Raw genomic sequence first — 45740 nt, forward strand, 5'->3', positions numbered from 1 at the left:
CTGAAGGTCACAGGTTCAAATCCTGTCCCCGCAACCAACATCACAACAACAAACCAAAAGCCCCCAACCTCACGGTCGGGGGCTTTTCGCTGCGCGAAGGAGCCTGTCCCATCGCCGAGTCGCCAGACCTCCTCGTTCCTCGTCCGCATCAGGAGGAGGCGGCTCGGACCATCCTAGAGGCGCGAGCCGACAGGAAACCCGGTTTCCTGCTCGGAGACATGACGGGGCTGGGAAAGACCCTGTCGGTGTGGAGCGCCCTGGCGCGCATGCCTGAATCCGAGATCCTCATCGTCTGCCCGAAGGGCGCCATGCCGCAATGGCGGCGGACCATCGCGCAGGCGGGCCTGGCGCCGAAGGCCGTGACGCTCATCAATTACGAGCGCACCAAATCGCTCATGGCCCCCCCGGCCGCGAGCACGAAACGGTCGACGCGGGCGAAGAACAACGAACTCGCCAAGCGCGGGATCCTGAAACGGACCTGGCCCCTCGTCGCCTTCGACGAGAGCCACCGCCTGCGCAATCCGACGGCCCAACAGAGCCTGGTCTGCCGCCAGATCGCGGAAGCTGCCACCTTCACGGTTTATCTCAGTGCCACCGCGGGTCAGGCGCCGCACGAACTGTCCTATCTCGGCCGGCTCCTCGGGGCTGCCGCCGGCACGCCCTGCGAGACCCTGGCCGACTTCCGCATCCTCCTGCGAAGCCTCGGCATCGGTGGGGCGAAGGGCCGGTGGGCCAATTGGAGCTGGACCGCCAATGCGCGCGACTGCGCCGTGATGGCGGATCTTCTCTATGGGGGATCGAAGGCCATCGGCCTGCGCCGGCGTCCGGGCGACATCGCCGGTTGGCCCGAGGTGCAACGTGAGCTCGCCGCCACCGCCCTCGATCCCGCGGCGCGCCGGCTCTACGATGCCAACTGGCGGGAGTTTCGCCGGGCTTGGGGCCTGCTCGGCGGGAGCGGCCGCCGCCCGGCCGGGTGGGCGGCCGATCTGCGCTTTCGGCAGAAGGCGAGCCTTCTGCGCGTCGACGGCACGGCGGATTTCGTCGAGACCCTGCTCCAAGCCGGCCAGGCTGTGGCGATCTCCGTCGCCTTTCTGGAAACGGGCGCCGCCCTCACCGAAATTCTAGCCCGACGCGGCTGGCGTGTGGGCAGCATCGACGGAACGCGGGACGCCGGGACGAACGAGAGCGAACGGGTGGCATTCCAGTCCGGCGCACGCGACGTCATGGTCTTCACCGTCACGGAATCGATCTCGCTCCACCGCAACGAGATGGCGGGGGGCGAGGCGGTGCGTGCCCTCGTCATCCACGACATGCGCCACAGCGCGATCCAGGTCGCACAGATCGAGGGCCGCTGCCATCGCGACGGGGAGCAGGCGACGATCTACTACGCGTTCGCGGAAGCCACGGTGGAGGAAGCCATCGCCGGTACGGTTCTGCGCCGTATGAGAGCCATGGACGCGATGGCCGGCGAGGACACGGCGCTGCTCGATGCGATTGCGGTCCTCATCGAACGGTCCCCCGAGCCTTGCGACCTCTGATCCCTGTTTCCGACCGATGCGAATTCCGAGCGCTATCCGAGACTGGCTTCGACGCTTCCGGCGAAACGCCTTCGGATGAACCCGATCGGCGAACGACGTTGCGGACAAGTCCGCAGGCAGTCGTCGGCCGGGTCGGCTTTCGCCAGAATCGGATTCCACTTTGCCGAGCGATGCCGTAAGGCGAGCCCATGTCAGACTTGGAAGCTCTTCTCGACCGCCTGAAGAATGCTCAGCGCGATCTCATCCTGGACGCTGCGAAAGTCGCCATGTTGCCACCGGACAGCATGTTGCGCCGGATCGCCGATCTGGAGAATACCATCGCGGCCGTCGAGGCGCTTATCGATGAACAGCGTCACGCCCGCGCCTGACCGTCGGGTCCTGGAGACGCCGGACGGTCGCTACATCGTCGTGCGGGGGCGGCTCTGGCGGCGGGCCCGGCCGGATCTGCCCGCAGATGTCCGCGATCGTCTCGTGCACGGTCTCATGGATGCCCGGCGTGCGGTGAAGGCCGGCCGAAAGGGCGACGACGCGGCCGCCGTCGCGGACGCCCGAGCGGCCGTCGATCGCGCCAAGCGAGGTCTCGGCGAGCGTGGGCCGGTTTGGTGGACGGATGGGGCGCCGGATCTCAACCGCCGCCTCGCGCGCAACACGCCTTACGCGGACTGGTACGCCGGCCAAGATGAGACGGCATAGGGCGGGAGCGGACCGTGGGTATCGTTTCGGTGCAGCCCGGACTGGACCCGGGGCGAGGCATCACCTATATTCCGAGTGCGGTTGATGACCGGTTCATAATAACGTTTCAGGACCCGGAGGGCAGTACTCCGGCGCCTCCACCAAAAGCTCATCGCGGGACATCCGGGTAGCGTTGGGCTTCTGATGGGGGCGAAATAGGATCGACTGGGCGGTAAAGGGATCGCGAGTTCAGTCTCACTTCGGTGGGATACGATGCGACTGTCGGTAAGGTTTCGACCGGTTTGGCGTAGGTAACCCCTATTCCAGGCATCTGACCAAAACTCTAAATGCCAACGATAACGTTGTCATGGATGCCCGCCTCGCGGCGTAAGCATCTTGCGGTAGGGTAACCGTCGAAACAGAACCCGGGGCTTCGGCTCCGGGACCCATCTTTCTCTTTGCAGCTCTGTCAGCAGCCGGATCGCGCGAAGCGCGGTGCGGTTCTTTCGCGTGCGTGGCGCGACCGGGGTTTCGGTCACGAAAAACGCCCCGCGACGGATCGCGGGGCGTTGTCTTTCACCGAAGCGGCGCGAACCTTAGACGGGGTTCGACGGGTATGCCCGAACGCGGGTCCGTCCATCGGCAGCGCTCGGAAGTGCGCTCGGATGCGCGGCGGAAGCGGCCTGCGGTGCCGTCCAACCCTCGGCGCGCCAGCCCTGAGCGCGCTCGTCGATGTCGATGGAGCCATGCTCCTCGAGAACGTCCATGACGGTCGCCGAGCGGGTCTCGTCCGCGCGCACCGTCACGAGGGTGCCGCCGCGGCGCACGCCCTCGGAATAGGTGTGCGCATCCGTCTCGCTCAGGCCCGCACCGGTGAGACCACCGGCCAGACCGCCCGCTGCCGCGCCGATGCCGGCACCCGTGAGGGTGGCGACGAGCCAGCCGGCCGCGACGACGGGGCCGACGCCCGGTATGGCGAGCAGACCGAGACCGGTGAGGAGGCCGGCGGCACCGCCCAGGACCGTACCGACGGTCGCGCCGGTACCGGCGCCGGTGGCCGCGCTCTCCGTCGTGTCGGTGTGGCCGGTCGTGGTCGCGTGCGTACCGACGCGTCCGCTGTGGCGATCGCCCTCGTTGCTGCCGACGATGCTGATGTCGCTGTGGGGAATGCCCTGCGCTTCGAGCTTGGCGACGGCGGCGCTCGCATCATCGTAATTGTCGTAGAGGGCCGTGATGGTCTGGTGTGCCATGGTGGACTCCTGTTCGGATCGTGAAGGATTGGTCGAGGTCGCGCTTACTGCGCGGCGACGTTGCCCTTGAAATCGACGCCGACCTTGACGGGCTTGCCGTCGAGCATCGCGTTGGCGCGCCAGATGCCCTTCTCGTCCTTGGTCAGACCTTTGACGTCCTTGTACCCGGCTTCCGTGAGGCGGTGATGCGTCTGGGCCTCGGTGAAGCTGTTCGCGCCCTCTTCGAGCTTCGCACCCGTGGCGGCGTGGGCCGTTCCGGGCTTGGTGGCATCGGGCTTGTCGGTGTTCGGCCGGGTCACGGCCTCCTGGCCGCCGGACGTGGCGCTGGACTTGGCGTCGGGGGCGGGAGTTCCGGTCACGGTGGTCTGGGCCAAGGCCGGGCCGGCGCCGAGGACCGTCAGGATAGCGAGGGTTTGCAGGGTCCGGTTCACGGTATTCTCCTTGAGCTGAGGACCCAATCAATCAACGGGATCGCCCAATCGTTCCGCTTGCACAGCGATTGGGTCAGTCTTGATCGCCACGATGCATGCGCTTGACCGGACGTCGTTCGCCGGCTCACCGTAGCGATCGGGCCTAATCCGACCTGGATACGAAAAACCGTCCCCCGCCGAATGAACCTGATCATTCCCGATACGGTGGCTTTGCTGTGCCGATCACCCGAGCGCGGCGGCGGGCGTCCGAGCGGATCAGGATGCGGCGTCCGATCCCTCTGCGTCCTGCGGCGTGGCTTCGTCGCCGGCGAGTCCCGCCGGGTGCTCCACGAGCGGAAACATCTCGGACAGGCCCTGGGCGACGCCGTAGGTCACGGGATCGAAGGCGGCGGCACCGCAATAGAGAAGGGAATTGGTTTCGTTCACGGACCGCTTGCTCCCGGGGCGATCTCTCCCATCGCGGCGATCCATTCGCCGGGAGAGATGAGTCACAGGGACGTTCAAGTCGTCAGATGCCGATCGTTTCCCATGTTCCAATAAAAAGTCGTCGGTGTGGCCTTGCATGCCGCCTCGCGCTCCCGCCCCACGACGGATGCATCGAGGGTCTATCGGTGGCGGGAAGAGCTATATCCGGAGTCCGGCCATCGGCACTCCCGACCCGCCGGAGGAATTCGCGCGATCGGCCTCAGACGATCCTAAGCATTCGCGACAAACCCCACGAATCGGTGGGAACTGTTCAGATTGAGGATCCGTTAACGGCTCATCCCAGCGTGCAGCGGGGATTGACAACGAGAGCCGAATTCCCATGACCCGAGCCCGGCCTTTCGTGCGTGGCGCCGCTGCCGCCACCCTCCTCGCCAGCCTGTGCCTCGCCCTGCCGAGGCCCGCCTTCGCGGCCGATGACGGATTGGGCGGCCTGTTCCAACGACTGTTCCAGCCGAGCCCGCCCGCGGCGGTGCAACCCGTGCCCGCACCGGACACCCTGGGCGCGCGTCAGACGGATGTCCGCCGTGCCGCCCGGGCCCTGAACAGGCGGCCACGCCCGATGACGCGCTACGCCGCCCTGCCGAAGGCAGAACCGCTCAAGCTCCACGTCGGCGACCGCCAGGTGCCCCTGGACATGAGCGCGGGTGCCGCCGCCGCGTTCATGAAGGATCCGACCTTGCGACCCGGCGACATCGTCGTTCTGAAGGACGGCGTGAAGGTGTTCACCGGCGATCCGGACAAGCGCCACGCGGCGCGCGATTTCGAGAGCATCGGGCGGTCCGCCTTCATCGACAGGCATACCCGGACGTTGCTCTCCGCCATGGTGATGCCCGCCGGAGCGATCCCGGCCGCGGAAGCCCGGCGAATGACGGCCCAGGCACGCAAGGTTCCGCCGACCGCCGTCGCCCCGGTCCAGGCCGAGACGGCGTCCATGCGCATCATCTCGCCGTGGATCGTCGCGACCTCGAACTGATCGTCAGGCGTCGGCGGCGGCGCGATCGAGGAGCCACGTCACCGGTCCGGCGATGCGGGCCGCCGGCAGGTCTTCACCATCGGCGAGGCGCTCGAGCGGTCGTCGCTTGGACGCCCCCGTGACCAACACCAGAACATGCCGCGCGGATGCGAGGGCCGGGAAGGTCAGGGTAATCCGGGGAACGAACGGGGCGAGGCCCGCCTCCGGCACCGGAGCGACCCAGGCGCCGCTTTCCTCGACGGCCGGTTTGCCCGGGAACAGCGAAGCGGTGTGCCCATCCTCGCCGAGGCCGAGGAGAACGAGGTCGAACAGGGGGCGGTCGGGATCGAGGGTCTCGGCTCCGTAGAACGCCTTCAGTACCGATTCATAGGCGGCGGCGTCGGCCTCCAAGGCACCCCCCGTGGGGATGGGATGGAGGTGCCCGGGCGGGATCGGCGCATCCCCGAATGCGTCCTGGGCGGCGCGGACATTGCTCTCCGGATCGTCCCACGGCACGTGCCGGTCGTCCCCGAAGAACCAGTGCAGGCGCGCCCAGGGGAGGGCGTCCGCATACTCGGGGCGAGCCAACAGGGCGTAGAGGCGCTTCGGCGTCGAACCGCCCGAGAGGCAGACGGCGATGGCCCCCTCGGGCGATGCTTCGCAGAGGGCGACGAACCGGTCCGCCGCCGCCCGTGCCACGGCGTCCGCATCGGCGAGAAGGTCTGCATCGTCGGGCAGGGGGATCATCGCGGCTCCTCGTTTCGGAAGGTCTCGGCGCGTCGATCGAAGGGGATGCGGTGCGGCCCCTATTTCGGCTCCTGGTGTCCGCCGAACCCCTTGCGCATGGCGGACAGCAGCTTGTCGGCGTAGCTCGCATCCTCGCGGGAGCGGAAGCGGGCGTAGAGGGCCGCCGAGAGGACGTTGGCGGGCACGGATTCCTCGATGGCCGCATTGAGGGTCCAGCGACCTTCACCGGAATCAGCGACGAAGCCCGAGAAGTTCGACAGGCTCTCGTCACCCGCGAGTGCCCCGGCCGTGAGGTCGAGGAGCCAGGACGAGACGACGCTGCCGCGGCGCCACACCTCGGCGATGTCGCCGATGTTGAGGTCGAAGCGCTGGCCCTCGGGGAGGTCCGTCGAGTTCGCATGCTTGAGGATGTCGAAGCCCTCGGCATAGGCCTGCATCAGGCCGTACTCGATGCCGTTGTGGATCATCTTGACGAAGTGGCCGGCGCCGCTCGGGCCCGCATGGATGTAGCCGTCCTCGGCGCGGGCATCGCGCCCCTCGCGGCCGGGGGTCTTCGGGATGGTGCCGGGGCCCGGCGCCAAGGTCTTGAAGATCGGGTCGAGGCGCGCGACGGCCGCGGCGTCGCCGCCGATCATCATGCAATAGCCGCGCTCCAGGCCCCAGACGCCGCCGGAGGTGCCGACATCGACGTAATGGATGCCCTTCGGCTTCAGTTCGGCGGCGCGGCGGATGTCGTCCTTGTAGAACGAATTGCCGCCGTCGATGATCACGTCGTCGGCGGCCATGAGGCCGGCGAGGGTGGCGACCGTGCCCTCCGTGACGGCGCCGGCCGGCAGCATCACCCAGGCGGTGCGCGGCCCATCGAGCTTGCCGACGAACTCTTCCAGGCTCGCCGCGCCGGTAGCGCCTTCGGCGACGAGGGCCGCCACGGCCTCCGGACTCTGGTCGAACACCACGGCCGTGTGCCCGTCGCGCAGCAGCCGGCGGACGATGTTTCCGCCCATCCGGCCGAGGCCGATCATGCCGAGTTGCATGGGTGATCTCCGTCGCGTGAGGAACGCGGGGCGCCGAGGCCCCACGCCGAAACAACCAATAGAAGGCTCTTCATCACCGGCGCCGTCATTCCGGGGCGCCAGAGGCGGACCCGGAATGACGCAGCGCTGGAACGTCGAACTGCCCGCCCTACGCCAAAGCCGCCTTCAGCGCGGCGGCGATGCGCTTCAGGCCGGCCTCGACCTCGCCGCCCCTGATGTGGACCCGCAGGGCCCGCCGGCCCCGTTCGGCGAGCACCGCAAAATCACCCCGCGCCTGGGCCGCCACCACGGTGCCGAAACCGAGCTTGCGCCCCGGGATCGACAGGTCCTCCGACGGGTCCGCGGTGATCTGGAGGAAGACGCCGGTGTCGGGCCCGCCTTTGTAGGCCTGCCCCGTGGAGTGGAGGAAGCGCGGGCCGAATTCGAGGCAGGTGGCGAGCCGGGTCTTGTCGCGCAGCGCGACGCGGGCATCCTGCAGGATCGCGTGATGCTTCGGGTTGCGCGCCACGTAGGCGAGCAGGGCGACGTAATCGCCGGCCTTGGTGCGGGCGAGGTGCGCCTTCAACGCCGCGTCGAGACCTTCGCCGGCCTGGGGCAGGGCTTCGGCGTTCTTCGCATCGGCGTAGAGCGCGAGGGTGTCGTCGGAGAAGAGCGGCGTCTCTGCGGGCAGGGACCCGCTCGCCTCGGCGGCGTCGAACAGCTTCTTCGTCTCGATCTTGCTCGCTTCCACGTCGGGCTGGTCGAACGGATTGATGCCCAGCATCGCGCCGGCCACCGCCGTGGCGATCTCGAAGCGGAAGAACTCCTGCGGCAGCTGCTCCTCGTTCGCCAGGGTGATGTGGACGACGGGATGGCCCTCGCGCTCGAGGTTGCGCACGGCCTCGTCCTGACGGGCGTCGGCCCGGCTGTCGAGGCGCAGGTACACGAAGATCCGGTCGAGGCCGTAGACGGCCGGCACGTCGACGGGCTCGCCGTCGATGGGGATCAGGCCCTTGCCGTCCTTGCCGGTGGATTCGGCGATGAGCTGCTCGGCCCAGGCGCCGAAGGTGTCGATCCCCGGGGAGGCGATGAACGTGACCTTGTCGCGCCCGGCTGCGAGCGCGGCGGCCCCGAGCGCCGTTCCGAGGAGGACGCCGGGGTTCTGCGCCGGCGGCACGGCCGGTCCGCAGGAGCGGACCATGGTGCGGGCGGTGTCGAGGAACGCCTTCACGTCGATGCCGGAAGCCGCCGCCGGCACGAGGCCGAAGGCCGAGAGCACGGAGTAGCGTCCGCCGATCTGCTTCACGCCGTAGAAGATCTTGCGGAAGTTGTCGGCCTTGGCCGCCGCCTCCATGGCCGAGCCGGGATCGGTCACGGCGACGAAATGCGCTCCGGCGCGCTCGCCCACCGCCGCCTTCATCCGGCCGAGGAAGTAGTCGCGGAAGACGTTGGGCTCCAGGGTGGAGCCGGACTTCGAGGCGACGATGAACAGCGTCGTCTCGAGGGTGATCGCGGCCTCGGTCTCGCGCACCTGATCCGGGTCGGTGGAATCGAGGATGCGTAAGCGTGGGAAGCCCTCGCGTGTGCCGTAGGTCTCGGCCAGCACCTCGGGGCCGAGGCTCGACCCGCCCATGCCGAGCACCACCACGTCGGTGAAGCCGGTCTGGCGCACGTCGTCGGCGAAGGCGGCGTAGTCGGAGACGCGGGCGAGCTCGTCCTCGACGATGCGCAGCCAGCCGAGCCAGGTGTCCTCGTCGGCATTCGACCACACGGTCTTGTCGTGGGCCCACAGGCGGCGGATGGCGCCGGACGCGCGCCAGGCTTCCACGGCCTTCTTGGCTTCCGCCGCGATGGGCTCGGGGAGCACCAGGGTCTGGCCGTCGAGCTTGGGCCCGAGGAAGTCGATGCGCTTGCCCGCGACCGCGCCGAGGAGCTTGTCGGCGGCGTCGATGAAGAGCTGCACGCCCTCGTCCACGAGCTGGTCGCCGACCGTCTCGATGTCGATGCCGGCACGGGCCAAACCGTCCATCACGGCCTTGGCCCCAGGAACGTCGGCCTCGATGGCGGCCTTCACGGTGCCGTGATCGCGAAAGGCGTCCATGGTGGCCGGCGGCATGGTGTTGACGGTGTCGGGGCCGATGAGCTCCTCGACGTAGAGCACGTCGGAATAGGCCTTGTTCTTCACGCCCGTCGACGCCCATAGCAGGCGCGGCGCCTTCGCGCCCCTGGCGGCGAGGCCCTGCCATTTCGGCTCGGCGAAGACCGCCTTGTAGCGCTGGTAGGCGAGCTTGGCGTTGGCGATGGCGACCTTGCCCTTGAGAGCCTCCAACGCGGCCTTCTCATCCGCGCCTTCCGTGGCGGCGATCCTGTCGTCGAGGGCCTTGTCGACGGCCACATCGATGCGGCTGATGAAGAAGCTCGCGACGCTCGCAACCTTCGAGACGTCGCCGCCCTTGGCGCCGAATTCCTCCAGGCCGTCGATGAAGGCGCGGGCCACGGCCTCGTAGGTCTCCACCGAGAACAGCAGGGTGACGTTGATGCTGATGCCGTCGGCGGTCAGCGCCCGGATCGCCGGGATGCCCTCACGGGTCGCCGGCACCTTCACCATCAGGTTGTCGCGCGCCACCGTCTTGTGGAGCCGCCGGGCCTCGGCCAGGGTCTCGTCGGTGTCGAGGGCGAGGTAGGGCGAGACCTCGAGGCTGACGTAGCCGTCGGCCCCGTCGCTCGCCTCGTAGACCGGCCGAAGCACGTCGGCCGCCGCCTGGATGTCGGCGATGGCGCAGCCCTCGTAGAGGTCGATGACCCGGGCGTCCCCCTGGTCCATCACCGATTTGAGGGCGGCATCGTATTCCTGCGAGCCGCCGATGGCCTTCTCGAAGATCGACGGGTTCGAGGTCACGCCGCGCAGGCCGTCCTCGTCCACCAGGGCCTTGAGCTTGCCGTCGAGGACGAACCCGCGGGCGACGAAGTCGAGCCACACGGCCTGGCCCTGTTCGGGGAAGAGAGCCTTGAGCGGATTCATGGAAACTCCTCGTCGTCCGTCGCGGTGCGTGGCGCTCACGCGGGGGAGCGCCGTTCAGCCATCATGTCGGGATGCGCCCCCCTCCGACGAGGGGAGCGCATCCCACCTTCGAGAAACCCCCGAACCCTACTTCTTGTGCCGCGCGATCTGGTCGCGTGCGGCCTGAAGCACCTTCTCGGGGGTGAAGCCGAACTTGGTCTGGAGGTCCTTGATCGGCGCCGAGGAGCCGAAGGTGTGCATGCCGATGATCGTGCCGGCGGAACCGGCGTAGCGGTCCCAACCGATGACCGACCCCTGCTCGACGGCGACCCGCGCCAGCACGTCCGGGATGAGGACGGAGTTGCGGTAGGCCTCGTCCTGGCACTCGAACAGGTCCCAGGACGGCATCGAGACCACGCGGGCCTTCACGCCCTCGGCCTTGAGGGCCTCGTAGGCGCCGACGCAGAGTTGCACCTCGGAACCGGTGCCGATGAGGATCACGTCGGGCGTGCCTTCACAGTCGGCGAGCACGTAGGCGCCCTTGGCGGTTCCGGCGGCGCTCGCATACTGCGAGCGGTCGAGGGTCGGCAGGGGCTGGCGGGAGAGGGCCAGCACCGCCGGCTGGTCCTTCAAGCCCATGATCACCCGGTAGGCTTCCGCGACCTCGTTGGCGTCGGCCGGGCGCAGGGTGACGAGGCCGGGGATCGCCCGCAGGGTGAGGAGCTGCTCCACCGGCTGGTGGGTCGGCCCGTCCTCGCCGACCCCGATGGAATCGTGGGTGAAGACGTGGAAGACCGGCAGCTCCATCAGGGCCGCGAGGCGGATGGGCGGGCGCATGTAGTCGGCGAAGACCAGGAAGGTGGCGCCGTAGGCGCGCAGGCCGACGAGGCCAAGGCCGTTGACGATGGACCCCATCGCATGCTCGCGCACGCCGAAATGGATGTTGCGGCCGCCCGGCTCGAACGGCGTCAGGGTGCCGGCGCCCTCGAATTCGAGCTTGGTCTTGTTCGACGGGGCGAGATCGGCCGAACCGCCGAGCAGGTGGGGCACGTTCTTCGCGATGGCGTTGAGGACCTTGCCCGACGATTCGCGCGTCGCCATGCCCTTGGCGTCGGCCGGGAAGACCGGGATGTCGCGGTCCCAGCCCGCGGGCAGGCGGCCGGCGTGCAGGGCGTCGATCTCCTCGGCCAGCGCCGGCTCGGCCGCCTTGGCCTCCCCCATGAACCGCTCCCAGTCGGCGAAGAGCGCCGCGCCCCGCTCGCCGATGCCGGCCTGGAAGTTTTCGCGCACCCCCTCGGGCACGAGGAACTGCGCGTCCTCGGGCCAGCCATAGGCGCGCTTGGCTCCCCGGGCCTCCTCCTCGCCCAGCGCGTCGGAATGGGCCTTGGAGGTGTTCTGCTTCTTCGGGGCGCCGAAGCCGATGATCGAGTTGACGACGATGAGCGTCGGCCGGTCACTGGATTGGAGGAAGGTCTCCAGGGCCCCCGAGATCGCGTGGACGTCGTTGGCGTCGGCCACCCGCAGCACCTGCCAGCCGTAGCCGAGGAAGCGTGTCGCGACCTCCTCGGAGAAGGCCAGTTCCGTATGCCCTTCGATCGTGATGGTGTTGTTGTCGTAGATCCAGCACAGGTTCGACAGGCGCAGGTGCCCGGCGATGGAGGCGGCCTCGGAGGCCACACCTTCCATCAGGTCGCCGTCCGAGCAGATCGCGTAGACGTTGAAGTCGAACAGCGGCAGGTCGGGCCGGTTCAGGGTCTCGCCGAGGAAGCGCCCGCCCATGGCCATGCCGACGGAGTTGGCGACCCCTTGGCCGAGCGGCCCGGTGGTGGTCTCGACGCCGGTGGTGAAGTGGTATTCCGGGTGGCCCGGCGTCTTGCTGTCGAGCTGGCGGAAGTTCTTGATGTCGTCGAGGGACACCGCCGGCTCGTTGCCGCCGTCGGTCTGGGCGACGCCGGCGAGATGCAGCAGGCCGTAGAGCAGCATCGAGGCGTGGCCCGCCGAGAGGACGAAGCGGTCGCGGTTGGGCCAGTGCGGATGCGCCGGATCGTAGCGCAGGTACCGGTTCCACAGGGTGTAGGCCACGGGCGCGAGCGCCATCGGGGCGCCGGCATGGCCGGAATTCGCCTTCTGCACGGCATCGATGGCGAGGGTGCGCAGGGTATCGATGCTGAGCTTGTCGATGGGGCTCAGGGCCTCGCTCGGCTTGGTGTCGGCTCCGCTCATGATCTCACGTCTTCCTTCGTGTCGCCTGGGCCGCCCGCGCCGCGGATCCGGCCCTCGTCCCGTGGGGGGTCGCCGACGCGACGCCGGACCCGCCCACCTCGATTCCCATAGTGCCGGCCGTCAGGCCGACATCTCGACCGCTTTGATTTCGTCGACCTTGGTTTGGTCGACCTTGGCCTCGCCGGCCTCGTCCCCCTGGAAGCATGCCCCCTCGGACCCGGTTCCATCCTCCGCGCCCGCGCTGCGTTCCCGGGCCGGCCCGTTGGCGCGGCTGTAGTTCAGGATGGTGTTCACCAATGTGACGTGGCTGAACGCCTGTGGGAAGTTGCCGACGAGGCGCTTGGCCTTCACGTCGTACTCTTCCGAGACGAGGCCGACGTCGTTGCAGACGCCGATGAGTTTCTCGATCAGGGCCCTGGCCTCCTCGCAGCGGCCGAGCCCGATGAGGTTGTCGGCGTACCAGAAGCTGCACGGCAGGAAGGCGCCCTCGTCGCCCGGCAGGCCGTCCGTGGTCTGGTCCTCGGTGTCGTAGCGCAGGACGAAGCCGTCGCGCATGAGGGTCCGGCCGATGGCCTCGACGGTGCCGACGACGCGCGGATCGTGCTGGGGCAGGAACCCCATATGGGCGATGAGCAGCAGGCTCGCGTCGAGGCGCTTCGAACCGTAGGACTGCACGAAGCTGTTCAGCTCCGTGTCGAAGCCCTTCTCGCAGACCTCGGCGTGGATCTGGTCGCGGATCTCGCGCCAGCGCTCCACCGGCGCCCCTGGGCGGGTTTCGCCCTCTTCCTGGGAGCGGATCGCCCGGTCGAAGGCGACCCAGGCCATCACCTTGGAATGGACGAAGTGCCGGCGCCCGCCGCGCACCTCCCAGATGCCCTCGTCCGGCGTGCTCCAGACCTTCTCGAGGTGGCGCAGGAGCGCCAGGCCGACGCGCCAGCCATCGGCATCGCCGAGCAGGCCGCGCTGGCGCGCCTGATAGAGGGCGTCGAAGATCTCGCCGTAGACATCGAGTTGGAACTGCTCGACGGCCGCGTTGCCGATGCGCACGGGCTTCGAGTTCTCGTAGCCGGGCAACCAGTCGAGTTCGATCTCCGGCAGCATGCGCTCGCCGGCGATGCCGTAGAGGATGTGGGCCTGCTCGGGGTTGCCGGCCACCGCCCGCACGAGCCAGTCGCGCCAGGCGCGGGCCTCGTCGAGGTAGCCGCCATCCATCATCGCGATGAGGGTGAAGGTGGAATCGCGGAGCCAGCAGAACCGGTAATCCCAGTTGCGCACGCCGCCGAGGTCCTCCGGCAGGGAGGTGGTGGGCGCGGCGACGATGCCGCCGGTGGGATGGTAGATCAGCGCCTTCAGGGTCAGCAGCGAGCGCTGCAGGATGGCGTCCCACGGCGTGCCGCGGGCGCAGCGGTTCGACCAGTCGCGCCAGTGGCGATCGGTCTCGAACAGCACCTTGCGCGGCTGCACCGGCGGGGGGTCGTCCTCGTGGGAGGGGCCGTAGCTCAGGGTGAAGGCGACGCTCTCGCCCGCCGCCACGGTGAAATCGGCCGCCGTGGTCTGGCCCTCGCCGTGGAGCGGCACGAGGGTGCGCAGGACCACCTTGTGCGGCCCCGAGATGGCGCGCAGGTCCCCGAGCTCGTTGTGCGACACCCACGGCACGGCCAAGCCGTAATCGAACCGTACGGCGAGATGCATCCGCATGGCGACGTCGCCGCGCAGTCCCTCGACGATGCGCACGAGGTGCGAGCCGTCGTTGGCCGGCATGTAGTCGGTCACCCGGACGCATCCGGCCTCGGTCTCGTGTTCGGTCTCGAGGACGAGGCTGCCGGTCCGGTACTGCCGCGAGGTCTTCGCCGCCGGGTCGGCGGGGCCGAGCTTCCAGAAGCCGTGATCCTCGGTGCCCAGGAGGGCGGCGAAGCAGGCGGCGGAATCGAACCGGGGCCAGCACAGCCAGTCGACGCTGCCGTCGCGCCCGATCAGGGCAGCGGTGCGGCCGTCACCGACGAGCGCGTAATCCTCGATCCGTCCCGCCATTCACGCCCTCGTCGCGGCCACCTCTCGATGGGCCCCGCCGCGTGGCGCCGCACCATCGATGGCGTCCACCTAGTCCCCCGAGGGGGCAGGGTCCAGGGTCCATTCGGCGATTGCCCGAAGCCGGGCGGCGAAACCGGGGTGAAACCGGACTGCGTTCAGCGCAGGGTCCCGACGAAGTCCACCACCGCGCCGCCCAGCGCAGAGGCCTGCGTGCGCGCCGCAGCGCCCTGAACGCCGACGAAATCGCGAGCCCGGCCCACGGCCCGGATCGCCGGGGCGAAGGGCAGGGCGAGATCGGGCAGGAGGCCGCCCTCCTCGACGGGCACCTCCGCCTGCGCCACGGTCCCGACCGGATCGGCGTGCTGCGCCGCAGCGGGGGCGGCAATGGCCTTGGCGGGGGCGGGCCGACGCAGGGCGGCGACACGGGGCCCGGAGGGCCGGTGCTGCGCGACGGCGGGCGCCGCGACGGTGCCTTGTGCCGGAGCGGCGACGTGCGCCGCCACCATCAGGGGGAACTGGCGCGGAAAGGTGAGGGCGGCGGGCACGAAGGGCGTCGCGGGAACGGCCTCGGACACCAGGGTCGCGGGCGCCGAAGCGATCCGCGCCGCGAGGGTCGTGGGGGCCGGGGCGGGCACCTCCGGTTCGCGGCAGAACAGCGAGGCCGCGCCGAGCACGAGGGCCATGACGAGGGTGGGGAGCAGGGGCGGGGTGACGCCGGAGGTCGCATCCATGGCGAGGCCGTCATTGGCACACCCGCACTGGCTTCGCTCCGTCATGCCGGCGTCCTCGCAATCCATCGTCTTCGAAACCCCATTAGCGGCGCCGTTTACGGCGGAAGCTGGGCTATTTCCTTTCGCAAAGGTAAACCACGCCGGGCGCGATGCGTCCCGCTCCCCGCTGCTTCGGGCCGAGGCCGTTGCCGACACGACGAACCGCCCGTGCCCAAAACCTCGCCTTGCCGAGAATCGTGAGGCCGTGCGATCAGCGGAAGGGCGGCCTTCCCCCAATGTCGGACCCCGCGCCCTTCGCTTCGGACACCCAGCCCCGCTTTCGGACACCGATGACCGAGCCGTCCCTCACCGTGGCCGTGATCGACCCGAGCCCGGCGCGCGCGGCGATCCTCGAAGAGGGTCTGGCGGCGGCCGGCATCGCCCGCGTGGTGATCCTGCCCGACACCGCCGATCTTCCCGCCCGCGTCGCCGCCCTGAACCCCGACGTGGTGGTGATCCATGTCGAGAGCCCGAGCCGCGACATCCTCGAGCAGATGTCCGGCCTGTCGCGCCACGTCGAGCGGCCGGTGGCGATGTTCGTCGACCGCTCGGACGTGCCGATGATGCAGGCGGCGGTGGATGCGGGCATCTCGGCCTACGTGGTCGACGGCCTGCACCCGCAGCGCATCCGCTCGATCCTCGATGTCGCGATCCTGCGGTTCAACGCCTTCGCGCGGCTGCAGCGCGAACTGCTGGAGGCGCGGGGCGAACTCGCCGACCGCAAGCTCATCGAGCGGGCCAAGGGCATCCTGATGACGGCCAAGGGCCTCCCCGAGGAGGAGGCCTACCGGCTGATGCGGCGGAAAGCCATGAACGAGAAGCGCAAGATCGCCGACATCGCCCGCGCCATCGTCACGGCGGCGGATCTGCTCGGATGAGAGCCGTGGTCAGATGAGACTCGCTCTGGGATACGTTCCCCTCGTCGATGCGGCGGCGCTCATCGTCGCCGTGGAGCGCGGGTTCACCGCGGCCGAGGGGCTGGCGGTGGATCTCGTCCGCGAGCCCTCGTGGGCGACCCTGCGCGACAGGCTGGCCCTCGGCCACCTCGACGGCGCCCACATGCTGGCGCCCCTGGCCCTGGCCAGCAGCCTCGGGATCAGCGGACCTGAGACGCGCCTCGCCGTGCCCCTCGCCCTCAACCTCAACGGCAACGCCATCACGGTGTCGCGGCCGCTCTGGGCCGCCATGATGCGCGACGGACCGGGGGACGAGGGCCTCGACACGGTGGCCACGGCCTTCGCCGGGGTGGCCCGCGCGCGCGCGCGGGAGGGGGCTCCGTTGACCCTCGGCACCGTGCATCCGTTCTCGAGCCACACCTATCAGCTCCGCCTGTTCGCCGCGCGCGGCGGCCTCGACCTCGATGGGACGGTGCGGATGGTGGTGATCCCGCCACCGCGCATCGCCGAAGCCCTGCGGGACGGCCACATCGACGGCTTCTGCGCGGGAAGTCCCTGGAACAGCCTCGCGGTGGAGGAGGGCTACGGCCGGATCGCGGCCTTCGGCTGTGCGCTCGCACCGGACTGCCCCGAGAAGGTGCTGGCCCTGCCCGCCTACGCGGCGCCGACCTGCGGAGCCCTGGTGCGGGCGGTGCGTCGGGCCGGCCGCTGGTGCGCGCGGCACGAGAACTACGAGGAACTCGCACGCCTGCTCGCGCGACCGGACCACCTCGCCATCGCGCCCGCCCTCGCCCGCCGCGCCCTGGCCGGCACGGTGGTGGTGGATCCCGACGGCACGCGACGGGACGCGCCGGATTTCGTCCTGTTCGGCGAGACGGCCGAGCGGCCGAGGCCCGCCCAGGTCGATTGGCTCCTCGACCGAATGACGGAGGCCGGCCAGATCGTCGCCACGCCCGAGGTGAGCGAGCGCGCCCACGGCCTCTATCGCCCGGATCTGTACGACGCCGCTCTGCCGGATTGATGCGGCTCGCACTGGGCGGGCACATGCCCGTGCCACCGGCATTCTGCACGCGGATTGTGCAGTGCGGGAGCGAGGCTCTCCACCGAGTCGGAGGACGATATGGTTCCGGCACGTGGAATCACAGGTCCGTGAGGCCGTGCGTCGCGCTCGGGCCCGTCTCGCCCGACCATTACGGAGGGACCTGAGACAAACTGGAAAAATTCCAGAACTGGCATCCGCTTAGGTCGCGCGCAGGATCCCCGACAGGATCGCCGGGACGCACGCACGGAGGCCGTCCCTTCGTCCTGGCACGCCTCCTGCTAGGAGCTGGAGGCCCGTCAACGACGACGGGCCTTATCCGTCGGCAGAGCCGCTGACCCGAGTCTCCCCAAGGCACGCACCGTTATGCGTCCGACGGATGTGCTTGGTCGGCGGCTTTCTGTTTTGGCGCTTTGCAGTCCTGGCGAGGATTCCGGTTTCGATGAGTGATGGTTTTCGCAACAGCCGGCGCAACGTCCTGAAGGGGGCCGCCGCGACCCTCTCCCTGGCAGCACTCGCCCGGACGGCCTTCCCGGGCGGCGCCTTCGCGCAGGGGGCGGGCCCGGAGGTGAAGGGAGCCAAGCTCGGCTTCATCGCCCTCACCGATGCCGGCCCGCTGTTCGTCGCCAAGGAGAAGGGCTTCTTCGCCAAGCACGGCATGCCCGACGTGGAGGTGCTGAAGCAGGCGAGCTGGGGCACCACCCGCGACAACCTCGTGCTCGGCTCCGAGGGCAACGGCATCGACGGCGCCCACATCCTCTCGCCGATGCCCTACCTCATCACCGCCGGCCGGGTGACGCAGAACAACGTCCCGGTGCCGATGCAGATCCTGGCGCGCCTCAACGTCAACGGCCAGTGCATCTCGGTGGCCAAGGAATACCTCGACCAGAAGGTCGGGCTCGATTCCAAGGTGTTCAAGGCGGCCGTCGAGAAGAAGAAGGCCTCGGGCAAGTCCGTGAAGGCGGCCATGACCTTCCCGGGCGGTACCCACGACCTCTGGATCCGCTACTGGATGGCCGCCGGCGGCATCGACCCCGACAAGGACATCGAGACCATCGTCGTGCCGCCGCCCCAGATGGTGGCGAACATGAAGGTCGGCACCATGGACTGCTTCTGCGTCGGCGAGCCGTGGAACGCGCAGCTCGTGCAGCAGGGCCTGGGCTACTCGGCGCTCACCACCGGCGAACTCTGGAAGGACCACCCCGAGAAGGCCTTCGCCATGCGGGCCTCCTGGGTCGAGAAGCATCCGAACGCCGCCAAAGCCCTGACCATGGCGGTGCTCGAAGCGCAGATGTGGTGCGACAAGCCCGAGAACCGGGACGAGTTCGCCGCCATCGTGGCCAAGCGCCAGTGGATCAACATCCCGGTGGCCGACGTCGCCGGCCGGATGAAGGGCACCATCGATTACGGCGACGGCCGCATGGTCGAGAACAGCCCGCACATCATGAAGTTCTTCTCCGACAACGCCTCCTACCCGTACCAGTCCCACGACCTGTGGTTCCTCACCGAGGACATCCGCTGGGGCAAGTTCGATGCGCAGACCGACACCAAGGCCCTCATCGCCAAGGTGAACCGCGAGGACATCTGGCGCGAGGCGGCCAAGGCCCTCGGCGTCGCCGCGATCCCGACCTCCACGTCGCGCGGCAAGGAAACGTTCTTCGACGGCAAGGTCTTCGATCCGGCCGATCCCGCCGCCTACCTGTCCAGCCTCGGCATCAAGAGGACCGCGTGATGGCCAACACCTCCACCATCGCCGCCAGCCCCGCCGTCGCGAAGGCGGCCGCCAAGCCCAAGCGCGCGCCGTTCGTCACGATGGCCACCCTGAACACCATCGCGAAAAACCTGATCCCGCCCGTGGTGGTGCTCATCGCCTTCCTGGTGATCTGGGAGCTGCTGTGCTCGCGCCCCGGCGCCGGCCTGCCGCCGCCCTCGCGCGTCGTCACCGAGGCGTGGGACATCATCGCCCACCCGTTCTACGACAACGGCGGCACCGACAAGGGCCTGTTCTGGCACATCTCCGCCAGCATCCAGCGCGTGGCCCTGGGCTTCGCCCTCGCCACCGTGGTGGGCATCCTCGTCGGTACCCTGATCGGGCAGTCGGAATGGGCCATGCGCGGCCTCGACCCGATCTTCCAGGTGCTGCGCACGATCCCGCCGCTCGCCTGGCTGCCGCTCTCGCTCGCCGCCTTCCGGGACGGCCAGCCGTCGGCGATCTTCGTGATCTTCATCACCTCGATCTGGCCGATCATCATCAACACGGCGGTCGGCATCCGCAACATCCCGCAGGATTACCGCAACGTCTCGGCGGTGCTGCGCCTCAACCCGCTGGAGTTCTTCTCCAAGATCATGCTGCCCTCGGCGGCGCCGTACATCTTCACCGGCCTGCGCATCGGCGTCGGCCTGTCCTGGCTCGCCATCGTGGCGGCCGAGATGCTCATCGGCGGCGTCGGCATCGGCTTCTTCATCTGGGACGCGTGGAACTCCTCCCACATCTCCGAGATCATCGTCGCCCTCGTCTATGTCGGCATCATCGGCTTCATCCTCGACCGCTTCGTCGCCTTCGTCGGCAATCTCGTCACCCGCGGCACCGCGACGGCCTGAGGATCATCCCATGACCTATCTCAGCATCGAGAACGTCGGCATCTCCTTCACCCGCGGTGGCCGCACCAACGAGGTCCTCCGCGACGTCAGCGTGAAGATCGACAAGGGCGAGTTCGTCTCGCTCATCGGCCACTCCGGCTGCGGCAAGTCGACGGTCCTCAACATCGTCGCCGGCCTGCTCAAGGCCTCGACCGGCGGTGTCCTCCTCGAAGACAAGGAAGTGAACAGCCCCGGCCCCGACCGTGCCGTGGTGTTCCAGAACCACTCGCTCCTGCCCTGGCTGACGGTGCGGGAGAACGTGGCGCTCGCCGTCGACAAGGTCTTCAAGGGCAAGAAATCGCGGGCCGAGCGCAACGCCTGGATCGACCACAACCTGTCGCTCGTGAACATGACCCACGCCGCCGACCGGCGCCCGAGCGAGATCTCGGGCGGCATGAAGCAGCGCGTCGGCATCGCCCGGGCGCTGGCCATGGAGCCGAAGGTCCTGCTCCTCGACGAGCCGTTCGGGGCCCTCGACGCGCTCACCCGGGCGCATCTCCAGGACTCGCTCATGGACATCCATGCGCGGCTGAAGAACGCCGTGATCATGATCACCCACGATGTCGACGAGGCGGTGCTGCTCTCGGACCGCATCGTGATGATGACCAACGGCCCCTCCGCCACGGTGGGCGAAATCCTGACCGTCGATCTCGAGCGGCCGCGCCGCCGCCTCGATCTCGTGGAGGACGCCACCTACACCCACGCCCGCGCCGCCGTCCTCGAGTTCCTCTATGCCCGGCACGCCAAGCCGGCCATGGCGGCCTAAGGCAGGCCGCGCGCTATGAAGGACAGACTGGTCGTCATCGGCAACGGCATGGCGTCGTTGCGGTTTCTGGAGCGCCTCACCGAGCGCGCGCCGGGGCGCTACGACGTCTCCGTCGTCGGCGCCGAACCGCAGGCGGCCTACAACCGCGTCCTGCTCTCGTCCCTGCTGGGCGGCGAAGTCGACGAGGCCGGTTGCGCGTTCAGAGGCCTCGACTGGTACGAGAGCCACGGCATCCGCCTCATCACGGGCGCGCCGGTCACCGAGATCGACCGCGAGAACGGCCTCGTGATGGTGGGCGAGACCCACGTCCTGCCCTTCGACAGGCTCGTGCTCGCGGTCGGCTCCGTGCCGATCCGGCTGCCGAAGCCCGGCATGGACCTGCCCGGCGTCCTCACGTTCCGCGATCTCGCGGACGTGACGGCCATCCGCAAGGCGGCCGTGGAGCACGCTCGCGCCATCGTCATCGGCGGCGGCCTCCTGGGGCTCGAGGCCGCCGTCGGCCTCGCGCGCCTGGGCGTCGACACCACGCTTCTCCACGTCATGGACCGGCTGATGGAGCGCCAGCTCGACCACGCCGCCGCCGGCCTGGTGAAGCGCGCCATGGAGGCGCGGGGCGTCAAGGTGCTGCTCAAGGCCGACACCGCCACCGTCGAGGGTGACGGAAAAGTCGAGCGCCTGATCCTGTCGGACGGCACCGTGCTGCCCGCCGACCTCGTGGTGATGTCCGTGGGGGTGCGCCCCAACGTGGCCCTGGCCCAGAATGCCGGGATCGCGGTGGGCCGCGGCATCAAGGTCGACGACCGGATGCAGTCGTCCGATCCCCGCATCTTCGCGCTCGGCGAATGCGCCGAGCATCGCGGCCAGATCTACGGCCTCGTCGAGCCCGCCTACGAGCAGGCCGAGACCTTGAGCCGCCACCTCGTCGGCGAGGAGGCGGCCTATGCGGGCACGTCGCTCGCCACCAGCCTCAAGGTCTCGGGCCTGCCGGTGTTCTCGGCCGGCGCCATCGAGGCGCCGGAGGGCTCCGAGACGATCCTCATGAGCGATCCCGGCCTCGGTCTCTACCGCAAGCTCATCGTCGCCGACGACCGGCTGCTCGGCGCCGTGTTCGTCGGCGACATCGCCGAGCAGGGCTGGTGCAAGGACCTCATCCGCACCGGCGCCTCCGTCGCGGCGCATCGCGACGACCTGATGTTCGGGCGAACCGCCCCCCAACCCCTCGCAGCCTGACGGAGGCTTTCATGGCTGACGATTTCAACGCCGAGCAGAAGCGCTACCTCGAAGGTTTCGCCTCCGGCATCTCCGCGGCCCGCATGACGGGCGGCCTCGCCCTCGGGCAGGCCGCCGCTCCGCCGGCCGAGCCCACCGGGCCCGACGCCATCCACATCAAGGCCCAGGACGCCACGGTGAAGGCCGGCGGCAAGCTCTGCGACCAGGAGAAGTGGAAGCGCGCCGAGAACGCCTTCGACGGCCACAACCGCCTCATCGCGGAGGCCGCCACCGGCAAGGCCCCGAAACCGGAGGACAATTTCCGCTGGCGCTATCACGGCCTGTTCTGGGTGGCACCGACCCAGAACTCCTACATGTGCCGCCTGCGCATCCCCAACGGCATCCTGCAGCACTGGCAGTTCGCCGGCATCGCGGATCTCGCCGACGCCCATGGCGGCGGCTACAGCCACGTCACCACCCGGGCGAACCTCCAGGTCCGCGAGATCACGCCCGAGCACGGCCAGCCCTTCCTCGACGGCCTCATCGACCTCGGCCTGACCGCGCGCGGCGCGGGCGCCGACAACATCCGCAACGTCACCGGCTCGCCGGTCGCCGGCATCGACGCCCAGGAACTGCTCGACACCCGGCCGCTCGCCAAATCCTGGCACAACCACATCCTCAACGACCGCTCGCTGTTCGGCCTGCCGCGCAAGTTCAACGTCGCCTTCGACGGCGGCGGCGTCATGCCGGTGCTGGAGGAGACCAACGACATCGGCTTCCAGGCCATCCGGGTTCTCGACGGCGCCGCCGTGGCGCCCGGCATCTGGATGCGCCTCGTGCTCGGCGGCATCTCGGGCCACCGCGATCTCGCCCGCGACACCGGCGTGGTCCTCAAGCCAGAGGATTGCAACCGGGTGGCGGACGCCATCCTGCGGGTTTTCATCAAGAACGGCGACCGGACCAACCGCAACAAGAGCCGGATGAAGTACGTCCTCGACGCCTGGGGCTTCGACAAGTACCTCGCCGCCGTCGAGGACGAACTCGGCCGCAAACTCGACCGGGTCGATCCCGCCCATGTCGCCCCGCGCGGCCCCATGGACCGCTTCGCACATGTGGGCGTGCACGCCCAGGTGCAGCCCGGCCTCAACTGGATCGGCGTGATCCTGCCCGTCGGCAAGCTCACCACCGACCAGATGCGGGATCTGGCCAGGATCGCGACCAAATGCGGCGACGGCGCCATCCGCATGACCGTCTGGCAGAACTTTCTGTTTTCGGGCGTGCCGGACGCCAAGGTCGCCGAGGTCCAGGCGCGGGTCGCCGCCATGGGTCTCACCACCGAGGCGTCGAGCATCCGCGCCGGTCTCGTCGCCTGCACGGGCAACCGGGGCTGCAAGTTCGCCGCCTCGGACACCAAGGGCCACGCCCTCGTCATCGCCGACTACATCGAGGCCAACCTCAAGGAACTCGACGTGCCGGTGAACGTGCACCTCACGGGCTGCCACCATAGCTGCGCCCAGCACTACATCGGCGACATCGGGCTCATCGGCGCCAAGGTGGTGGTCTCGGAGGAGGGCGACACCGTCGAGGGCTACGACATCGTCGTCGGCGGCGGCTTCGGCGACAGCCCGAAGATCGGCACCGAGATCTGGAAGGCCGTGAAGGCCGAGGATTGCCCGGCCCGGATCGAGGCGCTCCTACGCAGCTACCTCGGCAGCCGCGAGGGCCCGCAGGAGAGCTTCCAGGCCTTCACCCTGCGCACCGGTCCCGAATCCCTGCGCCACAGTGCCGAAGAGCAACCCGTCCTGAAGGCAGCCGCATGAGCGAGCACGTCACGCCCCCGCTGGTTCTCATCCCCGAGAACGCCCCGTTCAACCCCGACCAGCGCTCGTGGCTGTCGGGCTACTTCGCCGCCCTTCTGGGCCCCGCCGTCGAGGGCGCCACGGCGCTGGCCCCCGGCGACATGGGCGGCGGCCAAAAGCTCGCCGACAACGACGACGCGCCGTGGCACGACCCGTCGATGCCCCTGCCCGACCGGATGGAGCTCGCGCGTGAGCGGCCCGAGGCGCAGAAGCTCATGGCCGCCATGGCGCAGCAGGATTGCGGCCAGTGCGGCTACAACTGCGCCGACTACGCCAACGCCATCTTCCTCAAGAGCGAGGAGCGACTGAACCTGTGCCAGCCCGGCGGCAAGGACACGCTCCGGATGCTGAAGAAGCTCGACGAGGAGTTCGGCGCCGGCGGCGGGGCCGCCCCGAAGACCGCCGGCGACACCGCGCCCAAGGCCGAACCGACCCTCGGCCCCCTCGGCTTCTGCCGCGAGAACCCCGTGGAGGCAACGTTCCTGTCTCGGCTCCGCTTGAACGCGCCTGGGGGCGAGAAGGAAACCTGGCACGTCGAGATCGATCTGACCGACACGCCCATCGAGTACGTGGTCGGCGACTCCCTCGGGCTGTTTCCCGCCAACGCCCCGGCCCTGGTCGACGCGGTCATCGCCGAGCTCGGGGCCCGTCCCGAGCGCAGGATCGGACGCAAGACCCTGCGGGATTGCCTGCTCACGGACTATGCGCTGGGCGGCGCGCCCGACGGGCTCTACCAGCTCCTCTCCCTCCTCACCTCGGGCGAGGCGCGCAAGAAGACCCAGGCGCTCGCCGCCGGCGAGGATCCGGACGGCGACGCCGCCCATCTCGACGTGCTCGGCGCGCTCCACAAGTTCCCCGGCGCGCGGCCCGACGCCGAGGTGTTCCTCGAAGCCCTCGACGAGTTGCAGCCCCGGCTCTACTCGATCTCGTCCTCGCCGAAGGCCGATCCCGGCCGGGTCTCCCTCACGGTGGACGCGGTCCGCTACAGCCACCGCTCGCGCCTGCGGCTGGGCGTGGCCTCGACCCATCTCGGCGAGCGCATCCCCGAGGGCATGAAGGTCAAGGTCTACCTCCAGAAGGCGCACGGCTTCGCCCTGCCCGACGACCTGTCGAAGGACGTGATCATGGTCGGCCCCGGCACCGGCATCGCGCCGTTCCGCGCCTTCCTGCGCGAGCGCGACGCCACGCAGGCGCCGGGCCGCAACTGGCTGTTCTACGGCCACCAACGCCAAGCGAGCGACTTCTTCTACAGGGACGAGCTCAACGCCCTGAAGGACAAGAAGCTGCTCACCCGCCTGTCCCTGGCCTGGTCCCGCGACGGCGGCGAAAAGACCTACGTGCAGGACCGCATGCGCGAGAACGGCGCCGAACTCTGGAAGTGGTTCGAGGGCGGTGCCCATTTCTACGTCTGCGGCGACGCCAAGCGCATGGCCAAGGATGTGGAGCGGGCGATCATCGACGTCGCCGGCCAACACGGGGGCAAGAACCCCGACGAGGCCGTGGCCTACCTCGCCCATCTGAAGAAGACCGGGCGGTATCAGGCCGACGTGTACTGAGAGGCAAAACCCTCCCGGCGCCGTGGGCTATCGAACTCCGCATATCTGGCGCTCTTCAGAACGGGCGCGTCCCTCTCCCCCTTGTGGGGAGAGGTTAGGAGTGGGGGCGGTTCCGCCAGACCCCGCAGCATGAGGGGCACCCGACCACCCCCACCTCCAACTCCTCCCCACAAGGGGGAGGAGGGCTGGCCGGCGCTTCAGGCCCGACTCTTGCTCCCATCCATGCTGACAAAAAACCCCGCCGAGGATCACGCCATGAACGCGCACGTCCAGGCGCCCGCCCCCGTCAAAACCACCTGCCCGTATTGCGGCGTCGGCTGCGGCGTACTCGCGACGCCAGACGGGCAGGGCGGGGTCGGCATCGCCGGGGACACCGCGCATCCGGCCAATTTCGGCCGCCTCTGCTCCAAGGGCTCGGCTTTGGGGGAGACCGTCTCCCTGGACGGCCGCCTGCTCCATCCGCAGGTCGACGGCGCGCGCGCGAGCTGGGAATCGGCGCTCGGCACCGTCGCGGGGTCCCTGCAGAAGATCGCCGCGCAGCACGGGCCGGAGTCCATCGCCTTCTACCTGTCGGGCCAGCTCCTCACGGAGGATTACTACGTCGCCAACAAGCTCGCGAAGGGCTTTTTGGGCACCCCGCACGTCGACACCAACTCGCGCCTGTGCATGTCGAGCGCCGTGGCCGCCCACCGGCGCGCCTTCGGCTCGGACACGGTGCCGGGCTGCTACGAGGACCTCGACGAGGCCGACGTGATCGTGCTCGTCGGCTCCAACACCGCCTGGTGCCACCCGATCCTGTTCCGCCGGATGATCGACGCACGCGCCAAGCGCGGCACCAAGCTCGTGGTGGTCGATCCCCGCCGCACCCAGACGGGGGAGGAGGCCGACCTGTTCCTCGGCCTCGCGCCCGGCTCCGACACCGCCCTGTTCTCGGGCCTGCTCGTGCATCTCGCCGCCACCGGCGCCGTCGATGCGGCCTACGTCGCCGACCATACCAGCGGCTTCGACGGCGCCCTGGAGCGCGCCGCCGCCATCGCCCCGAGCGTCGCCGCCACCGCCGCCGCGACGGGCCTCGCCGAGGCCGATGTCGCCCGGTTCTTCGCTCTGTTCGCCGGTACGAAGCGCGTGGTCACGGCCTTCTCGCAAGGGGCGAACCAGTCGGCGCAGGGCACCGACAAGGGCAACGCCATCATCAACTGCCATCTCGCCACCGGCCGCATCGGTCGGCCCGGCGCGGGGCCGTTCTCCCTCACCGGCCAGCCCAACGCCATGGGCGGGCGCGAGGTCGGAGGGCTCGCGAACATGCTCGCCGCCCACATGCACTTCGCCCCCGAGGAGGTGGACCGCGTCCGCCGGTTCTGGAAGGCGCCCAACATCATCACCGGCGAGGGCATGAAGGCGGTGGCCCTGTTCGAGGCGGTGGCGCGCGGCAAGATCAAGGCCCTGTGGGTGATGGGCACCAATCCCGTCGTCTCCATGCCCCGGGCCGACGCCATCCGCGAGAGCCTGAAGGGCCTCGACCTCTACGTGGTCTCCGAGGCCGTGGCCGACAGCGACACCGCCCGGGCGACGGGGAAGAAGACCGTGCTGCTGCCGGCCCTGGCCTGGGGCGAGAAGGACGGCACGGTGACGAATTCCGAGCGCCGGGTCTCGCGCCAGCGCGCTTTCCTCAAGGCGCCCGGCGAGGCGCGGGCCGACTGGCAGATCATCGCGGACGTGGCCAAGCGCCTCGGCCACGGCGAGGCCTTCGCCTATCCCAACGCGGCCGCGATCTTCCGCGAGCACGCGGCCCTGTCGGCCTACGAGAACAACGGCACCCGCGATTTCGACATCGGCGCCCTCGCGGACATGCCCGATGCGACCTATGCGGGAACGCCCCCCCTGCAATGGCCCCTGCCGAAGCGCGGCAAGGGCCGGGCCCGCCTGTTCGCCGACGGCCAGTTCTACACCTTCGACAAGCGTGCCCGCTTCGTCGCCGTGCAGGCGCCAGCCCTGGCCCAGCCCGTCACGGAGGAACACCCCTTCGTCCTCAACACCGGCCGGGTGCGCGACCACTGGCACACCATGACGCGCACGGGAAAGAGCCAGCGCCTCTCGGCCCACCGCGCCGTGCCCTTCGTCGAGATCCACCCCGACGACGCCGCGCGGCTCGGCGTCGCGGAGGGCGATCTCGCCCGCGTCTCCACGCCCCACGGCACCGCGATCCTCGAGGCGATGGTCACGGAGGGCGTGCGCCGGGGCGATCTCTTCGCCGCCTTCCATTGGAGCGACGCCACCGCGTCGGATGCCCGCGTCGGCGCCCTGGTGCGCGGCGTGCCGGACCCGGTCTCGGGCCAGCCCGAACTCAAGGCGACGCCCGCCGCCCTCGCGCCCGCGCCCTACCGCAACCGCGGCTTCCTGCTCACCCGCGAGGCGCATACCCCGCCCGCCGGCTGGTGGTGGGCGCGCGCCACGGTGGAGGGCGGGTCCGGCCTGCACTTCGCCACCCAGGAGAGCTCACGCGCCGTCGCCCTGATGATGCGCGGCCTGTTCCAGGGCCTGGAACTCGCCGAGTACGCCGACCATGCGCGGGGGCATTACCGCTGCGCCGTCTATGACGGAGTTCGCTTGGTCGCCTGCCTGGCGCTCGCCCCGAGCGAGGCCCGACCGAGCTGGGAGGCGGCCAAGGCGTACTTCGCCGCCGAGGAGATCGAGCCCGCCGCCCGCCGCGCCCTGCTGTCGGGCCGGGCCGAGACGGCCTCGGCCGGTCCGACGATCTGCGCCTGCCACGGCGTCGGCCTCGACGTGATCACGGGCGTGATCGCGGCCGGCGCCGGCTCCGTCGAAGCCGTCGGCGTCGCCTGCAAGGCCGGGACGAATTGCGGCTCGTGCATCCCCGAGATCCGCAAGCTGCTGCCGCAGGCGCTTGCGCGCAACGCAGCATAGGCTCACTTTGTGGGTACGAAGGACCCCGATCCGAGATCCATGAGCACACCTCGCCAGCCCCGCGAAACCCGCCCCGCCAGTCCCGAATCCGCCCGCGGCGCCAATGCCGCCGGCCTCGAGCCCCTGGCCGTCCTGCCGGTCTTCGTGCCGTTGCAGGGCAAACGCGCGGTGCTGGCCGGCTCCAACGGCGGCGCGCCCTGGAAGGTGAAGCTGCTGGCCGCCGCCGGGGCGGACGTGGACGTCTACGCCCCCGAGCCGAGCGAGGAACTCCGCGCCGTGCCGGGCGAGATCGTCGCCGGCTCCGTCACCCTGCACGCGCGTCAGTGGGCGGAGGCCGACCTCCAGGGCGCGGCCTTCGTCATCGGCGCCATGGAGGACGAGGCCGACTGCATCGCCTTCGTCGCCGCCGGACGCCGGGCCGGCGCCATCGTCAACGCCGTCGACCGCCCGCATCTCTGCGACGTGAAGTTCGGCGCCATCGTCAACCGCTCGCCCATGGTGGTGGGCATCTCGACGGAGGGCGCCGCCCCGGTCTTCGGCCAGACCGTACGCGCCCGCATCGAGGGCATGCTGCCGCGCGGCTTCAAGGCCTGGATCGGCGCCGCCCGCGACTGGCGCGAGGAGGTCACCGGCCGCTTCCACGGTTTTTCGGACCGCCGCGCCTTCTGGGAGCGGTTCACCGACCGCGCCTTCGCCGAGCCGGACCGGGCGCCGACCGCAACCGATCTCGCCGAGTTGCTGGGCGAGACCGAGGCCGCGCCGAAGGGCGGCGCCGTCACCCTCGTGGGTGCCGGACCGGGCGACGCCGAACTCCTCACCCTCAAGGCGCTCAGGGCGCTGCGCAATGCCGACGTGATCCTCTACGACGACCTCGTGGCGCCCGAGATCCTCGACTACGCGCGCCGCGAGGCCCGCACCATGCTGGTGGGCAAGACCGGGCACGGCCCCTCCTGCCGCCAAGACGACATCAACGCCCTGATGGTGCAGCTCGCCAAGTCCGGCAAGCAGGTGGTGCGCCTGAAATCCGGCGACCCCCTGGTGTTCGGCCGGGCCGGCGAGGAGATCGACGCCTGCCGCGAGGCCGGCATCCCCGTCTCCATCGTGCCCGGCGTCTCGGCGGCGCAGGGAGCGGCCGCCTCCCTCTGCATCTCGCTCACCAACCGCGACGCGGCGCGCCGCCTGCAATACGTCACCGGCCACGACCGGCGCGGGGCGCTGCCCGAGGACCTGAACTGGGGCGCCCTCGCCGATCCGAGCGTGACCACCGTGGTCTACATGCCGAAGAAGACCCTGCGCGTGCTGCTGGAGCGCGCCATGACCGAGGGCCTCGCCCCCGGCACCCCGGCGCTTCTCGTGTTCAACGCCACCCGGCCGAACCAGACAGTGGTGGAAGCCAGCGCCATCGACCTCGCCGACCGCGTCGAGGCCTCGGGCCACGAGGGGCCGGCGCTCCTCATGGTCGGCGAGGCGCTGCGTCGGACGAGTGCGCAGGCCGCCCCCGCGATGGCCGAGCCGGACAAGCTCGCGATCTGATCCGGAAGCGGCGGAGGCGGCGGATCAGGCCGCCCGTCGGTTTCCAAAGATCGACAGGAAATAGAAGGCCACGCCTGAGACGCACGCCCCGAAGAGAAAGAGAAGGTTGTCCATCGCGAGGATCGCCGCGGCGAAGCGGTTGAGAAACCCCTGCGCGGCGGCGGCCGGGCTGCTGGGTATCGACGCAAAGATTCCGCAGACGAACAGCCAAACGATGATGGGTGCCGCGAGACTCCACCGCAGGAGGTTCCGTTCGATCGACCGCTTGAGCAGCAGGCCGCAAACGATCGCGACGACGATGAGCGGTCCGGCGAGGATGAGGGCGAACTGCAGGAGAAGCGTCGCAAGGGCGAGCGCCCGCAGCGCGCCGCCGAACAGGGGGACGCGGAGCAGTGACGGATCGCCATGGGGGCCGTGCGCCAACACCAGGAGCACCGAAGCGACCACGCCGATGAATCCCGAGACCGCGATGCGCACCGGGATGGGGCAGGGGGCGGGGGTTCCGATCATGCCCACCCCTCAGCTGGTCCGAGGCGGCGAAGCCCCGTGCGCGGCACCAGATCGGCCGGCTGCTTGAGGTGCCAGACCAATCCGATTCGACGCAAGGCCAGCAGGACCCACCAGCCCGGATCGTGCTGGCCGGGCTCGAGCCCGAACCGGGCCGAGTCCGGCCACGCATGATGGTTGCCGTGCCAAGCCTCGCCGAAGGTGACGAGGGACGCCGCCGGCAGGTCGTGCCCCTGCACGGCCACGCCGTCGACGACCCAGCCCTGCGGCCCCCGGCGATGTGTGAGATGACCGACGAGCCAGTGCCCCGTGAGGCTCACGGCGACCCGCACCGGCACGCCCCAGACCAACCACGGCATCCCGCCCACCCAGAAGAACAGCAGGGCCCAGGGAAGCTGCTGCACCATCCATGTCGCCTCGAGGAAGGCGAGCCCCCGATTCCGGGTCAGGAGGGATTCTGGCACGAAACGTGGCGGGTTCGTGAGAACGAGACGGCAATGCATCTGCCACCAGGCATCGCGCAGGAACCCGGTCCGGTGGGCATGGAGCGGATGGCACACGATCTGGCGCTACGCCCAATCGCGGGTGTCGTGGAGTTGCACCATGCCCAGGGGCCCGGCCATGCCAACCAAGGTGCCGAGGTAGACGAGACCGTACTCGACCCATGGCGAAGCCGCGAAGCTACGGTGGATCAGCAGCCGGTGCAGGCCGATGGAGTGCCCGGCGCAGAGCGTCACGGCGCTGGTGACAAGGAACAGCAGCACGGCGCCGGGTGTGACGAACACAGGCCCCAGAATCAGGGCGGTCGCGGTCATACCACCGACCCAGAGGGAGCGCGCGGGCGCCCAGACTACGCGACCGTCGGTGGCCGATGTGGCGGTCCCGGCGATCAATCGCGGTGTCGACAAACAACCCACCCGAGCCCCCAAGTACATGTCGATTAGGTAATTACCTAAACGACGACGTTCTTGGTTTGTCAATGGTTAGCTCCGCACTTAAGTACCGGGTGCGTGTCATCCCGTGCCCCTCGAATCACCCCTCCCATGCAGCGCGTCTTCGAAGCCCTATCCTCCTCCGTGCGAAGGAAAATCCTGGCTTATCTCGCCCACGGCGAACTCAGCGCGGGGGAGATCGCCGGGCGTTTCTCCATGTCGAAGCCTTCGATCTCGCAACATCTCTCGGTGCTCGAAGCAGCCGGGCTGATCGTCAGGGAGAAGCGCGGGCAGTTCGTATTCTATCGGCAGGTGGAGGACAGCCTGCTCAACACCCTCAACGGCTTCGTGCAGGAGGCCTGTCCGATCGGACGGCCGCTCAAGCGCGAGAGTGCCGCCCTCGCCGGAAGTCGCCGCGGACTGGATCCGAACCCCGACGATGTCTGACCGGACCTGAGGGATGCCGTGAGCCCAGCGACGGTTTAAGCGATTGCCCGGGCACGGTGCCTGTGGTCAGAAGCCGCCTTCCGTCTCCACCGTAAGGTGTCCCATGCGTCGCGCTCTGCCGCTCATCTTCTTCGCCGTCGGCCTCGTCGCCCTGGGCGTCGCCGCCGTGTTCGTTCTGGTGCCCCAGGCCAACGTCGTCGCCACCAGTACCGTCGGCGGACCATTCACCCTCACGGATCAGAACGGGCGCCGCGTCACCGAGCGTGATTTCACCGGCCGGACGCATCTCGTGTTCTTCGGCTTCACCCATTGTCCGGACGTCTGCCCGACGACCCTGCAGCAGATCGGCGACGTGCTCCGTGCACTGGGACCGAAGGGCCAGGACACCAAGGCCCTGTTCATCGCCGTCGACCCCGAGCGCGACACGCCCGCTGCCCTGAAAGCCTATCTGGCGAGCTTCGATCCGCGCATCGTCGGACTGACGGGCACGCCGGAGGAGATCGCCGCGGCGGTGAAGGGCTACCGCGCCTATGTCCGCAAGGTGCCGACCAAGGACGGCGACTACACCATGGAGCATACGGCCCTGGTCTACGTGATGGATGGCCAGAACCGCTTCCTCAACGCCCTCAACCTGACCAAGCCGCCCGAGGCCGCCGCCGCCGACCTCGCCAAGATGCTGTGAGCGCTCCGTCTCCGCATCGGCTTCTTCCGAAAACCGGCGTTCACTTTTGGGGCTGAGGGTCAGGTTCGGTGCAGCGCCCCGCTGCGGGAGCTGCGCGACAGGCCGTGCTCGGTCTTGTTCCAGCGGTCGGGGGCGAGGACGAGTTCGACGAGCCCGAGCCAGGCACCGGCGCTGACGAGGAGGAAGTAGGCCGGCATCAGGGGCACGTAGGGCAGGAGGTCCCACCAGCCCCGGCGCACGCAGCCGAGGGCGGCCGGCAGCAGCATGGCAAGGAGGCCGGACACGAACACCGTGACCGCCGTGCCGGTGGGCAGGTTGCTCCAGAATCCCGCGACGGGTTCGACCCCGGCGAACACGAACCGGTAGGCGGCGTGCCCCATCAGGAACGGGTAGGCGAGGGCGCAGACGACGGTGCCGGGCACCAGGGCGATGGCGGCCAGGGTCCCGAACGCCCCGAGCTGGCGGAACGTCTCGCGCGGCTGACGGCCGTGGGTGAAGCTCGTCTGGATGAAGCCCTTCATCCAGCGGGCGCGCTGGTGCAGCCATGCGCCGGGCCGCGCCGGAGCCTCCTCGAAGGTGCTGCTCGGCAGGTCGCCGACCCGGTAGCCCGCCCGCGCGAGGCGTAGGCCCAGATCGGCATCCTCGGTGACATTCCACGCATCCCAGCCGTGGACGGCCCGGAGGATGTGGGTCCGGAAATGCGTCGACGTGCCCCCGAGCGGAATCGGTACGTTCCAGGCGGCGAGCGCCGGGATCAGTACATCGAACAGGGCGGCGTATTCGAGGGCGAAGCATTTCGGCAGCGGGCCGTCGCGCTGGTTGTCGATGACGAGGCGCCCCTGGAGACAGGCCGTCCTCGGGTCGCTGCGGGCGAACAGCGCGGCGGCGGCGCGGAGCTGGCCCGGATCGGGCACGTCCTCGGCGTCGTAGACCACGAGGCAGGTACCGCGGGCGAGGGGCAGGGCGCAGTTGAGGGCACGCGGCTTCGTGCGCGGCAGGCCGGGCGGCACCACCACGATCTCCGCCCCGGGCGGCAGGGCTGCGGCGGCGAGGGCGGCGGCCGTCTCGGCATCGTGCGCCTCGATCACGAACTTGATGTCGAGCTTGGCCGCCGGATAGTCGAAGGCCGAGAGGGCCGCGGTGAGGCGTGGGACCACGGCCGCCTCCCGGTGGAGGGCGACGAACACCGTGTAGACGGGGAGGTCGGCATCGGCCAGGCACGCGTCCGCCGCCACGCCCTCCGCCTCGACGCTGACGGCGGCGACCCGCAGGGTCACCATGGCGAGGAGCACGAGTTGGACGGCGGTCCAGAGGCCCACGACCAGGGTGGGCGGAAGTTCGACCATGGCAACCACCGCGAGTCCGGCGATCAGGCCGGCGATGGCGAGGGTCGGTCCCATGGGACGGGCCTTCAGCGCCCAGTCGGGCCGGTGGACCTGAAGGGAATCCGCCGCGGCGGCGGCGATGCCGGCGGGGTTGGCGCTGAAGACGGCCTCGCGCAGGGCGCGGGGCGTGGTCAGCGCTGGCATCCGACCCATGGGGCTGCGCCCGCCCAGCACTTCCGCGATGGCGGCGCCGCGCGGCGCCAGGACGAAGGCGGCCGGCGCGCCCGGCAGCAGGGGGGCGACGCCGGCGACCACGCTCTCGGGGTAGCGTGCGCCGGGCCCCAGGGGGATCGCGTCGGCGAGGAAGGGGGTGCCGAGTTCGGCCGCGAGCGCCCGGTAATAGGCCTCCTCCGTGACGGTGCCCGACGCGAGAAGGGCGGAGGCTCCGTCGGTGCCCCAGGCGCGGGCGCGGTCGGCGGCCTTGGCCAGGGCTGCCGGATCGACACCGTGATCCAGGAGGAAGGCGAGGTCGGGCGGCAGGGGCGAGACGCCGGCCTGCGACACGAAGGGTAAACCGAGGATCGACAACGGGAGCGTCTCCCGGCGGCTCGAGAACGTGCTAGGGAGACGGCGTGAGCCAGACCGCGTCCGCGCACAACCAGCGCACCACGAATACAACCCTGAGGTCAAGGACGCGCTGGATTTCTCCGGCGGTCCTCGCCGTGGCGATGGCCCTGCTGGTGGGACGCGCAGACGCGCAGACGCCTCCCGCGCCGGGACAGGGGGTCGCCATCCCGAACTTCTGGAACCCGCGCGCGCGCCAGGAGCGCATCGACGCGCCCCAGACGAGCCGCACGGTCCGCTTCCTCACGGACGACGAGTTCCCGCCCCTGCACTTCCCCGGGCCGGACGGCACGCCCACGGGCTTCTCGGTGGAGCTCGCCCGCGCGGTCTGCGAGAAGCTCGCCCTGACCTGCACGGTCCAGGCCCGGCGCTTCGACACGCTGCTCGATGCGCTGGCCGACAAGCAGGGCGACGTGGTCGCCGCCGCCATCCCGCTCACGCCGGCCCTGCGGGCGCGGTTCCTGGCCACCCGGCCGTACTTTCGCTGGCCGGGCCGGTTCGCGGCGCGCACGGACAAGGCGCTGCCCGTCCCCTCCGCCACGGCCCTCGCCGGCCGCAGCGTCGGCGTGGTCGTGGGCAGCGCCCACGCGGCCTACCTCAAGGCGTTCTTCCCCAAGGCGGAGGCGCGCGACTTCAACGATCTCGCCGCCGCCGAGGGCGCCCTGCGGCGCGGCGAAGTGGAGTACGTCTTCGCCGACGGCCTCAACCTCGCCCTGTGGGTCGGCGGCATCGAATCGGCGCAGTGCTGCGCCCTCGTCGGCGGCGACTACCTCGAGAACCGCTATTTCGGCGAGGGCATCGGCCTCGTCACCCGACCCGACGACGCGGCCTTGGCCCGCGCCCTCGACGACGCCCTGCAGCGGGTGTGGGACGACGGCAAGTACGCCGAACTCTACCTCAGGTTCTTCCCCGTCAGTCCGTTCTAGGGCGTTCCGCGAACGGCACCGTTCTGCCCGGGGAACTCGCTCCCGGCAAGGGTATCGCGCGCATCCCAAGGGTATCGCGCGCATCCGATGCGTATCGCACCTCAAAACGACGACTTACGGCAAGCTCACACCGGCCGACATTACGTCATCGCCCGACAAGGTGCGATCAGGTCCGCAACTTCTAACGGACCATAGCTTCGCCATAACAGCCTTGTCGGAAGGCGATGCATCGCCAGCGGATCCGGTCCTTCGCCGTTCGCCGCGAAGTCTTGCGGCGCGACCGCGAAGACCAGTGCATCCGGAACCGGCGAGCGACAGTCCGGTTGAGTCCTCATCACCCGTTCGATGCCCAGAGGAGGCCGCATGACCACCAAGGCACCGCCCGTCCCCCCGGCCAACCAGTCCGACAAGGGGCCCGGAAGCGCACCCGACGCCCCCCTCGCCACCGGGCCCAAGGGTTCGGGCCAGACCCGGAACCCCGACACGATCGGTCAGGCCGGCAATTCCAAGGTGAACACCACCCATCAAGGCCATCAGCAGGATCGGTAATGAGCACCTCGAAGAAGACACCTGCCGCCGACCGGCATCACGGCGGCCCCGGCAGCAGTCACCAGGACGCGAGCAAGCCGCAAGCTGAGACGCGTGACGGCTCGAATCCCGGCAGCCCGACCAGCGATGCCAAGTCCCACGTCTCGGCCGGCGGCGGAGAACGTGACCGTCACCACGCCCACGACGCGGACGGCAACAGTCCCGCCCGGTCGCACTGACATCGTTCCCCCAACGCGATCTGCCCCGGCGCGGATTCGTCCCGGGGCGAAGCCGAATGAGAGAGTGAGCGCAGCATGGCGAACGCGAACAAGCACAAGATGGGGCCCGGCACCCAAGGCAAGAGCTCCGGAACGGGCGCGATGACCGATCTCCCGGAGGGCATCCTCCCGGAAAACATGGTCCTGAGCAATCGCGACAAGGCCCAGCACAGCGACGAGCGCGGCCTCGACAGCAAGAACGTCCAGACCGAGCAGTATCAGGACCACGTCGGCAACCGCCTGGCCGACGACGTGGGCGCCGCGGCCACGGGCGGCGACAACGTCAGCGGATCCACGAGCCCCATGACCGATACGTCCGGCGACGCGGGCAGCCTCACGCGTCAGCAGAACGGCTGAAGCGCCCGCCGCCGGAACCGGTCCGCACGCTTCAGGGGTTCGAAGACGGGATTGCGTTGGCCTGCCGGCGCAATCCCGCTTAGGGTGACGCCCTTCCGCCAAGGCGCTCACTGGAACCGAACCCCGGCCTCATGTCGTCCTCGACTTCGTCCCCGCTCGCCCTCGACCCCGCCCTCATAGAGGCCGCCGTCTCCGCCACCGCGTGGCCGTTCGAGGAGGCGCGCAAGCTGTTGGCACGGCTCGAGCGAAACCCAAAAAGCGAAGTGCTGTTCGAGACCGGCTACGGCCCCTCGGGCCTGCCGCATATCGGCACCTTCGGCGAAGTCGCCCGCACCTCCATGGTGCGTCACGCCTTTCGGGTGCTGACGAAGGACAGCGTGCCGACGCGGCTCATCGCGTTCTCGGACGACATGGACGGCCTGCGCAAGGTGCCGGACAACGTGCCGAACAAGCCGATGCTCATCGCGGCCCTCAACCAGCCCCTGACCAAGGTGCCGGACCCGTTCGGCACCCACGAGAGCTTCGGCGCGCACAACAACGCCGAGCTGCGCCGCTTCCTCGATGCGTTCGGCTTCGACTACGAGTTCCGCTCGGCCACCGAGTGCTACAAGGCCGGGCTGTTCGACACGGCCCTGCTGACGGTGCTCGACCGCTACGAGGCCGTGATGGCGATCATGCTGCCGTCCCTGCGCGCCGAGCGCTCGGCGAGCTACTCGCCGTTCCTGCCGATCCACCCTGTGACCGGGGAGGTGATGCAGGTAGCCATCGACGAGGTGCGGTCTGGCGCCGGCACCCTGGTGTGGCGCGACCCCAAGACGGGGGAGGCCTACGAGACCCCCGTGACCGGCGGCCATGCCAAGCTTCAATGGAAGCCCGACTGGGCCATGCGCTGGGTGGCGCTGGGCATCGACTACGAGATGGCCGGCAAGGATCTCATCGATTCGGTGAAGCTGTCGGGCGAGATCGCCCGCGCCCTCGGCGGCGAACCGCCAGAGGGCTTCAACTACGAGCTCTTCCTCGATCGTGAAGGCCGCAAGATCTCGAAGTCGAAGGGCAACGGCCTGTCCATCGACGACTGGCTCGTCTACGGCACCGCCGACAGCCTGGCGCTGTTCATGTACAACAAGCCCCGCGAGGCCAAGCGCCTGTTCGTGGAGATGATCCCGCGCCAGGTCGACGACTATCTCGGCTTCCTCGAGAAGTTTCTCGGCCAGGAGCCGGCCCAGCAGCTCGGCAACCCGGTCTGGCACTTGCACGCCGGCCGGCCGCCGGCGGCCGAGGCGGTCGGCAAGGGCGGTGCGCTCAACTTCGCCATGCTCCTCAACCTCGCGGCGGTGGCCAACACCGAAGATCCGGCGGTGCTGTGGGGCTTCATCCGCCGCTACGATCCGGATGTCGGCCCGCAGACCCATCCGGTCCTCGCCCGGCTCGTCGGCCACGCACTCGCGTATTTCCGGGACGTGGTGCGGCCGCAGAAGACCTACCGGGCGGCGACGGAGGCGGAAGCGGCCGCCCTCTCGGACCTGTCCGAGACCCTGGCGGCGCATGAGGGCTCGACCGATCCGGAAGGGCTCCAGGCCATCGTGTACGAGGTCGGGCGGCGGCACTTTCCCGACCTCTCGGGCAAGGCGAAGAGCCCGGACGGACGGCCCGGCGTGTCGCAGGCCTGGTTCACCACCATCTACAACGTGCTGTTCGGCGAGGCGCGCGGCCCCCGCTTCGGTTCGTTCGTCGCCCTCTACGGCGTGGCCGAGACGCGGGCGCTCATCGCGGAGGCCCTGTCGGGGGCCTTCGTGCCCACGGAAGCATGAATCGGCTGTCCGCACGAAGAATTGCGCAACAAAACACCACCCCTTCGGCGGCCGGCGCATCATTGTGCTTGTCGCAAGGGGGCGGGGAGGCTAGAAGCCGCTCCACCGAAGACGAAAAAAGGCCGCCCCGGTGAGGGAGCGGCCCGAAGTCTAGGGAGGAAACGCCCAAGAAGGGCACACCGCGGCGACGCCATCGCTGCGGTGCATGTGACTGAGATGCCATTTTGCACTGCACCCTACAACGCCCCCGAATGAGGGGATGGGTATGCGCGGAATGCATTCAGGCCGGTCAGGTCGCCGCCGCTCCGGATGACGCGGCCGTCGAAGGCAGACCGAGCTGGTCGAGGCTCAGGTGCCAGACCCGTTCCTGCAGATCGGGATCGGCGGCCCGGCGCGAGGTCGCCACCGGGCGCGAGCGCGCGAAGTAGAGTCCCGTCACACCCGCGAGCTCCGGTGCGCTCGCCACGTGGATCGACGTGGCCGCACCGGCGACCGGCGAAGCCATGAACGGGCGGATCAGGCGCCAGCCGAAGCCGAACCAGCCCCCGGTGCCGGCGGCGAACCCACTGGCGATGACGCCGGGATGCAGGGCGTTCACTGTCACGCCCGTGCCGTCGAGGCGGCGGGCGAGGGCCTTGGTGAACAGCACGTTCCCGAGCTTGGCCTGGGAATACACCGTCATGGCGGAGAAGCCGCGCGCATGGCCGATGTCGTCGAAGGCGATGCGCCCACGGGTGTGCGCCGCCGAGGCGACGTTGACGATGCGCGACGGCGCGCTCGCCTTCAGCAGGTCGAGAAGTTCGAGGGTGAGGCACACATAGGCGAGATGATCGAGCGCCCAGGTGCGCTCGATCCCGTCCTCCGTGAGCCGATGGCTGTCGAAGATCGCGCCGGCGTTGTTCACGAGCACGTCGAGGCGCGGATAAAGCGCCCGGACTTCACCGGCGAGACGCCGGATCTCAGCCTGTGCGGAGAGGTCCGCCACGAAGGCATCGACCTGTGCACCCGGGACCGCCGCCTGGATCGTCCCGACCGCGTCACGGGTGCGGGCGGCATCGCGACCGACGAGGCCGACCCGGGCGCCCCTTCGGGCGAGGCCGAGGGCCGTCTCGAAGCCGATGCCGGAGGTCGCGCCCGTGACGAGGCAGATCCGGTCCCGCATCGGCGCCGCGCCGGTCATGCCGCCCGCCACGGGATCAGAAGACCGCCTGCCCGACGGCGAAGGCCACGACCACGATGACGATCGCCACCACGAGGAACAGCCCGAACAGGATGCGCGCCAGGGAGCCCGCGCCCGAGGCGATGCCGGTGAAGCCGAGACCACCCGCCACGAGGGAGATCAGGAAACAGATGAGGGCCCATTTCAACAGGGTCATGCGCAGCACTCCAGCACGCGGGAACGAGCGATAACCCTGCGGTCACGCTTCCGTTCCCGCCAAGCTCGCGGATTCGGTCGGGCGTCCGGGGTCGGCCCGGTCGTCGGGCCGCATCAGCCGGCCTGACGGTTCTCCGCCCGCGCCAGCAGTCCCGCGGCCAGGGCATGGTAGAGCCCCTCCGGGCAGATGGATTTCGAGACGGCGTCGCTGATGAGGGCGGCGATCATGAGGGGGATCATCAGGGCGTGGCCCTGGGTCATCTCGGTGACGATGACGAAGGCCGTGATGGGCGCCTGGAGCACGCCGGTGAGGTAGGCCACCATGCCGACGAGGACGAGGGCCGCCACGGGCACCCCCGGGAAGGCGCCCTGGAACACGGCGCCGAGGCCGGCCCCGACGCTGAGGGAGGGCGCGAACAGGCCGCCCGGAATGCCGCTGATGGCCGAGAACAGGGTCGCGAGGAACTTCAGGGGCGCGAAATCGAGGGCGCCGCCACCGGCGCCATGGAGGAGGGTGCGGGCCTCCTCGTAGCCGGTGCCGTAGACGGCGCCCCCCGAGGCGAGGCCGCACAGGGCGACACCGAGGCCACAGGCCACCGCGAACACGATGGGCCGGCGCGCGATGACGGCGCCGGGACGCCCGGGCAATCCGCGGGCGAACAGGATGACGACGCGGGCGAACACGCCGCCCGTCAGCCCGCCGAGGACGCCGATCACCGGCACGGCGATCCAGCCGGGGCCGAACGGGAGGGCCGCGTCGGTGGTGCCGAAATAGGTGTAGTTGCCGGTGATCGCCAGGGCGGTGAGGCCGGCCGCCACGATGGCCGCCACGATCAGTCCGCCGGTCCGGGCCTCGTAGGCGCGTCCGAGTTCCTCGATCCCGAAGACGATGCCGGCGATGGGCGTGTTGAAGGCCGCGGCAACCCCGGCGGCCCCACCGGCGAGGATGAGACCGGGCTGGCGATTGGGGGTGAGGTGGCCGACGGCGGCCATGATCGCCGCGCCGACCTGGACGGTCGGGCCCTCGCGTCCCGTGGAGGCGCCGAACAGCAGCCCGAGCGCCATCACGACGATCTTCCCCGCGGCCGTGCGCAGGGAGACCAGGGCCCGCCGCAGGGACGCCGTAGCCGTGTGGCGCGCCGCGATCACCTGGGGAATGCCCGAGCCCTGTGAATTCGGGAACACCGTGCGGGCGAGGTAGGTGCACAGGCCGAACCCCACGGGCGTGACCGCGAGGGCCATCCAGGGCGACAGGGACAGGATCATCCGGAACCCCTCCTGCGCCGCATCGGCGAGCTTGGCCATCAGGACGGCGGCGAGGCCGACGCCGATGCCGCCGAGGAGGAACAGCAGCCGCCGCCGCCAGACCGCGAAGGCATCGACGGCCCCACTGCGCAAACGTGTGATGGCGGGGCGGATGCGGGAACGGGACGGCATGGGTGGGGGATCCGGCGTTGCGGCGCACGGCGCCTCAGGCAAGGCGCATACCCGGCGCCGGCCCGCCTTGCATCACCCCTCTCGAATCACGCCTTGCATCACGCCTTCACGCCTTCCGCCGCGCACAGCTCCGCGACGGTCTTCAGGTAGGCCTTGGCGTCGAATTTCTTCAAGGAATTCTCGCTCTGGTAGCGCACGGTCCCGAAGACCTTGCGCCGGGCCCAGGGGCGGTCGTGCAGGCCGTAGACCCAGGCGACGTTGGTGAACGAATTGGCGTCGCGGCCGTCGAGGAAGTAGCGGTTGTTGAGGCGCAGGGTGCGCCTGAATCCTTCCTCGGGGGAGGGCGACCAGTCGAGGATCTTCTTGCCCCAGTACATGCGCAGGTGGTTGTGCATGTAGCCGGTCTCGCGCATCTCGGCCTGGGCCGCGTTCCAGTGGACGTCGTGGGTCTCGCCCGCGGCGAGTTCGGCCTCGGTGTAGGTGTGCGGACGCGGATCGTCGGCGTGCTCGGCCAGGGTCTTGCGCGCCCATTCGGGCACCGCGTCGGCGTAGGACTCGTAGCCCTTCGTGTAGTGGACGTGGTTCATGGCGAGCTCGCGCCGCACGATGAGCTCCTCGAGATAGGCGGTCTTGTCGTCGTCCCCGCCGGTCCTGGCGGCGCGCACGGCGAGCGCGATCTCCACGGGCGAGATCTGGCCGAAATGCAGGTAGGGGCTCATGTGCGAGGCCGCGCCCGCCTCGGGCTTGTTGCGCTCGGCCCCGTAAGTGGCGAACGGGCCGGCGAGGTAGGCCTTGAGGCGCCGCCGCGCTTCCGTCTCGCCGCCCGTGAAGCGTTTGACCGGGGGAACGTCCCGGTCGAGGGTCATGCCGGCCAGCACCGCGTCCGGGTCGGCGATGTCGATCTCGGCCTTCGGCAGGCCGCGCCCGGCCCTGTGCTTCACGGTGCGCTCGGACAGACCGACGATATAGTCGTCGAACAGGCGGTTGAGCTTCGGCCGCAGGGTGCGGGCGGCGTATTCGTGCTTGGTCGAGGCCACCTCGACGGGAACGACGACATCGCCCTCGACCTGGACGATGCGGGTCTTCACCGCCGCCACGATCTCCCCGTACCAGCGCTTCTGGATGGCGAGATAGCCGCGGTCGAGGACGAGCAGGGCGGCGTCGCGGGCGAGGTCGATGGCGATCTCGGCGGGGGAGGCCTTGCGCAGGCAGAAGCCGATCCCGCGCCGGTCGAACCCGGCCCTGGCGTCGGCGAGGCCCTGCAGCAGGAAGGCATAGTGCCGGGCGTTGGCCTCGGGAAAGCCGTTGGCCCCGTCGAGGAGGCCGAAGCACGCGACGACCGGCACGCCGAGGCGGTTGGCCTCCGCGACGGCGTATTCCAGCGCCGGGTTGAAATGGGCGCGATTCGCCTGCTGCAGCAGGTAGACGACGTAGGCCCCGTCCGCGCGGGGTTCCACGTCGTTCAACACCCTGATTCGCCCTGCCTGTATCGTCATCGTGCCCGCCGCATCCCGTGTGGTGCTGAAAATGTAGAGCCTCGGCGACACGCGCGGCGGCGGCGGATGAGCACGGCCTTCGGCCAGATCCGCACCGCGGACCGGTCTTTGTCGCGCTCGAAAAACCCCTTGGCATCAGGGCGTTGACGCTGGCCCCGCCCGTCTCGATGCGGCTCGGCGACGTTGCAGGGACGCCACCGGGGGCCTGCGACATTTTGGAGACAGACGGATTACAACGTGTCGGGTTGCACGAAAAGCGACAGGGGTGCTGCCCCAACGGCCTTGCATTTCCGAGCGGGAGGATCAGATTGTGCATTGCGGGAACGCGATGGCGTCGCGCTCCCGTTGCCCTTCTTGGGCGTTTCCTCCCTAGACTTCGGGCCGCTCTTCGGAGCGGCCTTTTTTTCGGCGCGATGCAGGTCCCCCCGCGCGGGCGCGGATCGTGAAGTCATCCCCGTGCGCGGGCGCGGATCATGAAGTTGTCGTAGGTGTACTCGGCGACCTGGAACCAGAGGTATTCCTCGTTCCGGAAGGTCCGCATCGCTTCGTAGATGCGCTTGAAGTCCGGATTCTTGCCCGCGATCTCGTTGTAGACATCCGTCGACGCCTTCAAGGCGGCTTCCATCACCTCCTGGGGGAACGGACGCAGCTGCGCCCCGGCGGCGACGAGGCGGCGCAGGGCCTTGGGATTGCGCGCATCGTACCGGGCCTGAACCTCGGCGTGGACCTGCGCGGCCGCAGACCGCAGGATCGTCTGATACGCCTTCGGCAGGGCCTTCCACGCTTCGGCGTTGAACCAGACGTGGATGAGGGCGCCGCCCTCCCAGAAGCCCGGATAATGGTAGATCGGCGCCACCTTCTGGAGGCCGAGCTTCTCGTCGTCGTAGGGGCCGATCCATTCGGCGGCATCGAGGGTCTTGGCTTCGAGGGCGCCGTAGATCTCCGGACCGGGCGTCGCCTGCGGCACGGCGCCGAGCTTGGCCAGGACCTGGCCACCGAGGCCGGCGATGCGCAGCTTGAGGCCCTGGAGATCGGCCGTTGCCTTCACCTCCTTGCGGAACCAGCCTCCCATCTGCGCGCCGGTGTTGCCGGCCGGCAGGGCCACGAGGCCGTTGCGGGAGAAGATCTCGGCGAACAGGTCGGCGGCGCCGCCGTCGAGCCACCACGCGGACTGACCCCGGGCGTTGAGGCCGAAGGGGATGGCGGTGGCGAGGGCGAAGGTCTGGTCCTTCGCCACCCCCTGCGTCGCGGGCGCATAGCCCATCTCGACGGTGCGGGCCGCGACGGCATCGAGGATTCCGTCCCCCGGCACCGGCTCGCCCGGTCCCTGAACCTGAATCTGGAAACGGCCGTCGGTCGCCTCGGCCACGAGGCGGCCCAGGGTCTCGGCAGCGCCGTACAGGATATCGAGGCCCTTGGGGTACGCGCTGGCGAGGCGCCAGCGCAGCTCCGGCGCCCCTTGCGCGAGGGCGGGCGCGGCGACGGCCGCCGCACCGCCGAGACCGGCGGCGAGGAGGGCGCGCCGGGGGAGGGCGCGTCCGGAGAGGGGTGGGGGCATGACGCCTCGCTTCACAATCGATCCACGCACCGGAGAATCGGCGCGGGCGGCCCGTCCGGCCATCGGTTCACGAACGGGGACGCGCCCGAAACGATCCCGTGCCGGGTCATTTGGCGAAGAATCATCGGGGCCGGGATCATTTGGCGTAAGCGAAGGTCCCGTCGTTCCAGACGTAGAGAACGTAGCCCTGCGCCGTGACGTCGCCCTTGGCGTCGAAGCCGACGGAACCGAGCACGAGGTCGAAGCGCTCGGCATGCAGGGTCGCGGCGAGGCGCTTGGAATCCTGGCTGTGGGCGAAGTTGCCCGCCGCCACCAGGGCCTGGAGGGCGGCGTAGCCGTAGATCGTCGAGCCCTCGGGCTCGACGCCCTCGGCCTTGAAGGCGGCGACCACGGCTGCCGCCTCGGGCTTGCGGCGCGGGTCGAGGTAGAAGGTCATCAGCACGCCGTTGCTGGCCGGTCCCGCGATGGTGGCGAATTCCTGGGTGGCGATGGCCGAGGTGCCGAACCATTGCGGCCTGTAGCCCCGCTCGGCCGCGATCCGCACCAGACGGCCCATCTCGCGGGCGTCCCCGCCGTAATACGCCACCGCGATGCCGGCTTCCTTGAGGCGGTCGGCCAGCGCCGCGTCGTCGGCGTCGCTGGAGGCGAAGGCCGTGGCGAGGGCCTCGTTGATGCCGATGCGGTTGAGGTTCTCCTTCGTCGCGGCGGCGAGGTTGCGCGAGCCCGGCGTGAGGTCGTTGAGGATGGCGATCTTCTTTTCGCGGAAGCGCTCGGCCAGGATCGTCGCCGACAGCTTGGCCTGGTCGTCGTCGCGCCCGCAGACCCGAAAGATCGTCGGCAGGCCGCGATCGGTGAGCTTGGCGGCCACGGACGCCGCCGTGATCATCAGGGTGCCGTTGGCGGCGTAGACTTCCGAAGCGGCGAGCGAGGCGTTGGAGCAGACATGGCCGACCACGAGGCGCACGCCCTGCGCGGCGTAGTGGTTGGCCACCGCCACGGCCTTGTTGGAATCGCAGGCGTCGTCCTGCACGTCGAGGACGATGGTCTGGCCGTCGAGGCCGCCCTTCGCGTTGGCATCGCGGGCCGCAGCCTGGACGCCGCGCAGAACCTGCTCGCCCACCGCCACGTAGGCGCCCGAGCGCGGCACGGCGACGCCGATGACGACGTCCGCCCGCGCGGCCCCGGCCGGCAGGAGGCTCACCGGCACGAGGCTCAACAGCAGGAGGCCGGCCGCCCACCGCCCATCGAGCCCGAGGCGCCGGGTCGCGCGTCTGAACCTCGTCTCGCCCCGTCTCACGCCTCGTTCGACCTCAGGAAGGTTTCAGCGGATCTACCGAAGACAATGCGGGGCTCGCACCCCTTGGACCGCCCGACCCGTGCGGGAAGCTGCACGAGAACGCAAGTCTGGATTCGTGCCGCGCTCCGCAACGGGCGAACCCGGCGCGGACCATCGCCCCGAGGAAGACCGCTCCGGCCCGCATCGTCCTCTCAGCGGGCGGTGGCGTAGAGGGAGGCACCGGCGGCGACGGGCGCGGTGACGGTGGAGAACACCGACAGGACCTTCTGAACCTCGGTGAAGGGGGCGTTGGAGACGTAGACGAGGTCGCGGTTGCGCATGCGGAAGGCCTGGGTGAGGAACAGGCTGTTGGGGTCGCGCATGTTGATCCGGTAGACCACGGGTACCAGCGGCGTGCCCAGCAGCGGGCTGCCGGGCTTGAGCCGGCGCACCACGGCGGCCGGCTCGAACCGGAAGATGAAGGTGCCGGCCGGGTCGGCCTGGAAGTCGGATAGGCCGCGCGCCTTGGCCAGCGCCTGGGCGAGGGTGATGCCTTCGGCCTGGAACGGGATCTCGGTGGAGTTGCCGAGCGCGCCCACCGCCAGGAAGGTCTGGGGATCGCGCACCAGGGTCAGGACGTCGCT

The 45740-nt window shown here is 69.7% G+C and carries 38 protein-coding genes, 1 other RNA gene and 2 pseudogenes; 22 read left to right on the forward strand and 19 right to left on the reverse strand.

Translation table 11 applies throughout. The features are described from left to right. Positions 1-110: 110 nt before the first annotated feature. The 4 genes from ASF25_RS11300 (at position 111) to ssrA (ending at position 2643) form a co-directional block, all read left to right on the forward strand. A complete protein-coding gene (locus ASF25_RS11300) occupies positions 111-1538 on the forward strand; it encodes a DEAD/DEAH box helicase family protein (RefSeq protein WP_056304716.1) in 1428 nt (475 codons plus the stop codon). Between the two features lie 188 nt (positions 1539-1726). Continuing rightward, positions 1727-1906: a hypothetical protein gene (locus ASF25_RS11305; protein WP_056168420.1), complete on the forward strand. Its 180-nt coding sequence runs from the start codon at positions 1727-1729 to the stop codon at positions 1904-1906. Then, the gene (locus ASF25_RS11310; RefSeq protein WP_056264645.1) at positions 1881-2231 is read left to right on the forward strand and encodes a hypothetical protein; all 351 of its coding nucleotides are present in this window, start codon (positions 1881-1883) and stop codon (positions 2229-2231) included. Before ASF25_RS11305 ends, ASF25_RS11310 begins: the two co-directional genes overlap by 26 nt. Before the next feature lie 38 nt (positions 2232-2269). Further along, positions 2270-2643, forward strand: a transfer-messenger RNA (tmRNA) gene (gene ssrA / locus ASF25_RS21905). A 163-nt stretch (positions 2644-2806) separates the two neighbouring features. On the opposite strand, the gene ASF25_RS11315 is transcribed toward ssrA, so the two are convergent. The 3 genes from ASF25_RS11315 to ASF25_RS22685 all read right to left on the reverse strand — a co-directional run bounded on the left by ASF25_RS11315 (position 2807) and on the right by ASF25_RS22685 (position 4317). Further along, entirely contained in the window at positions 2807-3460 is a 654-nt protein-coding gene (locus ASF25_RS11315; RefSeq protein ID WP_056168426.1) for a general stress protein, read from the reverse strand. A 44-nt stretch (positions 3461-3504) separates the two neighbouring features. Beyond that, entirely contained in the window at positions 3505-3891 is a 387-nt protein-coding gene (locus tag ASF25_RS11320; RefSeq protein WP_056168604.1) for a hypothetical protein, read from the reverse strand. 255 nt (positions 3892-4146) lie between these two features. After that, positions 4147-4317 carry a hypothetical protein gene (locus ASF25_RS22685; RefSeq protein ID WP_156368948.1) on the reverse strand — a complete coding sequence of 57 codons (171 nt, stop codon included), beginning with the start codon at positions 4315-4317 and terminating at the stop codon, positions 4147-4149. A 379-nt stretch (positions 4318-4696) separates the two neighbouring features. Here ASF25_RS22685 and ASF25_RS11325 point away from each other — a divergent pair, with 379 nt between their 5' ends. Further along, positions 4697-5350 (forward strand): hypothetical protein, encoded by a 654-nt coding sequence (locus tag ASF25_RS11325; RefSeq protein WP_082478979.1) that lies wholly within the window; start codon positions 4697-4699, stop codon positions 5348-5350. Positions 5351-5353: 3 nt separating this feature from the next. Here ASF25_RS11325 and pgl read toward each other — a convergent pair whose 3' ends face one another. From pgl to ASF25_RS11355, 6 genes are all read right to left on the reverse strand, one after another. Continuing rightward, entirely contained in the window at positions 5354-6076 is a 723-nt protein-coding gene (gene pgl / locus ASF25_RS11330) for a 6-phosphogluconolactonase (RefSeq protein WP_056304718.1), read from the reverse strand. A 59-nt stretch (positions 6077-6135) separates the two neighbouring features. Beyond that, positions 6136-7110, reverse strand: coding sequence for a phosphogluconate dehydrogenase (NAD(+)-dependent, decarboxylating) (gnd, locus tag ASF25_RS11335; protein WP_056304721.1), 975 nt, complete (start codon positions 7108-7110; stop codon positions 6136-6138). A 148-nt stretch (positions 7111-7258) separates the two neighbouring features. Further along, positions 7259-10111, reverse strand: a complete 2853-nt coding sequence (locus ASF25_RS11340) for a bifunctional transaldolase/phosoglucose isomerase (RefSeq protein WP_056304722.1) — start codon at positions 10109-10111, stop codon at positions 7259-7261. A gap of 126 nt (positions 10112-10237) precedes the next feature. Next, positions 10238-12313 (reverse strand): transketolase, encoded by a 2076-nt coding sequence (gene tkt, locus ASF25_RS11345; protein ID WP_056304725.1) that lies wholly within the window; start codon positions 12311-12313, stop codon positions 10238-10240. A 120-nt stretch (positions 12314-12433) separates the two neighbouring features. Continuing rightward, positions 12434-14344 (reverse strand): glycoside hydrolase family 15 protein, encoded by a 1911-nt coding sequence (locus tag ASF25_RS11350; protein WP_082483677.1) that lies wholly within the window; start codon positions 14342-14344, stop codon positions 12434-12436. A 155-nt stretch (positions 14345-14499) separates the two neighbouring features. Continuing rightward, positions 14500-15120, reverse strand: a complete 621-nt coding sequence (locus ASF25_RS11355; RefSeq protein WP_156368949.1) for a hypothetical protein — start codon at positions 15118-15120, stop codon at positions 14500-14502. A gap of 284 nt (positions 15121-15404) precedes the next feature. On the opposite strand from ASF25_RS11355, the gene ASF25_RS11360 reads away from it, so the two are divergent. The 10 genes from ASF25_RS11360 to cysG all read left to right on the forward strand — a co-directional run bounded on the left by ASF25_RS11360 (position 15405) and on the right by cysG (position 29537). Then, positions 15405-15992 carry an ANTAR domain-containing protein gene (locus tag ASF25_RS11360; protein ID WP_056168611.1) on the forward strand — a complete coding sequence of 196 codons (588 nt, stop codon included), beginning with the start codon at positions 15405-15407 and terminating at the stop codon, positions 15990-15992. A gap of 13 nt (positions 15993-16005) precedes the next feature. Beyond that, on the forward strand, positions 16006-17031 hold the full coding sequence (locus tag ASF25_RS11365) for a CmpA/NrtA family ABC transporter substrate-binding protein (RefSeq protein WP_056304729.1): 1026 nt from the start codon (positions 16006-16008) through the stop codon (positions 17029-17031). A gap of 460 nt (positions 17032-17491) precedes the next feature. Next, positions 17492-18781, forward strand: a complete 1290-nt coding sequence (locus ASF25_RS11370) for a CmpA/NrtA family ABC transporter substrate-binding protein (RefSeq protein ID WP_056304731.1) — start codon at positions 17492-17494, stop codon at positions 18779-18781. Further along, entirely contained in the window at positions 18781-19650 is an 870-nt protein-coding gene (gene ntrB / locus ASF25_RS11375) for a nitrate ABC transporter permease (RefSeq protein ID WP_056304734.1), read from the forward strand. The genes ASF25_RS11370 and ntrB overlap by 1 nt, the downstream gene beginning before the upstream one ends. A gap of 10 nt (positions 19651-19660) precedes the next feature. Further along, positions 19661-20455: an ABC transporter ATP-binding protein gene (locus ASF25_RS11380; protein ID WP_056304736.1), complete on the forward strand. Its 795-nt coding sequence runs from the start codon at positions 19661-19663 to the stop codon at positions 20453-20455. 15 nt (positions 20456-20470) lie between these two features. Continuing rightward, positions 20471-21685: an FAD-dependent oxidoreductase gene (locus tag ASF25_RS11385; protein ID WP_056304738.1), complete on the forward strand. Its 1215-nt coding sequence runs from the start codon at positions 20471-20473 to the stop codon at positions 21683-21685. Between the two features lie 11 nt (positions 21686-21696). Then, on the forward strand, positions 21697-23484 hold the full coding sequence (locus tag ASF25_RS11390; RefSeq protein WP_056304740.1) for a NirA family protein: 1788 nt from the start codon (positions 21697-21699) through the stop codon (positions 23482-23484). Then, on the forward strand, positions 23481-25079 hold the full coding sequence (locus ASF25_RS11395; RefSeq protein ID WP_056168459.1) for a sulfite reductase subunit alpha: 1599 nt from the start codon (positions 23481-23483) through the stop codon (positions 25077-25079). Before ASF25_RS11390 ends, ASF25_RS11395 begins: the two co-directional genes overlap by 4 nt. A 255-nt stretch (positions 25080-25334) precedes the next feature. Then, positions 25335-28004 (forward strand): nitrate reductase, encoded by a 2670-nt coding sequence (locus tag ASF25_RS11400; RefSeq protein ID WP_056304741.1) that lies wholly within the window; start codon positions 25335-25337, stop codon positions 28002-28004. Positions 28005-28043: 39 nt separating this feature from the next. Continuing rightward, positions 28044-29537, forward strand: a complete 1494-nt coding sequence (gene cysG, locus ASF25_RS11405; RefSeq protein WP_056304743.1) for a siroheme synthase CysG — start codon at positions 28044-28046, stop codon at positions 29535-29537. 24 nt (positions 29538-29561) lie between these two features. On the opposite strand, the gene ASF25_RS11410 is transcribed toward cysG, so the two are convergent. Beyond that, positions 29562-30014 (reverse strand): hypothetical protein, encoded by a 453-nt coding sequence (locus ASF25_RS11410; protein ID WP_156368950.1) that lies wholly within the window; start codon positions 30012-30014, stop codon positions 29562-29564. Between the two features lie 29 nt (positions 30015-30043). Continuing rightward, positions 30044-30979: pseudogene (locus ASF25_RS11415) on the reverse strand (acyl-CoA desaturase). Between the two features lie 108 nt (positions 30980-31087). Between ASF25_RS11415 and ASF25_RS11420 the strand changes: the two are divergent. Together ASF25_RS11420 and ASF25_RS11425 are read left to right on the forward strand one after the other, a co-directional pair. Then, positions 31088-31423, forward strand: coding sequence for a metalloregulator ArsR/SmtB family transcription factor (locus ASF25_RS11420; protein ID WP_056304752.1), 336 nt, complete (start codon positions 31088-31090; stop codon positions 31421-31423). Between the two features lie 103 nt (positions 31424-31526). Next, positions 31527-32105 (forward strand): SCO family protein, encoded by a 579-nt coding sequence (locus tag ASF25_RS11425; RefSeq protein ID WP_056168470.1) that lies wholly within the window; start codon positions 31527-31529, stop codon positions 32103-32105. A 59-nt stretch (positions 32106-32164) separates the two neighbouring features. On the opposite strand, the gene ASF25_RS11430 is transcribed toward ASF25_RS11425, so the two are convergent. Continuing rightward, positions 32165-34018 (reverse strand): glycosyltransferase family 2 protein, encoded by a 1854-nt coding sequence (locus ASF25_RS11430; RefSeq protein ID WP_082502626.1) that lies wholly within the window; start codon positions 34016-34018, stop codon positions 32165-32167. A 140-nt stretch (positions 34019-34158) separates the two neighbouring features. Between ASF25_RS11430 and ASF25_RS11435 the strand changes: the two genes are divergently transcribed. From ASF25_RS11435 to ASF25_RS11450, 5 genes are all read left to right on the forward strand, one after another. Beyond that, positions 34159-34980 carry a transporter substrate-binding domain-containing protein gene (locus ASF25_RS11435; protein WP_082502628.1) on the forward strand — a complete coding sequence of 274 codons (822 nt, stop codon included), beginning with the start codon at positions 34159-34161 and terminating at the stop codon, positions 34978-34980. A 363-nt stretch (positions 34981-35343) separates the two neighbouring features. Further along, the gene (locus tag ASF25_RS11440; protein ID WP_056168573.1) at positions 35344-35529 is read left to right on the forward strand and encodes a hypothetical protein; all 186 of its coding nucleotides are present in this window, start codon (positions 35344-35346) and stop codon (positions 35527-35529) included. After that, a complete protein-coding gene (locus tag ASF25_RS21910) occupies positions 35529-35747 on the forward strand; it encodes a hypothetical protein (protein ID WP_082502630.1) in 219 nt (72 codons plus the stop codon). Before ASF25_RS11440 ends, ASF25_RS21910 begins: the two co-directional genes overlap by 1 nt. Before the next feature lie 75 nt (positions 35748-35822). Continuing rightward, on the forward strand, positions 35823-36143 hold the full coding sequence (locus ASF25_RS11445) for a hypothetical protein (protein ID WP_056304753.1): 321 nt from the start codon (positions 35823-35825) through the stop codon (positions 36141-36143). A gap of 131 nt (positions 36144-36274) precedes the next feature. After that, positions 36275-37954, forward strand: a complete 1680-nt coding sequence (locus tag ASF25_RS11450; RefSeq protein ID WP_056304755.1) for a lysine--tRNA ligase — start codon at positions 36275-36277, stop codon at positions 37952-37954. Positions 37955-38243: 289 nt separating this feature from the next. On the opposite strand, the gene ASF25_RS11455 is transcribed toward ASF25_RS11450, so the two are convergent. From ASF25_RS11455 to ASF25_RS11485, 7 genes and pseudogenes are all read right to left on the reverse strand, one after another. After that, the gene (locus tag ASF25_RS11455) at positions 38244-39116 is read right to left on the reverse strand and encodes an SDR family NAD(P)-dependent oxidoreductase (protein WP_056168629.1); all 873 of its coding nucleotides are present in this window, start codon (positions 39114-39116) and stop codon (positions 38244-38246) included. 34 nt (positions 39117-39150) lie between these two features. Further along, positions 39151-39330, reverse strand: coding sequence for a DUF1328 domain-containing protein (locus ASF25_RS11460; protein WP_056168587.1), 180 nt, complete (start codon positions 39328-39330; stop codon positions 39151-39153). Between the two features lie 113 nt (positions 39331-39443). Further along, a complete protein-coding gene (locus tag ASF25_RS11465; RefSeq protein ID WP_056168590.1) occupies positions 39444-40766 on the reverse strand; it encodes a chloride channel protein in 1323 nt (440 codons plus the stop codon). Positions 40767-40864: 98 nt separating this feature from the next. Then, complete coding sequence (locus tag ASF25_RS11470) at positions 40865-42262, reverse strand: deoxyribodipyrimidine photo-lyase (RefSeq protein WP_056168594.1); 1398 nt, start codon at positions 42260-42262, stop codon at positions 40865-40867. A 448-nt stretch (positions 42263-42710) separates the two neighbouring features. Beyond that, entirely contained in the window at positions 42711-43820 is a 1110-nt protein-coding gene (gene dctP, locus ASF25_RS11475; protein WP_056168597.1) for a TRAP transporter substrate-binding protein DctP, read from the reverse strand. A 136-nt stretch (positions 43821-43956) separates the two neighbouring features. Beyond that, positions 43957-45042: a branched-chain amino acid ABC transporter substrate-binding protein gene (locus ASF25_RS11480; protein ID WP_056264711.1), complete on the reverse strand. Its 1086-nt coding sequence runs from the start codon at positions 45040-45042 to the stop codon at positions 43957-43959. A gap of 266 nt (positions 45043-45308) precedes the next feature. Continuing rightward, positions 45309-45740 (reverse strand): annotated as a pseudogene (locus ASF25_RS11485) (sugar transporter); the annotation flags it as partial.

The sequence above is a fragment of the Methylobacterium sp. Leaf100 genome (assembly GCF_001422845.1).
GTDB lineage: Bacteria > Pseudomonadota > Alphaproteobacteria > Rhizobiales > Beijerinckiaceae > Methylobacterium.

Excerpts from the sequence above, each read along its gene's own strand:
- ASF25_RS11305 (WP_056168420.1), top strand. The coding sequence starts at position 1,727 with ATGTCAGACTTGGAAGCTCTTCTCGACCGCCTGAAGAATGCTCAGCGC.
- ASF25_RS11310 (WP_056264645.1), top strand. The coding sequence starts at position 1,881 with ATGAACAGCGTCACGCCCGCGCCTGACCGTCGGGTCCTGGAGACGCCG.
- ASF25_RS11315 (WP_056168426.1), bottom strand. The coding sequence starts at position 3,460 with ATGGCACACCAGACCATCACGGCCCTCTACGACAATTACGATGATGCG.
- ASF25_RS11325 (WP_082478979.1), top strand. The coding sequence starts at position 4,697 with ATGACCCGAGCCCGGCCTTTCGTGCGTGGCGCCGCTGCCGCCACCCTC.
- pgl (WP_056304718.1), bottom strand. The coding sequence starts at position 6,076 with ATGATCCCCCTGCCCGACGATGCAGACCTTCTCGCCGATGCGGACGCC.
- gnd (WP_056304721.1), bottom strand. The coding sequence starts at position 7,110 with ATGCAACTCGGCATGATCGGCCTCGGCCGGATGGGCGGAAACATCGTC.
- ASF25_RS11340 (WP_056304722.1), bottom strand. The coding sequence starts at position 10,111 with ATGAATCCGCTCAAGGCTCTCTTCCCCGAACAGGGCCAGGCCGTGTGG.
- tkt (WP_056304725.1), bottom strand. The coding sequence starts at position 12,313 with ATGAGCGGAGCCGACACCAAGCCGAGCGAGGCCCTGAGCCCCATCGAC.
- ASF25_RS11350 (WP_082483677.1), bottom strand. The coding sequence starts at position 14,344 with ATGGCGGGACGGATCGAGGATTACGCGCTCGTCGGTGACGGCCGCACC.
- ASF25_RS11355 (WP_156368949.1), bottom strand. The coding sequence starts at position 15,120 with ATGACGGAGCGAAGCCAGTGCGGGTGTGCCAATGACGGCCTCGCCATG.
- ASF25_RS11360 (WP_056168611.1), top strand. The coding sequence starts at position 15,405 with ATGACCGAGCCGTCCCTCACCGTGGCCGTGATCGACCCGAGCCCGGCG.
- ASF25_RS11365 (WP_056304729.1), top strand. The coding sequence starts at position 16,006 with ATGAGACTCGCTCTGGGATACGTTCCCCTCGTCGATGCGGCGGCGCTC.
- ASF25_RS11370 (WP_056304731.1), top strand. The coding sequence starts at position 17,492 with ATGAGTGATGGTTTTCGCAACAGCCGGCGCAACGTCCTGAAGGGGGCC.
- ntrB (WP_056304734.1), top strand. The coding sequence starts at position 18,781 with ATGGCCAACACCTCCACCATCGCCGCCAGCCCCGCCGTCGCGAAGGCG.
- ASF25_RS11380 (WP_056304736.1), top strand. The coding sequence starts at position 19,661 with ATGACCTATCTCAGCATCGAGAACGTCGGCATCTCCTTCACCCGCGGT.
- ASF25_RS11385 (WP_056304738.1), top strand. The coding sequence starts at position 20,471 with ATGAAGGACAGACTGGTCGTCATCGGCAACGGCATGGCGTCGTTGCGG.
- ASF25_RS11390 (WP_056304740.1), top strand. The coding sequence starts at position 21,697 with ATGGCTGACGATTTCAACGCCGAGCAGAAGCGCTACCTCGAAGGTTTC.
- ASF25_RS11395 (WP_056168459.1), top strand. The coding sequence starts at position 23,481 with ATGAGCGAGCACGTCACGCCCCCGCTGGTTCTCATCCCCGAGAACGCC.
- ASF25_RS11400 (WP_056304741.1), top strand. The coding sequence starts at position 25,335 with ATGAACGCGCACGTCCAGGCGCCCGCCCCCGTCAAAACCACCTGCCCG.
- cysG (WP_056304743.1), top strand. The coding sequence starts at position 28,044 with ATGAGCACACCTCGCCAGCCCCGCGAAACCCGCCCCGCCAGTCCCGAA.
- ASF25_RS11420 (WP_056304752.1), top strand. The coding sequence starts at position 31,088 with ATGCAGCGCGTCTTCGAAGCCCTATCCTCCTCCGTGCGAAGGAAAATC.
- ASF25_RS11425 (WP_056168470.1), top strand. The coding sequence starts at position 31,527 with ATGCGTCGCGCTCTGCCGCTCATCTTCTTCGCCGTCGGCCTCGTCGCC.
- ASF25_RS11435 (WP_082502628.1), top strand. The coding sequence starts at position 34,159 with ATGGCCCTGCTGGTGGGACGCGCAGACGCGCAGACGCCTCCCGCGCCG.
- ASF25_RS11440 (WP_056168573.1), top strand. The coding sequence starts at position 35,344 with ATGACCACCAAGGCACCGCCCGTCCCCCCGGCCAACCAGTCCGACAAG.
- ASF25_RS21910 (WP_082502630.1), top strand. The coding sequence starts at position 35,529 with ATGAGCACCTCGAAGAAGACACCTGCCGCCGACCGGCATCACGGCGGC.
- ASF25_RS11445 (WP_056304753.1), top strand. The coding sequence starts at position 35,823 with ATGGCGAACGCGAACAAGCACAAGATGGGGCCCGGCACCCAAGGCAAG.
- ASF25_RS11450 (WP_056304755.1), top strand. The coding sequence starts at position 36,275 with ATGTCGTCCTCGACTTCGTCCCCGCTCGCCCTCGACCCCGCCCTCATA.
- ASF25_RS11455 (WP_056168629.1), bottom strand. The coding sequence starts at position 39,116 with ATGCGGGACCGGATCTGCCTCGTCACGGGCGCGACCTCCGGCATCGGC.
- ASF25_RS11460 (WP_056168587.1), bottom strand. The coding sequence starts at position 39,330 with ATGACCCTGTTGAAATGGGCCCTCATCTGTTTCCTGATCTCCCTCGTG.
- ASF25_RS11465 (WP_056168590.1), bottom strand. The coding sequence starts at position 40,766 with ATGCCGTCCCGTTCCCGCATCCGCCCCGCCATCACACGTTTGCGCAGT.
- ASF25_RS11470 (WP_056168594.1), bottom strand. The coding sequence starts at position 42,262 with ATGACGATACAGGCAGGGCGAATCAGGGTGTTGAACGACGTGGAACCC.
- dctP (WP_056168597.1), bottom strand. The coding sequence starts at position 43,820 with ATGCCCCCACCCCTCTCCGGACGCGCCCTCCCCCGGCGCGCCCTCCTC.